This is a genomic window from Methylomonas sp. MgM2, from assembly GCF_054172045.1.
The window spans coordinates 1-44806 of record NZ_JBSYXO010000033.1 but is presented as its reverse complement, the minus strand read 5'-3'; the positions used below and the strand labels follow the sequence as shown (position 1 = coordinate 44806).

Genomic DNA, 44806 nt, shown 5'->3' with positions numbered 1-44806 from the left:
TGGCCATTCAACAGATAGAATAAAATTGCGATAAACGCATCATATCATTGGATTTTCCGGCCTCCGCTGGTCGTTCAGGAGCGCTGCAAACCGATTTTTTGAGGCCAAGCCTCTCGCGCTGCGAGAAATCCATCCTGTGCGCATTGGGAGGCCAATAAAGCCGAAATTAAATCCGGGCAAAGCAATTCCGAGTTTTTGCCACTAAAAACCTGTCAGGCACTTTTTGAATTTTATGGGGGAGAGTAGTTACGACGTATCAACTGAATGCCCATTCAGCAACCGCTTCTCCCAGCCGTTGATTATGCAAATACAGCTTGGCCAACGCGAGAAAGTCTCCGGGGTTGGCTCTTATGAAGTTCCGCTGCCAATGGCTGCCGGTTTGTTGCTTTGCAACGCGCTGACGAATGATATCTAGATAAACATGGTTATCGTTGATATCGATACCGAGAGATTGCAAGCCTTGTTCGGCACGCTGCATCAATTCCGATTCGATCAACGCTAATAATCGCAATCTGTGCCCGCCGAACCACGTCACATGGCTGTCCAAACCATAACGGGCGGCCTGGTAGAAATTATCCTTTGCTTGGGCAAAGCTTAAATCGGCGTGGCCGGCAATACACTCCTCGCAAAGATTTTTTACCAAGCCGTAAAAAAATGCGGCATTGGCAATGGAGTCCAACACCGTCGGCCCGGCCGCCGGCGTGCGGTGCTCTACGCGTATGTGCGGGGTTCCGTCGCTATCGAAACCGACTAACGGCCGGTTCCAGCGCCAGATTGTGCCGTTATGCAGCCTAAGATGCGAAAACATTTCCGGCACGTCGTCGAATGCTTCAGGCAATAAAATCGGAAAATGCTGCAGGTTTTCTTTGAAACACTCCAAAATCGATTGCCGAGCAAAATCCGAACCGAAACTAACCCGGTGCAGAGGCCCCGCGGCGGCGCCTTGATAGCCGCCGAGCGCGATAGATTGCTCGAACATGGGGATACGCGTTTCCATCCATAGATCCTTGCCGAATAAATACGGCGCATTGGCGCATAAGGCCACCATCGGTGCCGAAGCCAGAATCGAGGCATTATAGAAATGATGCGCGACGCTCAAGGGGCATTGGATGTGCAATTGAAACGAGGTCGTGGCGGCTTCCAGCATCACATCGTGATGCTCGATTCTTAAATGTTCGCGTCCGCAGATATCCAGCGCGATGGGTTTTTCGCGTCCCGCCAACACTTGTTGATTCAACAAGCGATAACGGTTCATGTTAGACATATTGTTCAGGTTCAGCTCTTGTTGCCGCAGCGTCGGTAAAGTCCCGATCATCATCAGATTCAAATCCATTTCCTGAGCATGCAGCTCGGCTTGTTTCCAGGTATTGCTCAGATTTCGATGCAGGCGGCTTAACGCGTCGCCCGTCAGCGCTATCGGCGGCGTGTTCATTTCCACATTGAACTTGGCCAACTCAGCGGCCGCCATCGGATTATTAAAGGTTTGCAGAAAAGCTTCGTTCAACGGCGCCGGCCGCATATTGTCGTAAAGCAACCAAGCTTCGATCTCGAAGCCGGCGACCGGCTGTATCTCGGAGCATGCACGATCTTGAATGAATTTGCCCAGCAGTTCGGTTTCGGCGTCTAAACGTTGTTGGAAACGCCGATAATCGGCGTTTTGATATGCCGTCGTGTGAATTTCCTGCCCCATCGCTATCGTCCTGTCACCCGCTGAAAATACTTCAGATAGTATGGTTGTAACGATAACAGGTCAATCTTAGTTATCGTCGAATTGGATCAAGAGGCGCTGATTACGGCCCTCGCTTAAAAGGACCGGCTGTTCGAGCGCTTGCCGCCGCTATGGCAAAAGCATGCCGCGAATGGTGAAATAAATCAAACCGGCCATGACGCCCGATAACGGGACCGTAATCAGCCAGGCGGCGGCGATTCGGTATAGGTGCGAGCGTTTGACCAGTTGTTGTCGATAGACTTTTTGCAGGCTTTTGCGTTCCTGTTTGGTCAGCAATGTGGCTTCGTGTTGCTTGGCTTGCTGCTTTAGAGTCCTTAGCATCAAGCCCTTTTCGTCGATAGAGGCTTTTTTGAAAGAGGTCAAAAAGGCATCGATTTCTTCCGGATCGCTGTTTTGATGATGTAGCTTAATTTCCTCCATTCGTTTCGCATTGCTGTGTTTTAGATATTCGCGCAGGAATCCGACTCCAAATACCGCGCCGACAGCCGTGTGGGTCGAACTGACCGGCAATCCCAATTGGCTGGCGAAAATAACGGTAATCGCGGCTGACAAGGCGATGCAAAACGCCCGCATTTTATCGAGCTCGGTAATTTCGCTACCGACGGTCCGGATCAATTTAGGCCCGTACAAGGCCAAGCCGATCGAAATCCCGACCGCGCCGACCAGCATGACCCATAACGGTATGGGCGCCTTGCTGGCAATTCCGTGCTGAACCACTGCATCGGCGATGGCGGCAAGAGGTCCGACGGCGTTGGCCACATCGTTCGCGCCGTGCGCGAAACTCAGCAAGGCCGCCGAGCAAATCAACGGCAGCGTGAACAAGGCATTGACGCTTTCCTTGGTATCGCCCATCCAGGACAGACGGCGCATGATATTGTTCTTAACAAGAAAATAAACCGCAGATGCAATCGCCAAGCCGATAGCGGTTGCCGTCATGACGTCGATTTTCCAAATATGTTTGACGCCCTTCAGCAGGATATAGACCGAAAAAGCCCAGGCCATGAGGGCGATCAAGCCGGGAACGATACGCGCCGCGGCTGCCAACATGTCTTGCTGATAAGTAATCTTGCGCTTGATGATGAACAGAAAAAGAGCCGCGAATATGCCGCCCAACAGCGGCGAAATCACCCAGCTTGCGGCAATCGCTCCCATCACAGGCCAATTGGCGATGCCCATGCCGCCCGCGGCTAGACCCGCACCCAGCACGCCGCCGACGATGGAGTGGGTGGTCGATACCGGCGCATTTAGATATGTGGCGATATTCAGCCAAATTGCCGCGGCCAACAAAGCCGCCATCATCAACCAGATAAACGTGTCCGAGTTGCCGATTATTTCGGGCTTGATAATGCCTTCCTTGATAGTGCCGACGACATCGCCGCCGGCAATCAACGCCCCACCGGCCTCGAAAATAGCGGCGATGATGATCGCGCCGGTCATGGACAAGGCTTTGGATCCGACAGCCGGACCGACGTTATTCGCCACGTCGTTGGCGCCGATGTTGAGAGCCATGTAGCCGCCGAATACAGCGGCCACTATCAGCAAATAGCGGCCTTCGATCGCTTGGGTGCCCAAGCTGACGTAAAACCAAACCGAAATGATGAAGATGAGTGCGAGACCTATCCTAAAAACTTCTTTTCGCGAGGTTAGACTGGCATCCGCGATTTGATTAATGTTTTTTAGATCCACCCTTCATCCTCGTTAAATGTTACATAAATATGCGACATTTTAACCGAATAAAGGAATTTCTCGCTGTTTAGGGAGTAAGGCAAGAGGTCGCAGCCTTCACGTCGGCATCCCGGTTTCGTCCAAAAGCTTAAGGCGATTCGATGCTTGAAAGCACGACACTTCCATTCTAAGCAAATAAACTCAGCAAACCGTTGCTGGCAACCGCTCTACCCTCTTCGATTTCATCGACTAAATTCTGCGCTTCGTTAAGCTGTGTATCGCCGTCCGCGCCCGCCCCATGCTGATTGCGACTGAAATCGCTAGCCATTTGAAAAAAATCGCGCGCTTGTTGTCTCTGATCGGACTGCTGTTGGGACACATTGACGTCGACCAGATTCAATTGCTGTCCGCCCAGCATTTCCCGCAATTTAGGAATGGCGGCTTCGATGGCGTCCTTGACGGCCGAATGCGGGGTGGTAAAGGCCACGCTGGCCTGATCGTGGTTAATATCGATCTTGACCAACACCGGCCCTAAGTGCTCGGGATTCAGCCGCAATTCGGCGGACGGAACGGCTTGTTTGTGCATCCAGATCAATTTTTCGCTTAATTCATTGTTCCAGGCGGGATCGTTAAGGTGCTTGGTCATCAAGGGTTGCGCGGGGATAGCAGGCGCGTCTCCGCGCATCGCCTGATTAAGCTTCGCAATGTCGGCGGCAACAGCCGGCAGCGACTTACCGGCCTCCGCATCGGAACGACCGTCCAATCCGCCGAGCAAACTCTCCGCTTTCAGATTCAAGTTCGGTTTGTCTTGGCGCGTTTTACCGTCGCTATCCTGACGAGCCAACATCGCGCTGATACTGCGATTAAAATCGACGCCAAGATCATCGAGCTTAACCGACGTCTCCGTTTGAGCATCCGGCTTGGCAGCGTCGAGTTTTAATGCGGTTGTATTTTTCGACGCGGTTAAAGCATCGGTCGTTGACGCGGCACTGTCATCGCTTGCTTCCGAGGTTTCACTCTGTTCCGCTTGCGGCACGCTGATGGGCATGCCACCGGCGCCGCCTAAAACCATCGCATCCGATTCGATCCGCTCCTCATCCGAAAAAAGCCCCAAGTTCCGATCGTCGCCGGCAACTTGGCTGCCCGGCAATGGGTTGGCCTCGGAATCTCCGGCCTCAAGCTGCTGCAACTCTTGCACGACACGCGCCAAGGTCTGCAAGGTCTCTTCCAAATCGATGTCCTGACCGGCTTTCGTGGCCGACGGCAATTCTTTGCCGAGTAAATCGGCAATACTTTGCAAGTCTAACTGTGATTCGCCGCCATTTGCAGCCGTCAAACCCGACAGCGCACCGGCACCGGAATTTGCGGCATCGCCCGCCAGACTACCCTGTAGCAAACCCAATTGCTGCAAAAATGCCGCCGCAAAGCCGGTTTGCTCACCGCCCTCGCCTAATAACCCTTGTTGCAGCTTGCCTAAATTTTCCGATCCGGACAATAAAGACAGTAAGTTCGTACCTTGAATATTCATGACATTTCTCCAACGCTTTGAGTCATTCAAGCACTTCCCGTGCCATTCTTTCTGGCCGATCGTGCGGCTGAAGCGTCTTGCTCGCTTTGCTCGCGTCTGTTCTCGATTTTCAATTCGTCGGCAAGCGCCAGGTCGCCGAGCTTTTGTAAACTTTTAGTGCGTTGGTGGCATTCTTCCCATTTCAGGCGTGTGCGCTGAACCTCGCGCTCCTGTTTTGCCACGGCCTGCCGCTGGCCCTGGATCGCCTTGTCCAGCTTGTCGGCGAATGCCCTGAACTCCAGCAGTTGACTAACATTCATTCCCAGGCGTTGCCGCTCTACCAGCTTAGAGAGATATTCCCGCTGATAGCTGTGCAACTGTTCCAACTGTGTTTGCTGCGCCTGCAGTTGCTGCTGGCTGCGTCCCAATTGCTGTAAGGCTTCTTGTTCCTGCTGCGCGTGTATGTCGATAATGCTTTGCAGACGTTGAGATCTTTTCATCAGCTTGCCAACACTTGTTCCAGTTCGTTAAGACTACGATTAAGATCAACCGCCTCGTCCATGTCCTGCTGCAAAAACTCCATGATGGCGGGGTTCTTGATAATTGCTTTATCGATGCGCGGATCGGAACCGCTCCGGTAGGCGCCCACGCTGATTAAATCACGATTCTGTTGGTACAGGGCGTATAAACGGCGCAGATCCCTGGCCATCTGCAAGTGCCGGGTATCGACGATATCCGGCATGACCCTGCTAATGGAAGCTTCTATGTCTATCGCCGGATAGTGACCGGATTCGGCCAAATTGCGCGACAATACCACATGCCCGTCCAACACACCGCGCGCAGCGTCGGCAATAGGGTCGTTGGTGTCGTCACCCTCGGCCAGTACGGTGTAAAACGCCGTGATCGAGCCGCCTTCGATATCGCCGTTACCCGCTCTCTCCACGAGTTGCGGCAATTTGGCGAATACCGAAGGCGGATAACCCTTGGTCGCGGGCGGCTCGTCTATGGCCAAGGCAATTTCCCGATAGGCCTGAGCATAACGTGTCAACGAATCCATTAACAGCAGCACATCCATGCCTTGATCTCGGAAATACTCGGCGACGCTGGTTGCCCGTAACGCGCCATGCACCCGCATCAACGGCGAATCGTCGGCCGGAGAGGCAACCACAACCGCTCTTTTAAGGCCTTCTTCACCCAGGATTTTCAAGACGAATTCGTTAACCTCCCTGCCCCGCTCGCCGATCAATCCGACCACTACGATATCGGCGTTGGTAAACTTGGTCATCATGCCTAACAACACGCTCTTGCCAACGCCGGTTCCGGCAAACAGGCCCATGCGCTGGCCGCGCCCGACACTGAGTACGGAGTTGATCGCGCGCACCCCGACATCCAAAATCTCACGTATCGGTTTTCGCGACAAAGGGTTGATGGTGCTGCCTGCCAGCGAAATTCTGGCATCGGTCTCCAGCGGGCCTTTGTTATCAAGCGGCCTGCCGGCACCGTCTATGACACGTCCCAATAAGCCGAATCCGACATTGGCCAAACTGTTCTGGCCGAGCGGAATGACCCGGCAACCGGGGTCGAGGCCGTGCGTGTCGCCGGTCGGCATCAAAAACAAACGGCCTCCCGCGAATCCGACCACCTCGGCCCGTATGCTTTTTCCGGTCTTGGTGACGACCTCGCATAACGAGCCTATCGCCGCTCGGCAACCTTCGGCCTCCAGGGTCAGACCGATCATGCGGGACAATTTGCCTTCCACTTCCAATTTCGGGGCTTCCTGCAAGCGCTGCTGGTAAAGTTCTAAGCGCCGCAACCATTCGGGCGCCCGGTTAGCGTTGGGTATCATCGCTTTTTCCTTGCTGGCGGTCATCGCCAAGCATTGCGGTGATCACCGCCGACAACCGCTTTTCCAAGGTCGCGTCCACTATCGAAACTTCCGTTTCGACGGTGCAGCCGCCCCGCGTAATCAACGGATTCTCTTTTAGTTGCCATGGCGGCGGGTTTTCGTCCAGCTTCAATATCGAGCGCACAAGTTCGGCGTCTTCCGGGTGCAAATTTAAGGTGATTTGCTGTGAAGCCAAAGGCAATACGTTGACGGCCTCGCGTATGACCGCGACGATCTGGCCCGGATCCAGTTTGATCTCGCGCCGAATGATGTGGCCTGCAGCGGTGATGACTAATTTGACCAGTTCTTTTTCAACTTCGTCGTCGAGCTGCTTGAACGGCAGCGCCAAGGCTTCCAACAAGCTATTCAAATCGCTTACCTGTTTCTGCAACAGGTGCTGACTTTCTTCATATCCTTTTTTTCGGCCTGTTTCCAGCCCTTGCTGATAACCTTTTTCGTAGCCCTGCGTCAGACCCTCGTCATGACCTTGTTGCTTGCCTTGTTCGAATGCTTCATCGAAGGCTTGCTTCTGCATCGCCTCGATTTGTTCGACTGTTAAAACCTGAGTGACTTCGGTTTCGTCGACTTGTTCGGAACGAGGCGCGCTAAAATTTTCGAGGCCGGTCCACTTATCTAAGGACACCAGTTCGTCGGGCGTAAACCTGGAGGATTTAGACGAACTCATCGCCGCCGCCACCGCCCAATGCTATCTCACCGGAATCAGACAAACGTTTGGCAATCGACAAGATATCTTTTTGCGCCATCTCCACCTCGCTGAGGCGGACCGGCGGCGCCGCTTCCAGATCGTCCCGCAACATCTCGGCGGCCCGGCGGGACATGTTGGCGAAAATCTTATCCTTCATAGCGGGCTCGACGCTACGTAACGCAACCAACAGCTGATCCGTCGACACTTCCCGCAGCAATGTTTGTATGCCTCTGTCGTCTATATTGACCAAATCGCCGAATACAAACATCTTGTCCTGAATACGCTGGGCCAGATCGGAGTCGCTTTCATTGATATCCTGCATCATCGGCTCGCCGATCGCGCTTTCTATGAAGTTAAGGATATTGGCCGCCGCATCGACACCGCCGATTTGCGATGATTTGGTTCCCTCGCTACCGGTGAGCTGTTTTTCCATGATGTCGTCCAGCTCTCGCAAGGCTGCCGGCTGCACGCCTTCCAGAGTGGCTATGCGCATCAGAATGTCGGAACGCATGTTCCGCGGCAACAAGGTCAAGACATCCGCAGCCTGGTCCGCATCGAGCAAGGACAAAATGATGGAGATAATCTGCGGATGTTCCAGACGAATCAAATCCGCAATAGAGCGAGTATCCATCCACTTTAACTGATCGATACCCTTGCTGTTGGCCCCCAACAAAATCCGGTCGATAATGCTGCCCGCTTTTTCCGCGCCCAAGGCCTTGGTCAACATATTGCGTATGTATTCGTCCGAATCCAAGCCTAGTCCGGTCTCGTTTTTGATTTGTATGATGAATTCTTCCAAAACATCGTCGACCATGGTGGAAGAGATAGGACCCAATTGGGCCATGGTCGAGCCGACCAGCTGAACTTCTTTCGGCCCCATATGTTTGAGCACCGCCGCCGCACGGTCCTGGCCTACGGCCAATAATAATAGCGATGCCCGTTGTGAATGCGACAATTCTTTAGTGTTTTCAGCCATCGTCTTTTAGCCAGGTTTTTATGACTTGCGCCACCAGTTTCGGGTCTTCGTCTATCAGTTTCTGGATATAGTCGAGGCGCTTTTCGTAACTTTGCGGCGCTTCAAGCAGTAACAAGTCTTCCGCTCCCGCCGAAATACCCATAACTTCGCCGGTCTCTTCGTCGATCTTAACCGCTACCGGTTTGCCGTTTTCGTCGAAGCGCACCACACCGCCCATCGCTTCCGCCGCTTTTTTCGCTTCTTCCAGCTCTTTCAGTTTCTGCGCTTGCCCATCTTCGCCGATTAACGTGACAAATGCCGGCTTTAACACTTTGACGATCAGGAATAGCAGCACGGCCGCTGCAACCAAAAGTTTCAATACGTCCATGAACCAAGGTCTTTCCCAAAACGGCTCGAAAACGCCGTCGAGCTCTTCCGGCGCTTTGAACGCCACGTTGGTCACCGTAACCTGATCGCCGCGGCTGCTGTCGTAACCGACCGCCTGCTTGACCAAGTCGCGAAGCTGATTCAGATCTTCCTGCGAAAAGGGCTGCTGAGTCCAGTTGCCGTCGAGGTTGACGTGTTTGTCATCGACTACCACGGCAACGGACAAGCGCCGCAACGCGCCGGTGGCCAATCGAGTATGGGTAATCGTCTTATCCAGCTCGTAGTTGCGCGTTGCGCTTTTGCTGGTCGAACCGGAGCTGGAACCGGACTGTTCGCCGGCCTGTTTTGCCTGGCCGCTCGCGACCTCGGGCGCCACACCGGTAGGCGGCGGTTGATTGGACAATGCGCCCGGCACGCCCTGCGCCTTATTCAGGGAATTGATATCTTCCTGAGTTTGCTCGCTACGTAAGGCAGGCAAATCGGGATTAAACATTTCTTGGGTTTTTTCCGTAACGGTAAAATCGACATCGGCGGAAATTTGCGCCCGCATGCCGTCGGTTCCGACCAGAGGCGTCAAAATATTTTCGATTCGACTGCGTAAGTGTTCTTCAATATTCTTCTTGTATTCGAATTGCTTAGCCGTCAGTGAAATATCTTCCGGCGTATCTTTGCTGTTCAGCAAACGGCCTTTTTGATCGACTACCGTTACTTGACCCGGCTCCATCAGAGGCACGCTGGACGCCACTAAGTGCACGATGGCTTCGATTTGTTCTTTTTCAAGCGACCGGCCTTGATATAGCTCAACGACCACCGATGCGCTCGGCTTTTTGCGTTCCCGCACGAATACCGATTGTACCGGCAGTGCCAATAACACCTTGGCGGACTTGACGTTTTGAATCGTTTGGATAGTCAGCGCAATTTCGCCTTCCAACGCCCTTTGAAAGCGCATCTTTTCGACGCTTTTACTGGTGCCGAAACCGTTGTCTTTATCCAGTAATTCGTAACCAAGGCTAGTGCTGCGGGGAAGACCTTGGGCCGCGAGCTTCAGCTTCAGTTCCCGCACCTTGCCGCCGGGCACCATGATCGCACCGGAACCGGGATCGACTTTGTAGTCGACCTCCAGTTTATTCAGGGCTTCCAGAATTTCGCCGGCATCCTTCTCTCCGACACCGGAAAAAAGCAGATCGTAATTCGGCGCTTGCGCCCACAGCACGACCGCTACGGCAATCGCGACGCTGACGGCCAAAGCGGCGACTAAACCCAACTGCCGGCCGGGGGCCAACTTCATCAGGCTTGTGATAACCGGATGTAGCTTAGAGTCCGGTTCGGACTGTGCCGGCTGAGTTCCGACTGGAAAGTGATTGTTGACTTCGCTCATGGCTTAAAAGTATAGCCCTCTACATCGGCATACTCATAATATCCTTATAGGCATCGACCAACTTATTGCGCACTTGCAGCATGGCTTGAAATGAAACGTCGGCTTTTTGCGTGGCGATCATCACCTCAGCCAGACTGACGTCGGTTCGACCCGTTTCGAATGCGCTCGCCAATTGTTTGGAGGTCTGCTGTGCCTCGTTAACGGAATCGATGGATTGCTTCAACAACGCGGCAAAATCGCCGGAATCGTCGGCAACCGGCGGTTTATTGCCGGCATCTATGGACATGGTCCGCATTTGGGCCAGCACTTGATTGATATTGATATCTGACATTTTCGTGACTCTTACTGGTAGTTTGAACCAAGAAGCACTTTCCGAGCCAGGTTTAACAAGGCACAAACACCCCGGCCTCTTTCATGCGTGCAATCTTATAACGCAGCGTGCGCGGACTAATGCCCAGCTTTTCCGCAGTCTCCTTACGATTTCCCCGAACCTCGTTCAGCATCTGTAAGATGACTTTTTCCTCCGCCGAGCGGACTTCTTCGCCAAGACTTTGCACTCTGTCTTCGCCGCTATCGACCGCATCGGCTTTTACCGGTTGAACGCCGCTTGTTTCCATGACCGACCGGCTTGATATCGCGCCGATTTCATCTTCTTCGAACAATAAGTCGTCTGCACCTATGCAAGCTCCGCTTTGTAAAATCAACGCCCTTTGAATCACGTTTTCCAACTCTCTGACATTGCCAGGCCAATGATAATCCTGCAATTTCTTCGCTGCGGCCTCGTCGAGGCGGTAAGCTTTTTTGCCTGCCGGACCATGCTTTTCCAGTAATTCGTATGCCAGCGGCAAAATATCGCCTATGCGTTCGCGCAATGGCGGAATCCGAATCGGAAATACGTTGAGCCTGAAATATAAATCCTCGCGAAAACGGCCTTGTTTCACATAGTCTTTTAGCTTGCGATTAGTCGTCGCCAGAATTCTGACGTTCAGTGCGATTTTTCGTTGGCTGCCGAGACGTTCGACTTCCTTTTCCTGCAATACTCGCAACAACTTGGCTTGCAAGCCTAAATCCATTTCCGAGATTTCATCCAATAGCAAAGTGCCTCCTTGGGCCTGTTCGAATTTGCCGGCCATCGCCTGAGCAGCGCCGGTAAAAGCGCCTTTTTCGTAACCGAACAACATCGCTTCCAGCATATTTTCCGGGATCGCCGCGCAGTTGATCGCTTCAAACGGTCCGCCATGATAACGCGAGTTGCGGTGAATATAGCGCGCCAGCACTTCCTTGCCGGTACCGCTTTCGCCTTCCAACAACATGGTGACGCCGGTTTTGGCCACCTTGTTGATCAAACCGTAAAGCTTTTTCATATGATCGTCCACGACCACTCGCTCTTGCTGAAATTTAGGCGCTGCGTCGATTACCTGCGCGACCCGGGCTATCAGAGTCTTGGCTTCGAAGGGTTTGATCAAATAATCCAGCGCGCCGGCTTGCATGGCTTCCACCGCGTGCGGAATAGTGCCGTAAGCGGTCATCAACAGCACCGGAAGTTGCTCAAATTTTTGCCGGATGTTTTGCAACAATTGCAGCCCGTCCATCACCGGCATCTGTACATCGCTTACGACCAGACGGACGTTAAACTTGTGCAATTGACCAAGCGCTTCCGTGCCGTTTTTGGCCGAAATCACGCTGTAACCCTCTATCTCCAGGGTCTCGCACAAGGCTTCCGACAGAGCCAGGTCGTCTTCAACGATCAGAACATCATACAATTTCATAATCCCTCTCCGATATGGCATGAACCGAACCGATAGACGACAAACCCAAACGGTTTTGCATAATCGGCAGATATAGGGTGAATAAACAACCCTGCCCTAAACTGGATTCGCAAATCACGCGCCCCTTGTGAGCCTTGACGACGCTGTCCACTACCGCCAGACCCAATCCGGTACCATGGGTTTTCGTGGTGTAAAACGGCTCGAATAAACAATTTTGACTGACTTCGTCTAATCCCGGACCATTGTCTTTCACCTTAATTTCGATCCCGAGATCGCTTTGGTTTGCCGCCAAATTGATCAGATCCGCCCCCGATTCGACGGCGTTGATCAAAATATTCAGCAAGGCTCCGCGCAGCGCATCTTCGTTACCCAACACGATATCGTCGCTAACTCGATTACTCAGCATAAACGCGCAGTTAAATTGTTCCATGCTGTCCGCCAGGTAATTCATCAGGCCGTGCCAGGAAAAGCCTTGCATCGCCATCCGGCCTTGTTTGGCAAAAATCAGCATATCGTTCACTTGACGCTCCAAATATTGCAAGCGCTCCAGGATTTTGCCGGAAAATTGCCGGCGTTTATGCGCGTTTACGGATGGATTGATCAACTGCGAGCTGTATAAGATGGCCGTAGCCAAAGGCGTTCTGATTTGATGTGCCAGACTTGCGACCATCTCGCCCATGGTCGATAAATGCTTTTGCTCGGCCAGAGCGTCTTGCAGGGTGCGTAGTTCGCTGACGTCTGAAAGCAATATTATTTGTTCGCCTTCGGCGCTAAAGGAATTACGCGTAATGCTGACTATGCCGCCGCCTCTTAGGCGCCATTCATGCGGCGACTCCTCCACCGCTTGTAAACTGCGGTCGGCAACCACCTGCCATCGCTGCCCGGCCAACGGCTCTCCCAATACACTGATGGCGCGCTCATTGCAATCGACGATATACCCTTCCGCATTTAACACCACGACTGCAGCCGGCAATGCGGTCAAGATTTGTTGCAAGCGATTGGCCAGCTTTTCTTTTTCAACCAATGTGACGATGCGTTCATTACGCGCGGCAGTAAGCTGACGATTCAAATGGGCGACCTGTGCCTGTAAGCCTTGATAAGACTGCGTCAGATTTTCCGAAAGTTCGTTAAAAATCCGAAAAGCATCGGTCAATCGCTCGGTCTTTTGCTGATAGTTCTGATTTGCGGTAGTCATGGCCGTTTATACTTTTTGCGTTTTACCGCTTAACAGCAAAAAACAAGCCAATATTATTTTTATTTAATTACAATGACTTATAAAGCATGGTCACTTTTTTGACGCGCGATTAGGCTGCATCCACTTTACGCAACTTCTCCACCAAGGTGGTCCGCCGCATGTTCAGCAATTTGGCTGCATGCGCGACTACGCCATTGCACTCTTCCAGCGCCTGACGAATCAATGCATTCTCCAAGTCCGTCAGATATTCCTTTAAATCGATACCCTCTTGAGGCAACTGTATTGCCTTCCCGGGAACCACAGGAACCGAACTCCCGGAAGCCTCGCGCAATTTAGCCTGGCTATCGTCAGTCGGCGCTGTTTCTAATTCGGCCCAGTTGAATTTGACATCTTCCGGAATCTGGTAGCCCTGGAATTTTTCCGGCAAATCGCAGGCGTCAACCAGGCTATCCGGAAAAATAATCGCTAAGCGCTCAATTAAATTAGACAATTCACGGACGTTACCCGGCCAACCGTGTTGCATCAGAGCCGCAATCGCGTTCCGCGTCAGTTTGACCGAACCGCGATTCGCCGCTTCCATACGCCTAATTAAATCACTGATCAGATAAGGAATATCCTCCGATCTATCGCGCAAGGCCGGCACTTCGATCGGAAACACATTCAAACGGTAAAATAAATCTTCGCGGAAGCGTTTTTCTTCGATTTCCCGCTCCAGCTGCCTATGAGTCGCAGCGATGATACGCACGTCGCAGCTGATGGTTTTGTTGCTGCCCACACGCTCGAAGGTCCTTTCCTGCAATACCCTCAGCAATTTGACCTGCATCGGCATCGGCATGTCGCCGATTTCGTCCAAGAACAGGGTTCCGCCTTCGGCCAATTCAAAACGTCCCTGGCGCGAAGTCAAGGCACCTGTAAAGGCCCCCTTCTCGTGACCGAATAACTCACTTTCTAATAGTTCACCCGGAATGGCGCCGCAGTTAACAGGCACGAAGGGTTTGTCGTTACGCAGTGAAGCGCGGTGTAAAGCCTGGGCCACGACTTCCTTACCGGTTCCGGATTCGCCGAGTATCAGCACGGTCGCATCCGATTTCGCTACTTGATCGATCAAGTCACGCGTTTTCTGAATCGCTTTGCTACGGCCGGCTAGACCTTTATGGGACGGGGATTTACGTTGTAGTGATTGACTTTGCGAAAGGGTACCGAGCATTTCCGATAAAACGGAATATACCGTCGGCCACTCCAGTACCCGGCTAATCATTTGTTCGATGGAAGTCGAAATTGAAGGAGCGTCTCTTTCGACCAGTAAGAAAACCGGCTTTTCCCCTATTTGTTCAGTCACCGCTCTTAGCAAAGCCGCTTGTCTTTCGGTCACGGCCCCGATAAACACAGCATCCGCTTCATTCAGCGCCGTCGATACAGATTGCCAGTCGTTACTTCGGGCCGAGCTAATACCACACTCTAAAAACTTGAGCACGGTTTCGACTTGTTGTGCTCTTATCGGGTTGTCATCAATTAGCAAAATATCGAGCGACTTCATGCGTCCATATACAAGAAATAGAGTTTTAGTCCAAGTCAATTACAAGCCTCCAAAGTTAAGCACCGAATCTTGATATTGTCAAAACGCACCAAGATTCAATTTATTGGGTAGCAAACTTTAAGTAGTCTTTAACCAAAGCAACTGCGGTAAATTACTTAATAAAGTCTTAACGACTTGACAAAACGCTGCCAACATAGAAACTAGCGACATGTTTTGCAATCGTGAGCCCTTTCGTTGAACGACATCCCCATAGGTATATTGTTTGGCCTATTGGCCCTTTTACTGCTTTTATCCGCCTTTTTTTCCGGCTCCGAAACCGCCCTGATGACACTCAACCGTTATCGGTTGCAACATCTGGTCAAAAAGAAACACCGTGGCGCCATTAAAGCCCATCAACTGTTGAAGCGACCTGACCGTTTGATGGGGCTGATCTTGCTCGGCAATAACTTCGTTAACATCCTCGCCTCTTCGATCGCCACCGTAATTGCGATACGAATAGCCGGTGACGAAGCGATCGCGGCGGCAACAGGCATTTTGACCATCCTGGTGCTAATCTTTTCGGAAGTCACGCCCAAAACGTTGGCGGCTCTCCGGCCCGAAACGCTAGCCTTTATAGCCGCCTGGCTATACGTACCTTTATTGAAGATTTTCTACCCTATTGTCTGGATAGTGAATGCGGTATCCAACCTGCTGTTACGCATGGTCGGCGTCAATCCCAAGAAAGCAAAAACAGACACGCTCGATAAGGACGAATTAAAAAGCATCGTCTCCGATACCGACCATCTATTGCCGGCGCGTTATCAAAACATGTTGATCAGAATCCTCGACCTGGAGTCTGCAAGCGTCGAAGACATCATGACTCAACGCAAGGAAATCGTCGGGATCGATCTGGAAGATTCAATCGAAGATATCATCGTGCAGTTACGCAATAGCCCGCACACGCGATTGCCGGTGTATAAAAAAAATATCGACCGAGTGATCGGCTTCTTACATATCCGCAGCGTTCTATCCAGGATTTCGCACCCCGATTTCGATAAGCAAGTCATCACCGATAGCCTAAGCAAACCTTTTTTCATTCCGGCCAGTACTTCGATTCACAAACAAATGCAGATATTCAAGACCGAAAAACAGCGTTTCGGTTTAGTCGTCGATGAATACGGCGACGTGCAAGGTTTGGTTACATTAGACGATTTATTGCAAGAAATTGTCGGCGAATTGATTGCCGAAGAAGAACCCGACATTAAGAAACAGAAAGACGGTAGTTATTTGGTTGACGCAAGCGTCACGGTCAGGGAACTGAACCGCGTCACCCATTGGGAATTGCCGACCGAGGGACCCAAAACCTTGAACGGGTTGATTATCGAATACATGGAAACCATTCCCGAACCCGGTACCAGCATCAAATTTCACGGCCAAATCCTGGAAATCATCCAGCGCGATGAAAGTACCGTCAAATTGGTGCGATTCCATCCGCAATCGATATAAGCCATTAGCCGGGGATTTCCGCGGCGACATGCCGCAAACTATCCAAAGCGGTCGTCTATTAGGCGTCGTGGATAAAACAACAAAGACCATTAGCGATCGAAAGGCGCCGCCGCTTGGCCAGATAAAAAGCGGGAATTCCTGCTGATTGGTTTCGAATGATACAGACACTCAGTTAATAAACGATCTTTGTATTGTTGACTTTGGCCGGACAATCGGGAATTCTAGCGCCTATTGTAGAGGGCAAGTTCAATATCCCCCGATAGCTAGCGCCGGGGCCATGAGAACCGCAACGAAAACTCGCTCCTGAAGCTGAATGGCAACTTCGGATAAAAAAACGCCAAAATCCGAACACTACTAGAATGGGTAAGTGAACGAATGAGGATGACACGCTATAGAATAAGAACTTAGTTTCAACAGCAACGCCTATGGCGAATCACCGGCATCACTCGCAATCAGGCGACTGGAATAGCTTGTGCGCCGCCCCGTAATTCCCGGTAACGAAACGTTAACACTGAGCGATATCAGTCATGGAACAAAATCTTGGAGTCATGATGAGAAACAAACATACCCTAAAACGCACAGTCAGAGTAACTATGCTTTTTGCAGCGACTTGCATGGAACTAGTCGGCCTTTCCTCATTCATTAGCCTCGCTCAGGCAGCGGACAAGCCCAACATCCTGGTTCTGTGGGGTGACGATATCGGCACGTGGAACATCAGTCACAACAGCAAGGGAATGATGGGTTATCAGACACCCAATATCGACCGAATTGCAAACGAAGGCCTCTCCTTCACCGACTATTATGGACAGCAAAGCTGTACCGCCGGCCGAGCTGCGTTTATTAGCGGTTCGGTTCCAGTCCGCAGCGGCATGACCAAAGTCGGTCTACCCGGTGCCAAGGAAGGCTGGCAAAAGACCGATGTGACCATGGCTACTGTTTTAAAAGGCCAGGGTTACGCAACAGGACAATTTGGCAAAAACCATCAGGGCGACCGCAACGAACATTTGCCGACCGTCCACGGTTTCGACGAATTTTTCGGCAACCTATATCATCTGAATGCGGAGGAGGAGCCCGAAAACGAAGACTACCCGCGCGACATGAAGCTAGCCAATGGCAAAACCTTTTTACAGCAGTTCGGACCGCGTGGTGTGCTTCACTGCTTCGCAACGGATGATGACGACGGTACCGAGATTCCCCGCTTCGGCGAATGGGGCAAACAGAAATGCGAGGATACCGGCCCGCTGACCAAGAAGCGTATGGAAACCATCGATGATGAAACATCCAATCGGGCCATGCAGTTCATCAAGGAACAACAGCAAACCGGCAAACCTTGGTTCGTGTGGTGGAATGCTACTCGCATGCATTTCCGTACCCATGTAAAGCCGGAACATCGCCATCCGGGACATGACGAATACACGGACGGCATGATCGAGCACGACATGCATGTAGGTAAGTTCCTCAAATTACTGGATGAACTTAACATCGCCGACAATACCATTGTCTTTTATTCCACTGATAACGGCCCGCACTACAATACCTGGCCGGATGCCGGAACGACACCGTTCCGTAGCGAAAAGAATTCCAACTGGGAAGGCGCCTATCGAGTTCCCGCTTTCGTGCGATGGCCCGGGCACTTTCCGGCCAACAAAACCCTTAACGGCATCGTGGCACACGAGGATTGGTTGCCGACCTTTGCCGCGATTGCCGGCGCGCCCGACATCAAGGAGGAGCTAAAGGATGGCGTCCGAATCAACGGCAGAAAGTACCGCAATTATATCGACGGTTACAATATGGTGGATTTCCTATCGGGCATGACTGACCGCTCGCCCCGTAACGAGTTCTGGTATGTCAACGACGACGGCCAGGTCGTGGCGGCCCGTTACAGCGACTGGAAAGTCGTCTTTCTGGAAAACCGCGGGGTCGCCTTCGGTGTGTGGCGCGAGCCGTTCACCGAACTGCGCGTACCGTTGCTGTTTAACCTGCGCCGAGATCCGTTTGAAAAAGCCCAACATAATTCCAATACCTATAACGACTGGTTTCTGGATCATCCATATATCGTGGTCCCCATCCAGGCAATGGCGGCAAAGTTCTTGGAAACCATGGAAGAATATCCTCCTAGCCAAACACCAGGTTCCTTTAATCTCAGCAAAATTGAAGAACAGTTGAAGGAAGCAACCGGCAGTAGCAGGTAAGCCGTTGCTTGCTGTGGACTGCGCCAATCGGCGCAATCCAACTTCCGGCACTACATGAAGTACGGCAGCGAATTCTCTTAGGAAGCCTATCATGAAAAAAGTGACACTTCGACTTTTCATCCTGTGCATCGTATTTTACTCCACCGCTCAGGCAAGCTCTCCTCTTCCGTCATGGAACGACACGGCTGCAAAGAGGGCGATCGTTGCCTTCGTCGAGAAAGTGACCGACCTCAGGTCGCCGGATTACGTGCCGGTAACCGAAAGAATCGCGGTATTCGACAACGATGGCACGCTCTGGGCTGAACAACCGCTTTATTTCCAAGCGCTGTTTGCCTTCGAGCGCATTAAGGAGTTGGCCCCGCAACATCCGGACTGGAACCGGCAAGAACCATTCGCGTCGGTACTTAAAGGTGACACCAATTCCGCATTGGCAGGCGGTGAGCAGGCACTGTTGGAAATGGTGATGGCCACACATTCGGGGATGACCACAGAGCAGTTCATCCAGCTGGTAAGCGACTGGATCTCGACCGCGACCCATCCAACGACAGGGCGCAGGTTTACCGAAATGGTTTACCAACCCATGCTCGAACTGCTGGACTATTTACGCGCTAACGGTTTTAAAACCTTTATCGTTTCGGGCGGCGGCATTGAGTTCATGCGACCTTGGTCCGAGAAAGTCTACGGCGTTCCGCCGGAACAGGTCGTAGGCAGCAGCATCAAAACTCAATATGAAGTGCGCGACGGAAAGCCAATTCTGATACGTTTACCGGAGCTGAATTTCATTGATGACAAAAGTGGTAAGCCTGTCGGCATAAACCAACATATCGGCCGGCGGCCGATCATGGCATTCGGTAATTCCGACGGTGATTTCGAAATGTTGGAATGGGTCACCAGTGGACCGGGCGCAAGATTCGGCTTGCTCGTTCATCATACCGATGCCGTCCGAGAATGGGCTTACGACCGAGAATCTGCCGTCGGTAAGCTTGCCCGTGGCCTTGATGAGGGTCCTAAACGAGGCTGGACCTTAGTCGATATGAAAAACGATTGGAAAATCATTTTTCCAGCCGAGCACACCCCAACGTCGCCTTAGGTCGCCCGGCAAAACATCTTGATTTCCGTGCCGCCGGGCATGAATTTCTAAATTGATATCGTTGGCGGCGATCTTGGTTAGCGGAACGGAATGCTCTGCCTCTCCAGCGCGATATATCTAATCTGCCAGCGCTTACAAGACCTAATATTCTCGCGGAGAATACATTTCTAGTAGCTCAATCGAGCCGGTATAATCCGGGCCATGCAGACAAAACCATATGCTTGCCTGCCGACATTGCATAGTATTTATCCTGGTAATCAGCCGACTCGGTAAAAACGGTTCGGCGGAAATTCGCTAGCTATGCAATCAAGCGCTAATGACGAATTACCCAGTAATATAGTACGATATCATTCCCCTTAAGCTTGCTCTATGAACATGACAGAAAACGTACATCCGCATGAGATCCATAAATTCGGTTCGCAAGCCGAACGCTGGTGGGATCTTAACGGCGAGTTTAAAACCCTGCACGAGGTCAACCCCCTACGCCTGCAATTCATCCGGCAATACGCGGATTTGCAGGGTAAACGCGTGCTCGATGTCGGCTGTGGCGGCGGAATTCTGACCGAAGGACTGGCAAAATGCGGCGCGGACGCCCTGGGCATAGACCTCAGCGAGGACTTGATCGATGTCGCCGACCTGCACGGATTGGAAACCGGGGTCAACGCCCGTTATGAACAAATCAGCGCGGAAGCCCTGGCCGAACGACAGCCCGCCGCGTTCGATCATGTCACTTGCATGGAAATGCTTGAACACGTGCCTGATCCGGCTTCAATTATTCGAGCCTGCGCGACCTTGGTTAAACCGGGCGGCATGGTGTTTTTTTCGACCCTGAACCGCGTTCCGAAAGCCTATCTGCTGGCCATTTTGGCGGCCGAGCATTTATTGAAAATGGTGCCGAAAGGCACGCACGACTACAAAACCTTTATTAAGCCGTCCGAGTTATGTCAATCGGCCCGAAATGCAGGCCTGGAGCTGCAAGGCATCATCGGTATCCAGTACAACCCCTTGGCTAAAAAATTCAGTTTAGGCAAAGATATCGATGTCAATTACATCGCGGCTTTCAAACGATCTGGATGAGCCATGAGCGATTTCAAGCTGGACTGTGTCTTATTCGATCTAGACGGTACCTTAGTCGATACCGCGCCGGATTTAATTGCCTGTCTGAATCAAGCCTTAGCTATCAAGGGTTATGCCAACGTCAACGAAGCCGAACTCAAACCGCTAATTTCACTAGGCGCGGCGGCCATGATCAAGCGCGCAGTATCGTGCGCCGATGAAACGCATCAAAATCAAGTGTTGGATTTGATGTTGGAGTGTTACCAGAATAACATCGCCGTGCATAGCTGCGTCTTCTCCGGCATCAGCGAAACCTTGGAAATCATCGAGTCCGCGGGTTTGAAATGGGGCGTGGTCACCAATAAACGCGAACGTTTTACCTTACCGCTGATGGATGCATTGAACCTTAGTCAAAGGGCCGCTTGCGTGATCAGCGGCGATACAACGGCCAACAGCAAGCCCCACCCCGAACCGATGTTGGCTGCGTGCGAACAAGCGAAAGTGAAACCCGAAAACTGCGTTTATATCGGGGACGCCGCGCATGATATTAGCGCCGGCAAAAAGGCCAACATGAAAACCTTGGCTGCCGTTTACGGTTATCTAAAAGAAGGAGATAAACCCGAAGAATGGGGCGCGGACGCATTGGTCGAAAATCCGAAACAAATACAGCAATGGATACAAACCTCGCTATGGCATTAAGCAATCAAGTCATACTCATTACCGGCGCCGGCGGAGGGCTGGGCGGCACGGCGGCGTTGGCTTTAGCCAAGCAAGGTGCCGAACTGATTTTGTTGGATAAAAGCATTCCGAAACTGGAAAAAATTTACGATGGGATAGTTCGAAACGGCGGCACCGAACCCGCCATGTATCCTTTCGATCTAGCCGGCGCCACCGAGGCGCAATATCAGGAAATGGCCGATGCCATCGAGCAACGTTATGGATCTTTGCAGGGTCTGTTGCATTCCGCAGCGGAGTTCAGCGCGTTTACGCCGATTGCAATCCACAAAACCCATGATTGGGGCCATACCTTAAACGTTAACTTGAACGCGGCGTTTCTGCTCAGCCGCGTATTGCTGCCTTTAATGCAGAAAAGTGAACACGCCTCTATCGTGTTTACCTCGGATTCCACGGCAAGACAAGCCAAGGCTTACAGCGGCGCTTATGGCGTTTCGAAAATCGCCTTGGAAGGCTTCGCCAAAATACTGGCCGAGGAATTAGAAGCCGGACAAAAAATCCGGGTAAATACGCTGATTCCCGGCCCGGTCGAATCACCGTTACGCAAAAAAGCCTATCCAGCTGAAGACAAAACCAAACTTGCTCCAATGGCTAGCCTTGATGCGCTTTACTGTTATTTGTTCGACGCTGCCAGCAATGGCATTACCGGTCAAATTTTTGACGCACAGACTTTTGAGAATTAACTAACGCTATGGCAGAAAGAGAAGTTGTCACTTTAACCCGCGACGTCAATATCGTCACCATCCCGGACGGCCATCACGGCACGCTGAAAAAAGGCCAGAAAGTGACGGTACACCAGTCGTTGGGTAGCAATTACACGGTAGTCACCGATTACGGCCACATGGTACGCATTGCCGGCAACGATGCAGACGCCCTAGGCAAAGAAACGCACGAATTGCATACTTTAGTTTCAGAAACCGATACCGAAGCCGTCGAAAAAAATTGTTGGGAAGTCATGAAAACGGTCTATGACCCTGAAATTCCGGTCAATATCGTCGACCTCGGCCTGGTTTACAACTGCGAAGTGACTCGCAACGACAAAGGCGGCAACGACGTACACATCCGGATGACCCTGACCGCTCCGGGCTGCGGCATGGGGCCCGTCATCCAAAGCGACGTGGAAAAATGCATCCGCGCCTTGCCAGGGGTCGATTCCGTCATTGTTGAAATCGTACTTGATCCGCCTTGGTCTCGAGAAATGATGTCGGAAGTGGCTCAGGTGCAGTTAGGCTTGTTTTAAAGAGCTATTGAAAAGTGGCAAAAAATTGCCACTTTTTCAACATAAATTTAATAACCATATGATATAAATACACTTTTATAGTTTGGCACACCAATCGCTTCTTCTTGAAAAACGATTAATTCAAGACTTGAGAGGGTGTCATGACAGAAATAGCAGCCGAACTTGCTGTCGTCAGCAATAAAAGCTTTCAAGCCAGTACTGCCGTCAATCTTCAACACTACGACATCAGCAGTGCCCTGCAAACCACACTGGACTTCGCCGAGCTGATATCGATTTTCTGCAATAAAATTCAAGCCACCGTTCCGCATAACAGCGTCGAATACACCAACAGCGAATTTCGCCTGGGATATAAGCGCGGCGTTACCGCTCGCCATTCGTGTAGCTATGCGCTTCGGGTCGAAGAACAGCAGCTTGGCGAGCTTAAGTTGACTCGTAGCCAACGTTTCAGCAAAGTTGAACTGGACATGTTAGAAAGCTTGCTTTGCTGTCTAATTTATCCTCTACGCAACGCCACGCTGTTTCAGCAAGCCTTGCAACAAGCCTATACCGATCCGTTAACTCAAACTCACAATCGGGCGGCTTTTAACGACATGCTGGCGCGTGAAATAAAACGCGCAAACCGCTGCAATCAACCTTTGTCTATCATTTTTGTCGACATTGATCACTTCAAATTGATTAACGACGAGCATGGACATCATTGCGGCGATTTAGCCCTTGCATCTGTGGCCGGCAAAATAAAAGACAGCGTGCGAGCGAGCGATTTCGTTTTTCGCTACGGAGGCGAGGAGTTTGTCGTTTTATTAACCGACACCAACCAAGACGACGCCGCAATTATCGCGGAGCGGATTCGTACAAGTGTCGAATCTCATACCTTAGCTTACGGTATGGCAGTGCTGAATATCACGGTTAGCCTTGGCGTCAGCGCCCTAAAAAGTGGAGACGACATGCCGGCCTTGTTAAAACGCGCGGACGACGCCATGTATAAAGCCAAACAAGCGGGACGAAATCGAGTTTGTTTGGGTTGACGGCTATCAATTTTCGAATACATCGACACCGTTAGGCGGCGAAAAGTTAAATAGCGCATCGTTTAAAACCGGATTGAGCTTAATATTGGAAAAATAAATACGGGTCAATTGGCCGAAATTATCGCTTAATTCCATCCCGCCTAACTGGCCGTGGCTTATGCCAATCAAAATATATTTAAACCCGCTTTCTTCATTCTTGGGCGATAGGCGCACCCAATTCAAGTCGTCTTCATTACCCTGCTCTTCCAAATTAAATTTTTCGTCGATATCGACCTCGCCCGTAAGCAATAACGCAGGAGTAGAACCTAAGGAATCATCTAATCGTTTAACGGTAACTTGCTCCAGGTCGGCGTCATAAAACCAAACTTTCCCGCCGCTTGAAACAATTTCTTGAGTATACGGCTTCAGATAATTCCAGCGAAACTTACCCGGCCTGCTCAAATAAAATTGCCCCGTACTGGTCTGTGATACTTGTCCGGCCTTGTTAAAAGTGACTTGCTTAAAGTCGGCCGATAATGAAGCACTTGTTTTCAGAAACGCTTTGAGCTGGTCGATGGCCGAATCTTCCGCCCATGCGTTAAAAACAACCAGCAATAGAATACAGATACCTAGGAATTTCTTCATTGTAATTAAAAAGGATTTAAGTGTTCAAACCAGGACTCGGCCGCATCTGACTCCGACGAACCGCATTCAGCGTATTCCATCGGTTCAGAACCTTCCACGAACGGTAATAGCGTTGCGTTCGGACAATTCTCGGCCGTCAGCCCGCCCGTATTGGAATCTATCCATTTCATACCGACATTATCCGGCACCACTAATTGCACCGGCCTGACAGTAATTTGCCGCATCAGTTCCGCCCAGATTTGCAAAGCGCCGCTACTTCCGGTCAGGCCGGTCGATTTATTGTCGTCCCGTCCGACCCAAACCACCGATAGATAATCGCCGCTAAACCCGGCAAACCAACTATCGCGCATTTCGTTGGTGGTACCGGTCTTGCCGACCAAATTCATCTGCGGCGGCATATAGCTATAGGCCGAGCGTCCGGTACCGATACGCATCACGTCTTGCAAAATCGTATTGGTAATATAGGTTGCCGCCGGATCGACGACTTGTCGCACCGTCAGGGGATAACTCTGCAACGCTTTACCGTCCGCGGCGTTCACGGCACGTATCGAGCGTAACGGCGTCGCAAAACCGTCTCCCGCCAATGTTTGATATACCTGGGTGACTTCCAACGGGGTTAACGCCGCCGCGCCTAACAGCATGGAAGGATATTGTTCGATTTTTCGATTAACCCCCATGTGCTTCAGATTGTTTGCTATTCGAGCCAAACCGATATCCATACCTATTCTGACCGTCGCCATGTTGTAGGAATTGGTCAGGGCGGTATGCAATGGTATGACGCCGTGTTCATGGTGGTCGTAATTATCCGGCGACCAGAATTTACCCTTCTCGGCCGGGATCGCCAGCCGCGTATCGCTTACCGGTGTAATGATGGTGTAACGGTCGGGATATTCCAAAGCCGTCAGGTAAACCACCGGCTTGATCAACGAGCCTATCGGTCTAACCGCATCCAAGGCCCGGTTGAACCCCGTATCGGACGCGTCACGCGATCCGGCCATAGCGACGATTTCACCGCTATCGCGACGGGTAACAATCGCAGCGCTCTCCAGGTCGTTACTCTTAGGACGCTTTTCCAATTTTACCAGCTTATCGGCCATCGAGCGTTCCAAGGTGTCCTGGACTCGCGTATCCAATGTCGTTACGATACGCAAGCCTTCCGACGTCAGATCTTCTTCCTTGTATTCTTGTTTCAATTGGCGCTTAACCAAATCGATGAAAGCGGGATAACGGTTCGCCGAGCGATGAGTCACCGCCGCCACGGACAAAGCTTGCTTCTTAGCCTCGCCGGCTTGATCGGCACTGATGTAGCCTTCCGCCAGCATGGCATCCAAAACCAAATTGCGGCGCTCCAGCGTACGTTCCGGATGGCGGCGCGGGTCATACTCGGATGGCCCCCGGACTAAAGCCACCAGCGTCTCCACTTGCGGCAAATTGAGCGTTTTTATCGATTGACCGAAATAAAATTCGCTTGCGGAGCCAAAACCGTGTACCGCGCTCGCACCGTCTTGCCCCAGAAAAATTTCATTCAGATAAGCTTCGAGTATTTCGTCTTTGCTGTAACGATATTCCAAGATAAATGACATCAGCATTTCCTTGAGCTTCCGCCTCAAGGTCCGCTTCGGATGCAGAAAAAAGTTTTTAACCAACTGCTGCGTGATCGTACTCCCGCCTTGAACCATGCCCCCCGCTTTGATATTGGACCACATCGCCCGGGCAATGCCTTTCGGCGATATTCCGAAATGGTGGTAGAAATCCCTGTCCTCGGTCGAAAGTAAACCCTGAATCAAAGTTGGCGGAGCATCCTCCAGTTTGATTAGGATTCTATCCTCCTTAAGCCTGGGATAGAAACTTCCTATTTGCACGGGTTCCATGCGCAGAATGGCAATATCACTGCCCGTCTTGGAATCAATAATGCTGGAAATCGTGCCGCCAACGAAATGAATATCGACCTTACGACTTTCCTCTTCGTTATCGCCGAAATTAAATGCTCGTGTTTTCAGGCTAATCTGACCTGCCTTGGCAAAATAAGCGCCCTCGCCCGCTAACTTGTCATCCTGCCGATAGTGCAATTGGACTAGCAGGTTCTCCAAGTTTTTTGCGCTGTAATCCAAGCCGGTGTAAAGCTCGGTAGGGCTGGCATATACCCTGGCCGGAATAGACCAGCGCTTCCCTTCAAATTGTTCTCGAACGCCGTGGTCTAGAAAACCGACATAAACGAACAACACGAATCCGCCGGCTAGCAGCAACGAGACTAAAGCCGTTAGCCACCATGACGAATGGACTTTACTTTTTCTGCGTCGCGATGAAGTTTTTGATCGAGTTCGTGGTTTAGGTCTAGGTCGTCTTGCCATTCAAATATGAGCTTAAAGCTAGTTAAAGATACATAAACAATTGTATCCAATCAGGATCCATTATCCGTCAAACCATTATCGAGTGCGATGAAGTGATTTTAAAAACTCACCGACTTAGCATTTTACCGGACGAATTCCACGGAAAATTGACACGGATATTTTGCCATACTATACAATGAGAACTGAATGGGACGTACGCGTTCATCATCATTCGTTGATCGGAGCGATTTGCCAGCGCGGCGTCAACCATAGATAGCAACCCTTAAATTTTAATTAACTTATCATAGTGAATATTGTGACCGGTAAAGACCACCGACAACATCCACGACTGCAGCATCGAGCTAAAATTAGGGCGAATATTGAGGGCTTTTCCAATGACTTTGTTCTCGAAATGCATGATTTTTCCGAAGGCGGCCTTTTTTTGCTTTGGCCTGATATGCCTAATTTAGAAATAGGAACCCTGATGCAAGTGCAAACCACGGAATTTGAGAACGCACCGATACAAACCGCCAAAATCGTTCGTGTCCAAACGGGGGTTGGTGTTGCGGCCGAGTTTATCAAACCCGACTAAGGATATCGTCCAAAATAACTTCCCGATATGGCAATAGTCGCTGGGGACGTACCGAGTGAGGATGTCGGCAGCAAGGACGCTGCCGTCAAGCTCCCATGGAAGGGTTCACGGCGTTCCTCATTCGGTATGCCCCGGGTTCGCACCGGCAAAACGGGAAGTTGTTTTTGGCCAAATCCTAAGCACGAATATTGACGCGCGAGCCTGTCCGAATGAAATCGGGCGTATCCCGCAATAAATCCACTCTGGCTTTATTCGCCATCGCCGCCGCTCGGTTCGCCACATTATAATCTTGCGCCGACGGCTGCACCGGCGCCAACGCGGCGCGGCGTATCATTTCAGCTTTTCGTAACGTGGCCGCCGGATCATTCGCCACCGCCGACGTATCTATGCTGACTTCGCCGCCCACCGCATAACGTTGCCGGTCAGGACCGGTAGCAAACTGAAAACTCGCCCCGCTGACCGCGAGTCCGCCCGCCGCGCTCAAATGGGCTTGTTCGTGGTTCCTAACCTCCCTATCTCTATCCTTAAGGATTTGCAGTTGGCGCTGTTGGTCTTGATTTATTTCGCTTATATTATCGACCGGCGCGATCGGTTTCGGCGCGTTTTCTTGTGCAACACTGGCTTTGGGCCGATAGCGAGCGGAGAAACCGGCACTGGTATAAGGCGAGCCGGATACCTGCATGGCGCAACCTCGATTTTTTATCACGGACGGTTGCAAATAGTACGCCGAATCAGTAATTTGTACAAATTAGATCCTACTTTAGAGGCAATCCGATGTCCGGCAAACGGCGCATGGAAATCAGTCAGTCGGCCATAACCGGCATTATCCCGGAGAGCAAACCGGTTCAAGCTCCGACGCGAATTCACCAGAAACCCTTCAAAATCCACAGCCGCTATCAGCCTGCGGGCGATCAACCCGCAGCGATCGGCCGGCTGGTGGAAGGCATCAACGATGGCGAAGTACATCAAACGCTGCTTGGCGTGACCGGATCGGGCAAGACTTTCACGATCGCCAACGTCATCGAGCGCACCCAAAGGCCGGCCATGATATTGGCGCCCAACAAGACGCTAGCGGCCCAACTATACGGCGAGATGAAGGAGTTCTTTCCGGAAAACAGCGTCGAGTATTTCGTGTCCTATTACGATTACTACCAGCCCGAAGCCTACATCCCGGCCTCGGATACCTTCATCGACAAGGACGCCTCGTTGAACGAACACATCGAGCAGATGCGGCTGTCGGCCACCAAGGCCCTGCTGGAGCGGCGCGATACCGTCGTCGTCGCCACCGTTTCGGCGATCTACGGCTTGGGCGAACCGGAATCCTATTTCCAAATGGTAATGCATTTGGTGCGCGGCGACATCATCAAGCAGCGCGACATCCTGCGCCGTCTGGCCGAAATGCAATACACCCGCAACGACACCGAACTGCGCCGCGCGACCTACCGGGTGCGCGGCGACGTCATCGACGTGTTTCCGGCCGAGTCGGAAGAGCAGGCCTTGCGCATCGAACTGTTCGACGACGAAATCGAGCGCCTGTCGATGTTCGACCCCTTGACCGGCGAAGTCACGCAACGATTGGCGCGTTTCACGATTTACCCGAAAAGCCATTACGTGACGCCGCGCGAACAATTATTGATCGCCGTCGAGAAAATCAAGCTGGAACTGGCCGAACGCCTGGAGCACTTACGCGATAACCACAAACTGGTCGAAGCCCAGCGTCTGGAGCAGCGCACGCTGTTCGATATCGAAATGATACTGGAAGTCGGCTATTGCTCCGGCATCGAAAACTACTCCCGCCATTTGTCCAGCCGCGGCGAAGGCGAGTCACCGCCGACCATGTTCGACTATCTGCCCAAGGATGCCATAGTCGTGATAGACGAAAGCCACGTCACGGTACCGCAGATCGGCGCGATGTACAAAGGCGACCGATCGCGCAAGGAAACCCTGGTCGAATACGGCTTCCGTCTACCGTCGGCCTTGGAAAACCGTCCGCTCCGCTTTGAGGAATTCGAGCAAGCCTGCGGCCAGCGCATTTACGTATCGGCCACGCCCGGTCCTTACGAAAAAGAGCATTCCGGCGCCGTGATCGAACAAGTGGCTCGGCCGACCGGCCTGGTCGACCCGGCGGTGGAAGTTCGTCCTGCCACGACGCAGGTGGATGATTTGCTGTCGGAAATCAACAAGCGCGTCGCCATGCAGGAACGGGTCTTGGTCACGACCCTGACCAAACGCATGTCGGAAGATTTGACCGATTATTTGATGGATCACAATATCAAGGTGCGTTACCTGCATTCCGACATCGAAACCGTGGAACGGGTGGAAATCATCCGCGACCTGCGCTTGGGCGTGTTCGATGTACTGGTCGGCATCAACCTATTGCGCGAGGGCTTGGACATACCGGAGGTCTCGTTGGTGGCGATTCTGGACGCCGACAAGGAAGGTTTCTTGCGTTCGCTGACTTCTTTGATCCAAACCATAGGCCGCGCGGCCCGCAACGTCAACGGCAAGGTGATTTTGTACGGCGACAAGATCACCCGATCGATGCAACAGGCCATGGACGAAACCGAACGCCGCCGCAACAAGCAGATCGAATTCAACAAAGTGCACCGCATCACGCCCAGAACCGTGTACAAATCCGTCACCGACATCATGGAACTGTCCATCCCCGGCGCCGGCGCTTCGATCGCAAACGTAAAGGCCAAAGTGGCCGAACCCGCAGCCGAATACAAAGCCATGACGCCGAAGCAGGCCTCCAAGCTGTTAAAGCAACTGGAAGAAAAAATGTACCACCATGCCAGAAATCTGGAATTCGAGGATGCCGCGCGGGTCAGGGATCAAATCAAATTGCTGCAGGCGGAAATGGTGGTATAAGCTACGCCGTCCGATCAGATCAGGAGGAAATCACGATGTCAACAGCCTGGGCCGGCGGTGCCGACGCGATCGCCGAACGCATGGAAAAAATGACCGAATTGTTCGTCGCCGAAACCCGCAAAGCCATGTATCAAGGCGAGTCGGCCACCGAATGCGAGGAATGCGGCGAGCCGATTCCCGAAGCGCGCAGAAAAGCCGTCGCCTGCAAATATTGCCTGCCTTGCCAAACCAAGCTGGAAAAAACCCGGTAATTCGGCGCGATGACTTTTATATCCACCGCCAGACACTGTCCGGCCATGCTGATCGGCGCGCCGGCATCGGGCCAAGGCAAAACCACCGTAACCGCCGCTCTGGCTTACTATCACCGCGGACTAGGCCGGAAAGTGCGCGTGTTCAAAGCCGGCCCGGACTTCATCGATCCGCAGATATTGGCACAAGCATCGGGCAATCCGGTTTATCAACTGGATTTATGGATGATGGGGGAAACGCATTGCCGCGACTTGCTGTATCGCGCCGGCGCCGATGCCGATTTGATCTTGATAGAAGGTGTGATGGGTTTATACGACGGCGACAGCAGTAGCGCCGATTTGGCGCAAACGCTGGATCTGCCGGTCGCCATCGTCATCGATGCGCAAGGCATGGCGCAGACTTTCGCCGCCGTGGCCTTCGGCTTGGCCAATTACCGGCCCGGCTTGCGATCGGCGGGCGTCATCGCCAACAAAGTGGCCGGGCCCGGGCATGCCAGGTGGCTGCAAGAGGCTTTACCCGAAACCTTGCCGCTGTTGGCTGCTATGGCCGACGACCCGGCGGCAAGCCTGCCGTCCAGGCATTTGGGCCTGTGGCAAGCCGGCGAAATCGCCGGCCTGGAGCAACGCCTGCAACGCGCCGCCGAATTGTTAACGGAATTCGCTCCGTGCCGTTTGCCTGTGCCGGTCCCATTCCATTCCGATGAAACAACTCAAACACCGCGACTGTTGACCGGCAAGCGCATCGCGGTGGCCCGCGACGCCGCGTTTTCGTTCCTCTATCAAGCTAATCTCGACTGTCTGGAAGCCATGGGCGCGGAACTGCGGTTTTTTTCGCCGCTGGCCGACACCGCCCTACCCGACGCAGACGGCGTCTATTTGCCCGGCGGCTATCCCGAATTGCATCTACAAGAACTCGCGGCTAACGACGCGATGAAAACAGCCTTGCGCAACCATCATCGAGCCGGCAAAGCCATTTACGCCGAATGCGGCGGTTTCCTGTATCTGTTGAAAAGCTTGAGCGACAAGGAAGGCCGCGAAGCGGAGATGGTCGGCTTGTTGCCGGGCCATGCCCGCATGCAAGACCGGCTGGTCAACCTGGGTATGCATGCATTGCGGCTCGAGCACGGCGAACTTCGCGGCCACAGTTTTCATCATTCGCAATTGGAAACCGATATGCAGGCTTTCGCGCACTCAGTGCCGCAGCGCCAGCGTAGCAAGGCCGAAGGCTTTTATCGCAAGGACTCTTTGCAAGCCTCTTATCTGCATCTGTACTTCCCGTTCAACCCGGAGCAAGCAGCGGCGCTTTTCCGGTGAATATTCGAAAAACGGATCTATGTTCAGAACCGCACTATCCGGCTTAACCAAACGTATCCATGCTGGCAATACTGCCCCTTTTACACCTCAGATTTTATTATGAGCAACCATTCTCCATCAGGCCGATTACATTCTATCGACATCCTGCGCGGCCTGGTCATGGTGCTGATGACGCTGGACCACACCCGCGATTTTTTCAGCGATGCGCATTTCAGCCCCACCGATCTCGACAAAACCAATATCGCCTTATTTCTGACCCGTTGGATCACTCACTATTGCGCGCCGGTGTTCGTGTTTCTAGCCGGTGCCAGCGCTTTCCTTTGGGCTTCGCGACGGGGGCCGGACGCACCGATCAGCCGCTTCCTGTTGGACCGGGGGTTGTTTTTATTGTTGTTGACCTGCACTGTCGAGGCCTGGTCGTGGAACTTTTACAACGATTTCCGCGAAATCGACGGCGGCGTGCTGTGGGCCATCGCCTGGTCCATGATCGTATTGGCCGCTCTGGTCAATTTACCGCTGGCTTGGATCGTTTCGTTTGGGCTATTGATGATAGGCTCGCATAACGCCTTCGACGCCGTGCAACCGGCAGAACTGGGTTGGTTCGGCCCCTGGTGGTCCGTACTGCATACGGGCGGCGACGTGCCTTTATTCGACGGCTGGATGATAAACCCCTATTACCCTTTGATCCCGTGGATAGGCGTGATGGCCGTGGGCTACGGTTTCGGCAAATGGATCAGCCTAAGCCAATGGCGCACCCGAAAACGCCTTTTTCTGTTGGGTTTTTCGCTGACCGCCATGTTCATCGCCCTACGCTACAGCAATATCTATGGCGACCCCGACCCCTGGCAAGCCTATCCCGATCCCGTCTTCACGGTATTATCCTTCCTAAATTGCCATAAATATCCGCCTTCATTGTTGTATCTGTTGATGACCTTGGGGCCTGCCGTCGTGGTCTTGGCCTTGCTGGAAAACGCATCGCCCAGGCGATTCGGTGTCTTACAGCTTTTCGGCCGATGCCCGCTGTTTTTCTATCTGCTGCATTTATATTTGATTCACGGGTCGGCCGTGGCGCTGGCGTATTTTACCGACGGGCCGGTGTCGGCGATTGCCGGCGGCGGCATCTGGTCGCCGACATTACCCAAGGATTACGGCTACAGCTTGCCGGTCGTTTATCTGATATGGCTCGTCATGTTGTCTATTATGTACATGCTCTGCCACGGTTTCGAAGCCGCCAAACGGCATAAACCGCATTGGAAGTGGCTGAACTATCTGTAAGAAGCGGGACGCAGCCTGAATGCTTGGCTTATCGATGAATTTAAACGCAATCACTACCGGCAATATTGACGATAGCGGCCGGATTCCGGCCGCGGAGGGATATGCCGCCGATGCGGGCCAGAAAGGTAGCGGGGTCGAGACCGAATAGTCTCGGCATGACCCTATTCCGCCGTACCCGATTCGTCGCTGCCCTTGATTCGTCTGGCTTCGCGCGCCAGTTGAGCGTATTGGGTGCGTAATATTTCCAGCTCTTCTTCTTCCAGTTCCTCCAGGTCCAATAGCGCATTGTTCGCGCCTTCCACCGCGCGAATCAGCTCGTCCAACTTGACTTGCAGCGCGTCGGTATCGCGATTCTGGGTGTGCTGGATCAAAAACACCATCAGAAAGGTGATAATCGTGGTTGCGGTATTGATCACCAATTGCCAGGTATCGCTGAATCCGAAGATAGGGCCACTAATCAACCAGACAAAGACCAATGCGATGGCGATATTGAAGGCGAGCGGCCGGCCGCTGATCTTGGCGCCGAAACGAGCGAAACGATCGAACTTGGCGTTCCAATATTTCTTATTGCGCCATTGTTCTTCTACCCATGCCTTGGCTTTACCGGCCAATTCGATCAAGTTTTTTTCGTTCACCATCACGTTCCTCCTCTCTTTTTAGTTGTTTTAGTATCGTTGGATTATGATTTAACTGCATCTCAAATAAAAGACGGTGGACAGCACTCGGCTTAATCGGTCCGCCGGGGAAGTCATAACATAAAACAGCTTGACGGGGTCGGCTACAAAATCCTTTTAACCGCCGAACTCAACAACGCTGCCAGCCTGATACACGATGTCCTATGCGCTATGCTGTCGGTACTCCAGATCTCTTTTATTCCGGCCGACCGAATCTTCGCCTCGGCATCCTCGTAAAATAAGGGATGTGTAACCGCGGCGTAGAGCGCGCCGGCGCCCGCTTCGGCCAACAAAGCCGCGCTCCGTGCCATGGTTCTACCCGTGCTGGCCATATCGTCGACAATGACGACTGCCTGTCCGGCAAAATCCAAGTCCGGCAATGTAATCTCCACCTGCCGGTCGCCGTGCCTGATTTTGCTGGCCACCCCGTACTCGAAACCGATTGATCGGGCGATTCCGGAAACCCATTGTTCGGATTCCTGGTCCGGTCCCAGTAAAATCGCCCGCGTCAGGCGCTGTTTCAAAAAATCGCCGATCACACGGCCGGCCGAAACGCTGATCGCATTGGCGATCGGAATCGCCTGATCCAAGCGCGAAATGCGGTGCAAATGCGGATCGACGGTGATGACGTCGTCGAACAGTTCCGCCAGCATGCGGCCGACGATACGTTGACTGACCGCCTCGCCGGGACGGTTGGCGATGTCTTGACGCATATAACATAAATAGGGCGCCACCAATGTAATGCGTTTTGCGCCTAGCTCTCTAGCCGTACGCGAAAACAACAGCAGCTCGATCAATTTATCGTTCGGTTGATTCAGGCTGCGACACAGCACCACATGCTCCGGCAAGCCGGGCGGTAACCGAATCAGGCTTTCGCTGTCGGGAAAACGGTGCAGTTCGACAATATCGAAGGGAACGCCCAGTTCCGCGGCCAAACGTTCGCCCTGAGGTCGGTAATCCGGAAACGTGAGAACGCGCATCGTTAATGGAAAGGTACCAAGGGTTTCAGCACATGCTCTTCTTTGCCGATCGTATAAGCGGAGCTTAGCGTAGCGAGCTTTTTCGCGAAATTAAAATCCGCCGGAAATTCCGCGTGGATGCGGTAAATCGGTTCGCCTTCCGCAACGTTTTCGCCCAATTTTTTCAATAATTCGACCCCCGCCTTCTTTTCTATCGGCGCACCGGCAATGCGGGCGATTTTCGCCATCTGGAAATTGTCGATATTGATGATGATGCCGGTTTGCTCGGCCAGTACCTCATGGCAGAGGCTGCCCGGCGTCAAATCGATCGCTTTGGCGCCCTGCGCCTGAATGATGTCGTTCATTTTTGCGATCGCGCGTCCCGAATCCAGGATGTCTCTTGCGATCGCGTAGCCCTGGCCGCCCCTGACATCGGGATCGAACTCGATGATGCGTCCGGCCAATTGCAGCGACTTCTGTCTCAAATCGAACGGCGCGTCGGGGTGATTCTCCAGCACTTGCATGATATCGCGCGCCTCCAGCACCGGACCTATTCCGCGGCCGATAGGCTGGCGACCGTCGGTAATCATCACTTCCAAATGGATGTTCAGGCGGTCTCCGACGAATTCGAACAATTTGCGTAAAGCCAAGGCTTGCCGCATATATCTGACTTTGGCAGTCGGTCCGACCGGAATATCGACCAGTAAGTGCGTGGAGCCGGCCGCCAGCTTCTTGGACAAAATCGACGCGACCATCTGACCTTGCGAATCGATACCGAGCGGACGCTCGACCGAAATCAATAAGTCGTCGACCGGCGCTAACTTCGCGGTGCCGCCCCAAGCCAAGCAGCCGCGGTATTGCCGGACTATTTCATGTAATTTGTCGGGCGGCAGATTGACCTCGGCCAACACTTCCATGGTATCGGCGGTACCTGCCGGCGAAGTGATCGCCCGACTGGACGTTTTAGGGATCAACATGCCGTGCGCGGCGACGATCGGCACGACCAGCATCGAGGTGCGGTTGCCGGGTATCCCGCCGATGCAATGCTTATCCACGACCTGCGGTTCGTGCCAATTCATGCGCTCCCCGGAATTCAACATCGCGCGGGTCAGATACAGCAATTCGTCCCGGTCAAGATTGTTCTGACCGGTAGCCACCAAGAAAGCCGCCATCTCCATTTTCGAATAGCGCGTATCGGCAATGTCCTTGGCGATACTGTCGAAGTCATCCTGGTTCAAACGTTCGCCGTTGATCTTGCGCCGCACGGCATCCATGGATTCGGGGTTTTCGGCATGATCGACCGTTACCAGCGCATGCTCGGCGATATTGAGCTGCTCGAAAGCCTGCTCGGAAAGGCCCAATTCGCCGGGCTGAACGATGGAATAGTCGTCGACCACATTCAGCACCGCCAACAACCGGGTACCGTTGGCACAGACTTCGATTTTCGATAACGCCTGAAAACCTTCGGCCCGGTATATCGCGCATTCCCGGTTCAAATAGGCCACGTTTTCGTGGTAGGTATCGATGCCGATACGGCGGATTTGCAGCGTGTCGTTGCTCATGAATGCTCAAGACCGAAGAAAACTGGCTTGATCATCTTGCTTGCCGCCGTAATTGTCAACCCGAGACAGCGTAATTGGGCCGACACCGGCCGTTCAAAAGCCCGGCAGGCTCATTTGTTTCGGGCCCAAGTCCGGAATTTGGCCGAAACGCTCAAGTTCCATGTTTAGCCAATGCGCCAGCACCTCGATTAGGTAATCCTGTTCGTCCGCCGTCAGTTCCCGCCCCGGCGCTATGCCGTGCCATTGCTGCAAACATCCCCGGCAACAACAGGCCGTGGCATGTTGTCCGACGAATACCGGATGACCCCTGAAAGGGGTTTGTTTGCCATCGTTAGCGATCACCGCCGGCGCTAAACGCTTGCCAATAAAATCACGCGCATGACTCAGTACCAACGGCATGCCTTTATCATACAAATATTGCAAATCCTTGCCTTTCAGATGCTGCTTGCTGCGAAAATCGGAATGCGATAACGCAACAAACAGTTCATCAAGTTCTCTCATCACCAGCCATTCCGGTATCGCTCGGTAACACTGAAACTAATCACCGAAAACATCCTTGAACAACTGCCGCATGGCGGCCCATGACTGCTTGTCCGCCTCTGCGTCATAAGCCACCGCCAAGTCGTTGGCTTTGCCCAATCGGTCCGCGTCGGGATTGGTGAAACCGTGTATGACGCCGGGGTAATTGACGAATTGGTAGTCGGCGGCGGCATCGCCCATTTCCTTCTTAAACGCCGCGATGCTTTCAGGCGTGACGAACCGGTCTTCGGCACCGTTCAACACCAGGATTTTGGCTTTAACCTTGCCCTTTTCGGCCGGCGTGTCTGTTTCCAAATTGCCGTGAAAACTGACCACGGCATTGAGATCGACGCCCAAGCGCGCCATGTTGAGCACGGTAGCGCCGCCAAAACAATAACCGATCGCCGCGACCTTATCTTTAGCGACAGTCGGCCGGCTTATGAGGAATGCTTTAGCCGCCACGAATCGCTGCCGGGCAAGACCCTGTTGTTCATTGACGCTTTTGACGAACGCCTTGGCGTCCTTGGCATGCTCGCTGTGCTTGCCGCCGCCGTACATGTCGACCGCCAGCGCGGTATAACCCAGCTCCGCCAACATGCGCGCCCGCATCCGCGCGTAGTCGTTCAAACCCCACCATTCGTGCACCACCAAAACACCGGGCTGTTTCTCCCCCTTGGCATCGTCCCAAACCAAATAACCCTTCATGACGGTATCGCCGGCGCGGTACTCGACGTTTTCTTCGCGCAAGGCGGCCTGGGTTTGGACGCTGACAAACAAGAGGCAAACGAATATGGCAACTCTCATGCTGTTCTCCCAAATAGAATTAAACTGACGTGATACTACAGCGTTTCGCCGACCGGCAGACCCGAATAAAACGATACGCCATTGTCGAAAATCGAGTCCCCAGCGTCAGCCCGCGTAGAGCCTATTAGCGATAGCGTCATACGGCGAGTGATAAAAGCCAGCAGCGGCGCAATACGGCTACGCCTCGACACCCTACGATTGCACCTTACGGCCTTATTAAACGTCAGCTAAAGAAGCATAACGTTACGGTAAGGGGCGCGCCGCTCACTGAGCTAAAATGAAGCCGCCGAATCTTGATAAAAAACAGAACTTGAAAACCGCTAACGAGCGGCGCGTCCCTTTGACCGACTTGTTAGACCAAGCAATAGCTACCGAAGCCAAACTGCCACCACCTTTAAAGCTATGATGGATTGGCATGTTTATTTGAATAGCGTAGCCTTGAGTTGCTGGGCTTCCTTACCTGCTCTCTTTTCCTCAAGCTCTTGCTTGATGGGCGTGAGCACTTCGTCCGGGAATACAGCGATGGGCATATTCACGCTATCAAACCACGCTTTAATGAACTTATCTTTGTCAGGTGCGAAGTAAGGAGCAAATGCACCGATTTTGTCATTGGCCGCCTCAGCGGAAAGTACCGCGATCGCTGTGTTCCGAGATACATTTTTCAACTCTGACTCGAGTTGAAGAACTCGATAACCAAGAATTATGATGAGTACGAATATTACAAATTTCATGATGTTTCGCTACGTTAAATTAGTATGGACGGATCTCGTGGTTTGGATATTTGACTGATGAGGGCGACATAGCCGATGCGTTTTGAGAAGGCTTACGTAACAGTGAGGGGCTGCACACTTTTGCGCAGTTCCTATCAACTGCCGGGTTGGGCGATACTTTACCAGCCATAGTGAAGAGTCTATTCACGAGGAAGAAGGCCCTTTGCATTCCTTTCAGGCACGGGGAGACCTTTTTCTCTGAGATGAGCGAGAAGGATATTTTCGTAGTGCTGTGCCCACCCATCATGGTTACTCTCCCAGCATTTATCACAGACTGAGAGACCGCCATATAGATTGAGTCCGTGACCTTCGTATCTGTGTGGGCCATGCTGATAAGAGCCTCCACAGACATGGCAATTGAACATGAATTTTTCCTTGGTCATTCTATTACTCCGCGACATATCCGGATATCTACCGGGAAAATCTATTCTATTCCAATAGCCTTATAATTTAAAAAGCCTTTTTATTTCCGTATATCATCCTAATTCGCCCGATCAAACCACCCATACCCCGAACGTTTTGATTTGCCTTGGTACATAGTGAAAAGGTTCAGGACGGGCTTGCAAACCCCGTCCGGCTCAAAATCAGCCGCAATCCCGAACCGGCGCGCCGGCAAAGCAAACCGTAAAGTGTCAGAACAATATTCAGGGTCAGAGTAACATTTATTTCCCTTGCTACAGTTTCCCCGGCCGCCCCGGTATTCTGGCGTTCATTCGTCTATTGATTAATACTTCAATTTGCGAGGCAAATCGTCCGCCGCCACATGACTATTACATATAAAATTTACTCTGACCCCAAATATTCGTAGCGACGAAAGGAGCGTAGCGTTTGACGGTCAAGTTGACCCGTTGGTTATGGTTTTATACCATTAAATACCCATATTTGATATTTGAGGCACCCTGACATGGCCAAAAACACCAGTATGACCCTTGGTGACCACTTTGATGGTTTTATAGCCCAACAAATCGCAGAGGGGCGCTATGCCTCTGCCAGCGAAGTGGTACGTGCGGGCCTTAGAATGCTTGAAGACAACGAACACAAGATCGCCGCACTCCGACGCTTGCTTGAAGAGGGCGAAAACAGTGGCACGGCTGAGTACAGCTATGAAGGCCTCATGAACGAACTGGATGATGAGCTTGGTTAATGGGTACATTTCAGCTTACCAACCAAGCCAAATCTGACCTAAAGTCCATTGCTGCATGCACCCAAAGGAAATGGGGCAAAGAACAACGACGAATTTACTTGAAACAATTTGACGATGCTTTTCATTTGCTTGCTGATACTCCGGATATTGGCATTGCTTGCGACTACATAAAAATAGGCTACCGAAAATTTCCCGTTACCAGCCACATCGTTTTTTACCGAACGCTGTCGGAAAGCAAAATTGAAATTGTTCGGGTTCTTCACAAAAGAATGGATGCAAAACCTCACCTAAATGCGCCATAAGGTAATTATAAAGTTTCCGGGCATCTACCGGGAAAATCCATTCTATTCCAATAGTCTTCCGTATATCATCCCGATTCGCCCGCTCAAAGTCAGCCGCGATCCGAACCAGCGCGCCGGCAAAGCAAACCGTAAACCGTCAGAACCAGGGCTAACACGATCGTAAGGCTGCAAACCAGCAGCAAACCGGAAACAACGGCGCTATCGGTGCCGTGCGGCGGCGGAAACCGTTGATTGATGGTCGGCATCAATTCCGAAGATGAGCCAAGGAACGCGGCCGCCAAGCCAGCCGCGCCGTTCGTCCACGTGCCGATTTGCAAGGAGACAAACCAGACCTTTAATGTAGTGGCCGCCAAGCGCAATTCATGGACCAACAAACCTAAGACCACCATCAGCACGCCGTTGGCGGTAAACTCGATATGGGCCATCATAATACCGCGAAACCAGGCGACCGCCGGCGGCGGAATAAAACCGACCAGACAACCGAATAGAATCTGCAACACGCCTAAAGCCAATGTTGCGCGGCGTAACCTTGAGCTTAAATTTTCGGATTCGGTTTGCATCCGCCCCCCCTTGCTTACAAAGTTTATCGGCCAACGTGCGCTTGCAAAGCTAATCCCGGATTGCAGTTCGTTTCATCCAGGCTACTTGCTGTTTCTCCCCCTTAGCATCATCCCAAGCCAAATAACCCTTCATGGCGATATTGCCGGCGCGAAATTCGACGTTTTCTTCGCGCAAGGCAGCCTAGGCGGAAAAATTGATGAACAACAGAGGAAACACAAACCAACTCTGATATTGATCTCCTAGGGATTAAGGAAACTTAATCCGGCCGCCGGAATTCGATGTTATCGAAATCGACAACAGCCTCGCTATCCTCGGTACTTTCGATGGTTAGAATCACATTACCGTTATAGTTGGTTGAATCTTCAAAATAGCCAACTTCAATATCATTTATAAACAAATGCAATTCGGGACCTTGTGCTATAACGCCGATGCGGTTATATAAGCCGGGCTTGACCGATTTGACAAAAGTCCACGGAATTAAGGTTTTCCACTGATTTTCCTGCCTGGAATATAGCGAAAAAAATTGCGTGTCCGTGATTTTATAATAATAGTAATTATCCTGGGTACGCCTGAACAAAAAACCCATGCCTATATTATTTCTAGGGCCATTAACCAATTTGACATCAACTGCGAAAAAAAAGTCGCTGGCAGGATCGAAAACCGGGGCGTCCCATGTCATCCAACTTTTTTTAAAATTTGCCTGCCAACGATAACGGCCGCTGTTTATTTCCCGAAATACCGTAGAGTTGTCGTCTTCATATTTGCCGACAACCCAGCCGTTGTTATTATCGACAAAAGTCTCCACGCCGATAGGAGACCAGGCTTTGGCCTGACTTAGTAAATTGCGTTTTTTATCGTTATCCTCAATACGGGCATTCTCTTTGGAATTATTTTGCTTTTCGGTTTCGGATAACCATGGCTTGGTTAACTCGGCCGGAAAATTTAAGCTGACTCCGATTAACAATAAACAAAATCCGATAATGCCGGCAAGCTTTTGCCGTTCTAGCGGAACCCTAATCTTGCCGGCAATATCGCCGGAAACCGACAAAATCAGAAAAAAAATGCCGGCGAATATTAAAATCGTTGGCAATGGCGTTTTTTGCAATGCGGATATTATCTCTATCATTTAACAAGTTACCGATAAGTCATTTTAATATCTGTTGACCAACTAGGCCTTAGCAATGAATCGCCAAGCATTCTTTGTTTTCTCTCACGCAACGCCAAGTCGAGGCGGATACAATACATGAGACTTTTGTTAGGTTCTTATATTTAAATAATGCGTTTTTTTAAAAAAATCAAAAATAAATTATTGGCAGTGTTTGGTTAAATATCAGCGCATACCCCTAAACTGCAAACGTCTATTGTTTTATCTACGCCTCGGCGCCTTGGCCAGTTTAGCGCGATGACGTATTGCCGACAAGGTTGCGATCGGTAGGCCGAATTGCCGATTTAAATCATTATCTAAAATACGCTATTCGTGCGATCTTAGGACACAATAGACTATTCGGCCCGTTTGCCATAGGGTCTAAAGCATAGGTTTGTTTTATGATTTGATCGCTTCCTCCTCAAACCGTCCATACCGCAGTAAAATCGCAGGCAATAGCAGCAGATTTAATACGGTGGACGAAACCAAGCCACCGATGATGATGGCGGCCATCGGCCCCATGATTTCCCTGCCGGGGTTGTCGCTGTCGAAGGCGATGGGTAGCATTGCCAGCGCGGTGACCAAGGCGGTCATCAGGATGGGCGGCAAGCGTTCCTGGGCGCCGCGTAATGCAGTGGCGGCGGACCAGACCTGGCCTTCATGCTCGATTAAATGCCGATAATGCGAAATCAGCATGATGCAGTTACGCACAGTGATGCCGAACAAGGTCACGAATCCGACGAACGAGCCGACCGACAATGAGGCATCGGTAACGACTACCGCGGCCACGCCGCCCAATAGCGCAAACGGGAGGTTTAGCAATGTTAAACCGACGTGCCGCACGCTACCCAGTGCGATGTAAATAAAGATCAACACACCGACTCCGGCCAGTAATGAATGCATGATCAACGCCTTGCGGGCTGCCGATTGCTCCATCGCCGCACCGATGAATTCCGGGTAGCTGGCGCTGCTCCATTCGATTTCCTTGAACATCCGGCTTTTTAGTTCCTGCATGAATTCATCCATATCGCGGTCGTCAACGTTACAAGTCACGGTTTGCGCTCGCAATGCGCCTTGATGCAGTATGTTGTATCGGCCTTCGGTGTGGCGAATGTCGGCCACTTCCCCCAATAATACCCGCTCGCCGTCGGCGTTTTTCAGCGCCAATTGTTGCAAGGACTCGGCGCGCGAACGCAGCTCGTGGGGCAAGGTCACCGTCACGTTAAAGACGCGATTCCCTAAGATATTCTTGCCGACAATGGTGCCCTCGTAGGCCGTTTGCAGCACCGACATCAGCTGTTCCGGGCTAATGCCGCGAAACTTGAGCTGCTCTAAATTTAAATGGACTTCTATCATCGAAGTAGCCGGCGGCGAACGCATTTGTACATCTTCGGCACCGTCCAAAGTTTCCATTAATTTGGCGACGGCTTGCGCTTTGGCATCCAAGATAGCCAAATCGTTACCATAAACGTTCACAACCACCGCGGCAGTGTAGCCGGAGATGGTTTCGTCGACCCGCTCGGTCAAAAAGGTATTGGCCTCGTAGTTGATGCCGGGGAAGGCCTCCAAAATCTCGCGCAAGCTATCCAGCACCCGCTGCTGCTCGGCACCGGACAAAGGTTTCAAGCGTACTTCGTATTCGCTGTAATGACTGCCGTAGGTATCGGCGCCGCGCTCGGCCCGTCCGGCCCATTGCGACACCGACTCCACGCCGGGGACTTCCATGAACCGCTCGGTCAGCAAACTGCCGACCCGAATCGACTCCTGCAACGAGGTGCCGGGCACGCTAGCGGTATGCACGATGAAATGCCCTTCCCTCAATTCCGGCAGAAATTTGTGATCCAAACGCAAAAAAGCCGCGATACCCAGCACACAGGCGATTACACAAGCCATGGCAACCAAACGAAAATGCCGCATGACCCAAGATAAAAATGTTGCGTAGCGCGGCTTTAACCATCGGATCAAAGGCGGATCGGCTCCTTCCGATACACGGCCGTGCAGCAGCAGGCGGCATAAGGCGGGGGTCAGCGTCAGCGCCACCAGCAATGACATCAATATCGCCAAGATATAGGAATAGCCCAGAGGCGAAAACAAGCGCCCGGCCACGCCACCCAAGGTCAATAGCGGCACGAACACCAAAGCCACGATGAAACTGGCATAGACCACCGAGCCGCGCACCTCCAGCGAGGCTTGCTGAATCACCGTCGCGACCGAATCCGGGCGGGTTTTCAGCCGGTTTTCCCGTAATCGCCGGAAGATATTTTCGGTATCGATGATGGCATCATCGACTACCTCGCCCAATGCGATGGCCAAGCCTCCGAGCACCATGATATTTAGATTAACGCCCATTTCCAGCAATACGATGACCGCCGACACCAGCGACAACGGTATCGCCAGCGCGGCGATAAAAGCGCTCCGGAAGTTGAACAAGAACAAATACAATACCGCAACCACGAACAAGCCGCCGATCAACAAATGCCCGGCCAAATTTTGCACCGAGGTTTCGATATAATCGGCCGGTCTAAACAAATGGGGATAAAACATAATGCCCTGTTGTTGGAATACCGGTTCAAAACCGGCCAATACATTTTCGACCTGACGCGATACCGACCAGGTGTTGGCGCCATATTGGCCGATCACCATCATGACGATGCCGGGCTTGCCCATAATTTGCGCGGCGCTGATTGGCGGTTCGGTGCCATAGCGGACCTCGGCTACATCGGCCAAGGTGATGGTTGCGCCATTCTGACGCTTAATGACCAAGGATTTGAATTGTTCGGGATTCGCCGGCTGACCGCTAACCTGTAAGGTAAAACGCTGGTTGTTGTTTTCTATGAAACCGGCGCCTTTGATCACGGCTGCGCTCGCAGCGGCTTGCACTACATCGTCTATGGCCAAATTGAAACGCCGCAAGGCATCCGGTTTGACCTGCACTTGCAGTTGCTGAACATCGCCACCAAACACATTGATGTCAGCTACGCCGGGCGTGGCTAATAGACGCGGCGCTAGCGTCCAATCCACAAAGCTGCGCAGTTCCATCGGCGAAAGACTGTCGGAGTTGAGTCCTATGGTCAAAACAGTGGCGGACGAAGACGACAGCGGCACGGCTACCGGTATACCGATACCCGGCGGTAATTTTTGCCCGACGCTGGCTAATCGTTCACTAACCAATTGTCTATTACGGTAAATATCGCTGTCGTCGGTGAAGGTCGCCGTCACGATAGACAAACCTTGAATCGATTCGGAATGTAAGGCCGCTAAACCGATCAAAGGGCGAATCGCCGTTTCGATTGGCTGAGTCACCAGGGTTTCCACCTGCTCGGCTGCCAACCCGGGCGCTTCCGTTTGGATAATGACCCTTTTGGGTGCAAATTCCGGAAAAATATCCAGGCCAGCGCTGATAAAACGATAGCTACCGTAAACCAGTAGCAACAAGGCTAAAGTAACAATAATGCCCGAATGGCGAATCGAAAAACGGATTAAGGTGGCAAGCATGGAATTTAAAGAAACGATAAACTAGTCTTATAGCGTCTGCAGAAATGTCTTGATCTCACAGATCAAGACATTTCTAGATCGG

39 protein-coding genes are annotated in these 44806 nt (G+C 52.1%); 15 read left to right on the top strand and 24 right to left on the bottom strand.

Annotation, left to right across the window (positions count from 1 at the left end; all coding sequences use genetic code 11):
* Positions 1-256: 256 nt before the first annotated feature.
* From ACW73I_RS18720 to ACW73I_RS18665, 12 genes are all read right to left on the bottom strand, one after another.
* Positions 257-1690, bottom strand: coding sequence for a glutamate--cysteine ligase (locus ACW73I_RS18720; RefSeq protein WP_458030957.1), 1434 nt, complete (start codon positions 1688-1690; stop codon positions 257-259).
* Positions 1691-1837: 147 nt separating this feature from the next.
* Positions 1838-3415: an inorganic phosphate transporter gene (locus tag ACW73I_RS18715; RefSeq protein ID WP_458030956.1), complete on the bottom strand. Its 1578-nt coding sequence runs from the start codon at positions 3413-3415 to the stop codon at positions 1838-1840.
* 166 nt (positions 3416-3581) lie between these two features.
* Complete coding sequence (locus ACW73I_RS18710; protein WP_458030955.1) at positions 3582-4922, bottom strand: flagellar hook-length control protein FliK; 1341 nt, start codon at positions 4920-4922, stop codon at positions 3582-3584.
* Between the two features lie 26 nt (positions 4923-4948).
* Positions 4949-5401 carry a flagellar export protein FliJ gene (gene fliJ, locus ACW73I_RS18705; protein WP_458030954.1) on the bottom strand — a complete coding sequence of 151 codons (453 nt, stop codon included), beginning with the start codon at positions 5399-5401 and terminating at the stop codon, positions 4949-4951.
* The gene (gene fliI, locus ACW73I_RS18700; protein WP_458030953.1) at positions 5401-6747 is read right to left on the bottom strand and encodes a flagellar protein export ATPase FliI; all 1347 of its coding nucleotides are present in this window, start codon (positions 6745-6747) and stop codon (positions 5401-5403) included. The genes fliJ and fliI overlap by 1 nt, the downstream gene beginning before the upstream one ends.
* The gene (locus tag ACW73I_RS18695) at positions 6731-7471 is read right to left on the bottom strand and encodes a flagellar assembly protein FliH (RefSeq protein ID WP_458030952.1); all 741 of its coding nucleotides are present in this window, start codon (positions 7469-7471) and stop codon (positions 6731-6733) included. Before ACW73I_RS18695 ends, fliI begins: the two co-directional genes overlap by 17 nt.
* The gene (gene fliG / locus ACW73I_RS18690) at positions 7458-8468 is read right to left on the bottom strand and encodes a flagellar motor switch protein FliG (protein ID WP_458030951.1); all 1011 of its coding nucleotides are present in this window, start codon (positions 8466-8468) and stop codon (positions 7458-7460) included. Before fliG ends, ACW73I_RS18695 begins: the two co-directional genes overlap by 14 nt.
* On the bottom strand, positions 8461-10212 hold the full coding sequence (fliF, locus tag ACW73I_RS18685) for a flagellar basal-body MS-ring/collar protein FliF (RefSeq protein ID WP_458030950.1): 1752 nt from the start codon (positions 10210-10212) through the stop codon (positions 8461-8463). The genes fliG and fliF overlap by 8 nt, the downstream gene beginning before the upstream one ends.
* 19 nt (positions 10213-10231) lie before the next feature.
* Positions 10232-10543 (bottom strand): flagellar hook-basal body complex protein FliE, encoded by a 312-nt coding sequence (gene fliE, locus ACW73I_RS18680; RefSeq protein ID WP_458030949.1) that lies wholly within the window; start codon positions 10541-10543, stop codon positions 10232-10234.
* Positions 10544-10595: 52 nt separating this feature from the next.
* Positions 10596-11981: a sigma-54-dependent transcriptional regulator gene (locus ACW73I_RS18675; RefSeq protein WP_458030948.1), complete on the bottom strand. Its 1386-nt coding sequence runs from the start codon at positions 11979-11981 to the stop codon at positions 10596-10598.
* Entirely contained in the window at positions 11968-13176 is a 1209-nt protein-coding gene (locus tag ACW73I_RS18670) for a sensor histidine kinase (RefSeq protein ID WP_458030947.1), read from the bottom strand. The genes ACW73I_RS18675 and ACW73I_RS18670 overlap by 14 nt, the downstream gene beginning before the upstream one ends.
* Positions 13177-13285: 109 nt before the next feature.
* Positions 13286-14713, bottom strand: coding sequence for a sigma-54 dependent transcriptional regulator (locus ACW73I_RS18665; protein WP_458030958.1), 1428 nt, complete (start codon positions 14711-14713; stop codon positions 13286-13288).
* A gap of 234 nt (positions 14714-14947) precedes the next feature.
* Between ACW73I_RS18665 and ACW73I_RS18660 the strand changes: the two genes are divergently transcribed.
* The 8 genes from ACW73I_RS18660 to ACW73I_RS18625 all read left to right on the top strand — a co-directional run bounded on the left by ACW73I_RS18660 (position 14948) and on the right by ACW73I_RS18625 (position 23536).
* Complete coding sequence (locus tag ACW73I_RS18660) at positions 14948-16198, top strand: HlyC/CorC family transporter (protein WP_458030946.1); 1251 nt, start codon at positions 14948-14950, stop codon at positions 16196-16198.
* A 548-nt stretch (positions 16199-16746) separates the two neighbouring features.
* Positions 16747-18390, top strand: coding sequence for an arylsulfatase (locus tag ACW73I_RS18655; protein WP_458030945.1), 1644 nt, complete (start codon positions 16747-16749; stop codon positions 18388-18390).
* Between the two features lie 91 nt (positions 18391-18481).
* Positions 18482-19480, top strand: coding sequence for an HAD family hydrolase (locus ACW73I_RS18650; RefSeq protein WP_458030944.1), 999 nt, complete (start codon positions 18482-18484; stop codon positions 19478-19480).
* A 369-nt stretch (positions 19481-19849) separates the two neighbouring features.
* A complete protein-coding gene (gene ubiG / locus ACW73I_RS18645) occupies positions 19850-20557 on the top strand; it encodes a bifunctional 2-polyprenyl-6-hydroxyphenol methylase/3-demethylubiquinol 3-O-methyltransferase UbiG (RefSeq protein WP_458030943.1) in 708 nt (235 codons plus the stop codon).
* 3 nt (positions 20558-20560) lie between these two features.
* On the top strand, positions 20561-21235 hold the full coding sequence (locus ACW73I_RS18640; RefSeq protein WP_458030942.1) for an HAD family hydrolase: 675 nt from the start codon (positions 20561-20563) through the stop codon (positions 21233-21235).
* Positions 21226-21954, top strand: a complete 729-nt coding sequence (locus ACW73I_RS18635) for an SDR family NAD(P)-dependent oxidoreductase (RefSeq protein ID WP_458030941.1) — start codon at positions 21226-21228, stop codon at positions 21952-21954. Before ACW73I_RS18640 ends, ACW73I_RS18635 begins: the two co-directional genes overlap by 10 nt.
* Positions 21955-21962: 8 nt before the next feature.
* Positions 21963-22511 (top strand): putative Fe-S cluster assembly protein SufT, encoded by a 549-nt coding sequence (gene sufT / locus ACW73I_RS18630; protein ID WP_458030940.1) that lies wholly within the window; start codon positions 21963-21965, stop codon positions 22509-22511.
* 140 nt (positions 22512-22651) lie between these two features.
* On the top strand, positions 22652-23536 hold the full coding sequence (locus ACW73I_RS18625; RefSeq protein WP_458030939.1) for a GGDEF domain-containing protein: 885 nt from the start codon (positions 22652-22654) through the stop codon (positions 23534-23536).
* A 6-nt stretch (positions 23537-23542) separates the two neighbouring features.
* Here the strand turns inward: ACW73I_RS18625 and lolA are convergent, their stop codons facing one another.
* Positions 23543-24160: an outer membrane lipoprotein chaperone LolA gene (gene lolA / locus ACW73I_RS18620; RefSeq protein WP_458030938.1), complete on the bottom strand. Its 618-nt coding sequence runs from the start codon at positions 24158-24160 to the stop codon at positions 23543-23545.
* A 5-nt stretch (positions 24161-24165) separates the two neighbouring features.
* A complete protein-coding gene (mrcB, locus tag ACW73I_RS18615; RefSeq protein WP_458030937.1) occupies positions 24166-26511 on the bottom strand; it encodes a penicillin-binding protein 1B in 2346 nt (781 codons plus the stop codon).
* Positions 26512-26806: 295 nt separating this feature from the next.
* On the opposite strand from mrcB, the gene ACW73I_RS18610 reads away from it, so the two are divergent.
* A complete protein-coding gene (locus ACW73I_RS18610; protein ID WP_458030936.1) occupies positions 26807-27082 on the top strand; it encodes a PilZ domain-containing protein in 276 nt (91 codons plus the stop codon).
* 175 nt (positions 27083-27257) lie between these two features.
* Here ACW73I_RS18610 and ACW73I_RS18605 read toward each other — a convergent pair whose 3' ends face one another.
* Positions 27258-27788 (bottom strand): putative metalloprotease CJM1_0395 family protein, encoded by a 531-nt coding sequence (locus ACW73I_RS18605; protein WP_458030935.1) that lies wholly within the window; start codon positions 27786-27788, stop codon positions 27258-27260.
* A 68-nt stretch (positions 27789-27856) separates the two neighbouring features.
* Here ACW73I_RS18605 and uvrB point away from each other — a divergent pair, with 68 nt between their 5' ends.
* The 4 genes from uvrB (at position 27857) to ACW73I_RS18585 (ending at position 32790) form a co-directional block, all read left to right on the top strand.
* Positions 27857-29953 carry an excinuclease ABC subunit UvrB gene (uvrB, locus tag ACW73I_RS18600; RefSeq protein ID WP_458030934.1) on the top strand — a complete coding sequence of 699 codons (2097 nt, stop codon included), beginning with the start codon at positions 27857-27859 and terminating at the stop codon, positions 29951-29953.
* A 35-nt stretch (positions 29954-29988) separates the two neighbouring features.
* Complete coding sequence (locus tag ACW73I_RS18595) at positions 29989-30204, top strand: TraR/DksA C4-type zinc finger protein (RefSeq protein WP_458030933.1); 216 nt, start codon at positions 29989-29991, stop codon at positions 30202-30204.
* 9 nt (positions 30205-30213) lie between these two features.
* Positions 30214-31515 carry a cobyrinate a,c-diamide synthase gene (locus tag ACW73I_RS18590; protein WP_458030932.1) on the top strand — a complete coding sequence of 434 codons (1302 nt, stop codon included), beginning with the start codon at positions 30214-30216 and terminating at the stop codon, positions 31513-31515.
* Positions 31516-31614: 99 nt separating this feature from the next.
* A complete protein-coding gene (locus tag ACW73I_RS18585; protein WP_458030931.1) occupies positions 31615-32790 on the top strand; it encodes a DUF1624 domain-containing protein in 1176 nt (391 codons plus the stop codon).
* Positions 32791-32951: 161 nt separating this feature from the next.
* Here ACW73I_RS18585 and ACW73I_RS18580 read toward each other — a convergent pair whose 3' ends face one another.
* The 6 genes from ACW73I_RS18580 to ACW73I_RS18555 all read right to left on the bottom strand — a co-directional run bounded on the left by ACW73I_RS18580 (position 32952) and on the right by ACW73I_RS18555 (position 38039).
* Positions 32952-33428 (bottom strand): low affinity iron permease family protein, encoded by a 477-nt coding sequence (locus ACW73I_RS18580; protein WP_458030930.1) that lies wholly within the window; start codon positions 33426-33428, stop codon positions 32952-32954.
* 140 nt (positions 33429-33568) lie between these two features.
* Positions 33569-34444 carry a ribose-phosphate diphosphokinase gene (locus ACW73I_RS18575; RefSeq protein ID WP_458030929.1) on the bottom strand — a complete coding sequence of 292 codons (876 nt, stop codon included), beginning with the start codon at positions 34442-34444 and terminating at the stop codon, positions 33569-33571.
* Positions 34445-34446: 2 nt separating this feature from the next.
* On the bottom strand, positions 34447-35985 hold the full coding sequence (locus tag ACW73I_RS18570; RefSeq protein WP_458030928.1) for a thymidine phosphorylase family protein: 1539 nt from the start codon (positions 35983-35985) through the stop codon (positions 34447-34449).
* Between the two features lie 93 nt (positions 35986-36078).
* Complete coding sequence (locus tag ACW73I_RS18565) at positions 36079-36486, bottom strand: DUF4186 domain-containing protein (RefSeq protein ID WP_458030927.1); 408 nt, start codon at positions 36484-36486, stop codon at positions 36079-36081.
* Positions 36487-36522: 36 nt separating this feature from the next.
* Positions 36523-37308, bottom strand: a complete 786-nt coding sequence (locus tag ACW73I_RS18560) for a dienelactone hydrolase family protein (RefSeq protein ID WP_458030926.1) — start codon at positions 37306-37308, stop codon at positions 36523-36525.
* A 419-nt stretch (positions 37309-37727) separates the two neighbouring features.
* On the bottom strand, positions 37728-38039 hold the full coding sequence (locus ACW73I_RS18555; protein WP_458030925.1) for a hypothetical protein: 312 nt from the start codon (positions 38037-38039) through the stop codon (positions 37728-37730).
* 943 nt (positions 38040-38982) lie between these two features.
* Here ACW73I_RS18555 and ACW73I_RS18550 point away from each other — a divergent pair.
* Together ACW73I_RS18550 and ACW73I_RS18545 are read left to right on the top strand one after the other, a co-directional pair.
* Complete coding sequence (locus tag ACW73I_RS18550; RefSeq protein WP_458030924.1) at positions 38983-39222, top strand: type II toxin-antitoxin system ParD family antitoxin; 240 nt, start codon at positions 38983-38985, stop codon at positions 39220-39222.
* Positions 39222-39524 carry a type II toxin-antitoxin system RelE/ParE family toxin gene (locus ACW73I_RS18545; RefSeq protein ID WP_458030923.1) on the top strand — a complete coding sequence of 101 codons (303 nt, stop codon included), beginning with the start codon at positions 39222-39224 and terminating at the stop codon, positions 39522-39524. The genes ACW73I_RS18550 and ACW73I_RS18545 overlap by 1 nt, the downstream gene beginning before the upstream one ends.
* An 89-nt stretch (positions 39525-39613) precedes the next feature.
* On the opposite strand, the gene ACW73I_RS18540 is transcribed toward ACW73I_RS18545, so the two are convergent.
* From ACW73I_RS18540 to ACW73I_RS18530, 3 genes are all read right to left on the bottom strand, one after another.
* Positions 39614-40084, bottom strand: coding sequence for a hypothetical protein (locus ACW73I_RS18540; RefSeq protein WP_458030922.1), 471 nt, complete (start codon positions 40082-40084; stop codon positions 39614-39616).
* Between the two features lie 257 nt (positions 40085-40341).
* Complete coding sequence (locus ACW73I_RS18535; RefSeq protein ID WP_458030921.1) at positions 40342-41211, bottom strand: hypothetical protein; 870 nt, start codon at positions 41209-41211, stop codon at positions 40342-40344.
* Positions 41212-41628: 417 nt separating this feature from the next.
* A complete protein-coding gene (locus tag ACW73I_RS18530; RefSeq protein ID WP_458030920.1) occupies positions 41629-44724 on the bottom strand; it encodes an efflux RND transporter permease subunit in 3096 nt (1031 codons plus the stop codon).
* Positions 44725-44806 lie beyond the last annotated feature (82 nt).

Excerpts from the sequence above, each read along its gene's own strand:
- ACW73I_RS18720 (WP_458030957.1), bottom strand. The coding sequence starts at position 1,690 with ATGGGGCAGGAAATTCACACGACGGCATATCAAAACGCCGATTATCGG.
- ACW73I_RS18710 (WP_458030955.1), bottom strand. The coding sequence starts at position 4,922 with ATGAATATTCAAGGTACGAACTTACTGTCTTTATTGTCCGGATCGGAA.
- fliJ (WP_458030954.1), bottom strand. The coding sequence starts at position 5,401 with ATGAAAAGATCTCAACGTCTGCAAAGCATTATCGACATACACGCGCAG.
- fliI (WP_458030953.1), bottom strand. The coding sequence starts at position 6,747 with ATGATACCCAACGCTAACCGGGCGCCCGAATGGTTGCGGCGCTTAGAA.
- ACW73I_RS18695 (WP_458030952.1), bottom strand. The coding sequence starts at position 7,471 with ATGAGTTCGTCTAAATCCTCCAGGTTTACGCCCGACGAACTGGTGTCC.
- fliG (WP_458030951.1), bottom strand. The coding sequence starts at position 8,468 with ATGGCTGAAAACACTAAAGAATTGTCGCATTCACAACGGGCATCGCTA.
- fliF (WP_458030950.1), bottom strand. The coding sequence starts at position 10,212 with ATGAGCGAAGTCAACAATCACTTTCCAGTCGGAACTCAGCCGGCACAG.
- fliE (WP_458030949.1), bottom strand. The coding sequence starts at position 10,543 with ATGTCAGATATCAATATCAATCAAGTGCTGGCCCAAATGCGGACCATG.
- ACW73I_RS18675 (WP_458030948.1), bottom strand. The coding sequence starts at position 11,981 with ATGAAATTGTATGATGTTCTGATCGTTGAAGACGACCTGGCTCTGTCG.
- ACW73I_RS18670 (WP_458030947.1), bottom strand. The coding sequence starts at position 13,176 with ATGACTACCGCAAATCAGAACTATCAGCAAAAGACCGAGCGATTGACC.
- ACW73I_RS18665 (WP_458030958.1), bottom strand. The coding sequence starts at position 14,713 with ATGAAGTCGCTCGATATTTTGCTAATTGATGACAACCCGATAAGAGCA.
- ACW73I_RS18655 (WP_458030945.1), top strand. The coding sequence starts at position 16,747 with ATGATGAGAAACAAACATACCCTAAAACGCACAGTCAGAGTAACTATG.
- ACW73I_RS18650 (WP_458030944.1), top strand. The coding sequence starts at position 18,482 with ATGAAAAAAGTGACACTTCGACTTTTCATCCTGTGCATCGTATTTTAC.
- ubiG (WP_458030943.1), top strand. The coding sequence starts at position 19,850 with ATGAACATGACAGAAAACGTACATCCGCATGAGATCCATAAATTCGGT.
- ACW73I_RS18640 (WP_458030942.1), top strand. The coding sequence starts at position 20,561 with ATGAGCGATTTCAAGCTGGACTGTGTCTTATTCGATCTAGACGGTACC.
- ACW73I_RS18635 (WP_458030941.1), top strand. The coding sequence starts at position 21,226 with ATGGCATTAAGCAATCAAGTCATACTCATTACCGGCGCCGGCGGAGGG.
- sufT (WP_458030940.1), top strand. The coding sequence starts at position 21,963 with ATGGCAGAAAGAGAAGTTGTCACTTTAACCCGCGACGTCAATATCGTC.
- ACW73I_RS18625 (WP_458030939.1), top strand. The coding sequence starts at position 22,652 with ATGACAGAAATAGCAGCCGAACTTGCTGTCGTCAGCAATAAAAGCTTT.
- lolA (WP_458030938.1), bottom strand. The coding sequence starts at position 24,160 with ATGAAGAAATTCCTAGGTATCTGTATTCTATTGCTGGTTGTTTTTAAC.
- mrcB (WP_458030937.1), bottom strand. The coding sequence starts at position 26,511 with ATGGCAAGACGACCTAGACCTAAACCACGAACTCGATCAAAAACTTCA.
- uvrB (WP_458030934.1), top strand. The coding sequence starts at position 27,857 with ATGTCCGGCAAACGGCGCATGGAAATCAGTCAGTCGGCCATAACCGGC.
- ACW73I_RS18595 (WP_458030933.1), top strand. The coding sequence starts at position 29,989 with ATGTCAACAGCCTGGGCCGGCGGTGCCGACGCGATCGCCGAACGCATG.
- ACW73I_RS18590 (WP_458030932.1), top strand. The coding sequence starts at position 30,214 with ATGACTTTTATATCCACCGCCAGACACTGTCCGGCCATGCTGATCGGC.
- ACW73I_RS18585 (WP_458030931.1), top strand. The coding sequence starts at position 31,615 with ATGAGCAACCATTCTCCATCAGGCCGATTACATTCTATCGACATCCTG.
- ACW73I_RS18580 (WP_458030930.1), bottom strand. The coding sequence starts at position 33,428 with ATGGTGAACGAAAAAAACTTGATCGAATTGGCCGGTAAAGCCAAGGCA.
- ACW73I_RS18575 (WP_458030929.1), bottom strand. The coding sequence starts at position 34,444 with ATGCGCGTTCTCACGTTTCCGGATTACCGACCTCAGGGCGAACGTTTG.
- ACW73I_RS18570 (WP_458030928.1), bottom strand. The coding sequence starts at position 35,985 with ATGAGCAACGACACGCTGCAAATCCGCCGTATCGGCATCGATACCTAC.
- ACW73I_RS18565 (WP_458030927.1), bottom strand. The coding sequence starts at position 36,486 with ATGAGAGAACTTGATGAACTGTTTGTTGCGTTATCGCATTCCGATTTT.
- ACW73I_RS18560 (WP_458030926.1), bottom strand. The coding sequence starts at position 37,308 with ATGAGAGTTGCCATATTCGTTTGCCTCTTGTTTGTCAGCGTCCAAACC.
- ACW73I_RS18555 (WP_458030925.1), bottom strand. The coding sequence starts at position 38,039 with ATGAAATTTGTAATATTCGTACTCATCATAATTCTTGGTTATCGAGTT.
- ACW73I_RS18550 (WP_458030924.1), top strand. The coding sequence starts at position 38,983 with ATGGCCAAAAACACCAGTATGACCCTTGGTGACCACTTTGATGGTTTT.
- ACW73I_RS18545 (WP_458030923.1), top strand. The coding sequence starts at position 39,222 with ATGGGTACATTTCAGCTTACCAACCAAGCCAAATCTGACCTAAAGTCC.
- ACW73I_RS18540 (WP_458030922.1), bottom strand. The coding sequence starts at position 40,084 with ATGCAAACCGAATCCGAAAATTTAAGCTCAAGGTTACGCCGCGCAACA.
- ACW73I_RS18535 (WP_458030921.1), bottom strand. The coding sequence starts at position 41,211 with ATGATAGAGATAATATCCGCATTGCAAAAAACGCCATTGCCAACGATT.
- ACW73I_RS18530 (WP_458030920.1), bottom strand. The coding sequence starts at position 44,724 with ATGCTTGCCACCTTAATCCGTTTTTCGATTCGCCATTCGGGCATTATT.